We start from the raw sequence: 53,707 nt of genomic DNA on the forward strand, positions 1-53,707 counted from the left end.
CCGACGATCTGGGCCCGAGGCCTCGAGCGCCTCCCGATTACCGTTACCGATTGAGTGTGCGCTGGCCGGCAACCATTTGGGCATCGTTTCGCTTGCTATGTAAGACTGCGCTGGTGGAAGAGAGCGCTGAACTCGTTGCCAATGTTTCCGACACCGCCCGCTGGGTGGCCGCCTTCCGGGCTGCCGAATCCGCCCGCCCCGACGCCCTCTTCCACGATCCCCTCGCCGACCGTGCCGCCGGGGAGCGGGGCCGCGCCATAGCCGCCCGCACGCCGCGATTGATGCTCAATGGCTGGAGCCTGGTCACTCGGACCAAACTCATCGACGACCTGATACTGAAGGCCATCGCGCAGGGCTGCGATCTGGTGGTCAATATGGCCGCGGGTATGGATACCCGCCCGTACCGGCTGGAGCTGCCTGCCGAACTCCGGTGGATCGAGGCCGATCTCCCCGAATTGGTCGCCGAGAAGAACACGCTGCTGACCGGGGAGTCACCGCGCTGTGCGCTCACCCGCACAGCGGTGGATCTCGCCGATCCAGCGGCGCGGCAGCAGTTCCTCGACAAGGCCCTCTCGGGTGCGCAGCGGGCGCTGGTGCTCACCGAGGGGCTGATCTACTACCTCAGCGACGACGAAGTCGTCAGCTTGGCCGCCGCGCTGAATCGCCCTGAAATCGCTTGGTGGGCACTGGATGTCAATAACAAGGCGATTGTGAAGCGAATGGGTAAGGCCACCACCGAACTGCTGGCCAACGCCCCATGGCAGTTCGGTCCGGTCGACCCGCTCGGCTTCTTCACCGACCTCGGCTGGACGGCCGACGAGGTGGAACCTCTTGTCCCGGCGGCACACCGGTTCAACCGGCTGCCCTGGTTCATGAAGCCGTTCACACTCTTCCCACAGCCGGATCCCCGCAAGCCGCTCGAGAATTCGTGGAAGCCTTGGAGTGCGGTGGTGCGGCTCGAGCACACTCCATCGAGCCTCTAGCTCACCGTAACGAAAGGCGCTCCCCCTATGGGAAATAACTGGCTACGTCGCATGTCTCCCCCGCCGCGGGAGGGATCCCATAAATTGGTCTGCTTTCCGCACGCAGGCGGCTCCGCCATATCCTTCGGGCCATTGGCCGAATACGTGGGCGCAGAGTATGAGGTTCTCGCTGTTCAGTATCCGGGGCGACAGGATAGAAGACGTGAACCGCTGGTGGGGAATATCTCCGACCTCGTCGATGGCTTGCTGCCCGAGCTGATAGAAGCGGTCGACGGTGCCCAGGCTTTCTCCTTGTTCGGGCACAGTATGGGATCTGTCGTAGCTTTCGAGGCATGCAGGCGGCTCGAGCACGAATTGGGAGCGAGCGCGAGGGTTCTATTCGCTTCCGGCCGTCGCGCGCCTTCAGCGACGGTACCCGAGCTGCGAATGCACCTGCTGAGCGATCGAGAACTCGGTGAGCACCTACTGCGGTCCGGCGGTACACCACCAGCGTTGCTCGAGGATCCTGAATTTCGAGAGTTGATCCTGTCGATCGTCAGGAACGACTACCGGGCCATCGAGACCTACGAGTGCGGTACGGCCGCGATGATCAGCAGCCCTATCGTCGCAATTGTCGGCGATCGTGACCCAGATGCGAGTCTCGCGGAAATCCAGGTATGGGGCTCGCACACCACCGGAAGCTTCTTCGCGAAATCATTTCCAGGCGGTCATTTCTTCATCGATTCGAATTGTGGGCCGATCGGACAGTTGATCCGCGATCATTGCGCTCGAGCGCTGTCGAGCTAGAGCGTGTCTGTGCTCACGTGGTAGCGGCTGCACACACTTACCTACGCGCCGTTGACCTGCGCAAGCCGGCTGGCCGTCGAGCCAGCGGTTCGCGTCGCTGGGCGTCAAAGCCTCGCACGGCGGGCACCACGGCGTCGTGGACGCAGCTGGTACAGGCGGTACCAGGCCAGCGCGAGGAAGACGACTCCCAGTCCCGCGACGACTCCCATGTCGAGCAGCCACGTGCCGAGGGTGTGTTTCCACAGCGGGTCGGGTCCACCATCGTGCGGTGAGAGGGTGTCCAGGTCGAGACTGGCCGCTCCAGCGCCGTAGCCCCAGCGAGACGGTGACAGGTAGGACAGCTGTTGCAGAACGGGCGTGCCGGGCAGCCGCACCAGACCGCCGGTGAGCACGAGTTGTGCCATCGACAGCACGATCAGCAACGGCAGTGTCTTTTCCGAGGTGTTCACCGAGACCGACACCAGCAAGCCCATCGCCAGCGACGCGATGCCCAGCATCGCCATCGCCAAGATCAATTCCAACTCGACCGAGGTGAATATCCCTTTCGGCGGGAAACTCTCACCGATAGTGCCGATCAGGAACAACACCACCGCCTGAAGGATGGTGATCACACCCAAGACCAGCAGTTTCGACATCAAATAGACTCCGGCCGACAGGCCCGCCGCGCGTTCTCTGTGGTAGATCGTCTGTTCCTTGACGATCTCGCGAATCGAGTTGCCGGTGCCGACGAAGCAAGCACCGAATATCAAGATCATGAGCTTGGTCGGGGCGTCGGTGTTGGTTCCCGGTGCCCCGATGAACCCCTCGCCCGATGGGATCGCAGCGATCAAACCGCCTAGCAGCAGCGGCATTACGCCGAGTAACGCCAAATAGCTGCGGTCCGAGGCGATCACCGCCAAGTAGCGCCTGCACAGTGTGCTGAGCTGGCTGAGCTTGGACTGCGGCGCGGGCGGCGGTGCCGGTGGGCGCTGCACTTCCGCCTGTCCGACGTCGTCAATCGGCCCGACATCGACGTAGTTCTCGAAGCGCGGGGAGCCCCGGAACTCACCGGCCCAGTCGCGGTCCTCCTCCCGATCGAATGCCTGGAACACCTCGGCCCAGGTGCGCTGCCCGAATTCCTGCAACCCCTCTGCGGGCGGTCCGTAATAGGCCAGCCTGCCACCAGGCACCAGAACCAGCAGGCGGTCGCACGAATCGAGATTCGCCACGCTGTGGGTGACGACGATGACGGTGCGCCCGTCGTGGGCCAGTTCGGACAGCATTTCCATGACCGTCTTGTCCAGGCCCGGGTCCAGGCCGGAGGTCGGTTCGTCGAGGAATAACAGAGACGGTTTGGTCAGCAACTCCAGAGCCACGCTCACCCGTTTGCGTTGCCCGCCGGAGAGCCGATCGATGCGGGTGTCGGCGTGCCGCGTCAAACCGAGTTCGTCAAGGACTTCGTCGACTCGCTGTTCGCGCTCCTCGCCGCGTGTGTCACCGGGGAAGCGCAGTTCGGCCGCGTAGAGCAGGGCACGTCGCGTCGGAAGCTGATTGTGCAGGATGTCCTCCTGCGGAACGAGCCCGATCCGGTGCCGGAGCTCATCGTAATCGGTGTACAGGTCGCGTCCGTCGTAGCGGACGGTCCCCTCGGTCGCGGGCCGCAGCCCGGTGACCGCGCCCAACAAGGTCGACTTGCCCGCTCCGCTGGGTCCGATGACCCCGACGAGCGAGCGCTGCGGGATAGGGAAGGTCACATCGTCGAGGAGTACCTTGCCCTCGGGGGTCCGCACGATGAGGTTTTGCACGCAGACCGAGATGTCACCGGTGTCGACGGACTCGCGCAGTTCGTTGCCGACGAGTCGGTAGGTGGTGTGCCCCATGCCGATCAAGTCGGATTCGGACAGGTCCGCGGCGTCGATGCGATGGCCGTTGACGTAGGTGCCGTTGTGGCTGTCGAGGTCGACGACTCGATACCTGCCTTCGGCGATCACCTGCAGTTCGGCATGATGGCGAGAGACCATGAGGTCGGGCACGACGATGTCGTTGTCGGCGGCGCGCCCGATCCGAAGCGTGGGCGATGTGATCCGGACGACCGTGCTGGGGTGGGCCGCCGGAGGTGACGACCGCGACACTCCCCTGGGCCGGCCCGGCCGATACTCGACCGTTGCTTCATCGTCGAGGTTGTAGCCGGGATCGGGGACGACGATCGTGTCTCCCGCCATATCGCCACCGGACTCGTTGCCGGGTTGCGCTTCCACCGAGCAGGCCAGCTGCTCGCCGTCCACGGCGTGCCCGAGCTGAAACGTCTCGTCTCGGTCGATCGTCATCCGGTCGACGCGATGGCCCGCGAAAAAGATGCCGTTGAGGCTACCGGCGTCCTCGATTTCCCAACCGTCTGCACCCCGCTCCAGGACGGCATGCAACGAAGATGTGCGCGGATCGGTCACAACAATGTCGGACGTCGGATCGCGACCGACATGGTATGCGCCCCCGGCACGTAGCCGATAGACGCGTTCCCTGGTCTGCACCACAAGAATCGGCGTCTCGGAGAATTCCGTGGAGGACGATTCATCCGCCATATCGCGAGTATACGACTGTCACTGCAAATGGTTGGCTACCCCGCGATATTGGGCACGGTTTCCGCCCCAGGGCCTCATGCGGGGGCGCCTCAAAGGGGCAGCCGAACCGAACGAGCCGATGCGTGTCACATATGTCGAAGATCCGATGCCGCCATCGATTCCGTATATGCGGTAGCCAGCGAACCGGCACCATCTACGGGACAGGGATGTTGGTGATCGCAAATTTTCGACATCCCTGTTTGCCCCGCGCCGGACGCGGCCGGCATGTCCGCGGCAACGGTGCCGGTGATTCGTGGATTGGCCTTGCCTGTTGTTGCCGCCGATTCGCGCTGTGGTGACCGGCAGCAACCAGTCCGATACGAACTCGCTGTAATGCGCGTATCGCGGTGGCGGCCCTTCTGACAAAGTCCTACTGGTCGATCTTGGCCATTACGTGCTTCACGCGGGTGTAGTCCTCCAGCCCGTACATCGACAGGTCCTTGCCGTGCCCGGACGACTTGAACCCACCGTGCGGCATCTCGGCGATCAGCGCGGTGTGGGTGTTGATCCACACGCAGCCGAAGTCGAGCGCGGCCGACACGCGGAGCGCTCTTGACACATCCCTGGTCCACACCGAGGAAGCCAGCCCATACTCGACGCCGTTGGCCCACCGGATCGCCTCGTCTTCGTCGGTGAACGACTGCACGGTGATCACCGGGCCGAAGATCTCGTGCTGGCTCATCCGGTCGTGCTGCAGCAGCCCGCCGATGACCGTCGGCTCGACGTAATACCCGTGGCCGCCCTGCCGGTGCCCACCTGCCACGACCGAAGCGTGATCGGGCACCTGGTCGAGGAAGCCGAGCACCCGCTGGAGTTGGTCGGCGTTGTTGACCGGTGGCACCCAGGCGTCCTCGTCATCGGCGGCCTTGCCGAAAGTCGTTGTCGCACTGCCGGCCTGCTCGGCCAGCGCCGCAGTCAAGTCATCGGCCACCGACGCGTGACCAAGCACCCGCGTGGCCGCCGTGCAATCCTGCCCGGCGTTGAAATAGCCCGAGGCAGCGATCCCCTTGGCGGCAGCAGCGATATCGGCGTCAGGGAACACGATTACCGGCGCTTTGCCGCCCAACTCCAGATGTGTGCGCTTCAGGCGGCCTCCGGCCGACTCCGCGATCGCACGGCCCGCGGCCACCGAACCGGTGATCGACACCATCTCCGGGGTCGGATGCGCGACCATCGCCGCACCGGTCACCCGGTCACCGGTTACCACGTTGAGCACGCCTGGCGGCAGGTGCTTGGAGGCCAGTTGGGCCAGCATCACCGTCGTCACCGGCGTGGTGTCACTCGGCTTGATCACCACAGTGTTGCCCGCCGCGATCGCGGGAACAAACTTCCAGATTGCCATCATCATCGGGTAATTCCACGGCGTCACCTGCCCGATGACGCCGACCGGCTCCCGGCGGATCCACGATGTATGCCCCGCCAGGTACTCGCAGGCCGACTTGCCCTCGAGTACCCGTGCCGCCCCCGCGAAGAATCGGGTCTGGTCGAGCATCTGCGGGATCTCTACTGCCGAGGTGACGTGGTTCGGCTTGCCGGTGTTGCGGCACTCGGCCTCGACAAGCGCGCCGGCGACAGTCTCCAACTCGTCGGCGAAGTCCAACAGCGCCTTCTGGCGGTGCGACGGCGTCGTGCGCTTCCAGTCACTGAACGCCCTGGCCGCCGCCGCGTACCCGTTGTCGATGTCCTGTTCGTTGGACGCCGGGGCGGTGCCGTACTCGTCGCCGGTGGCAGGGTCGACGAGCGCCATCGTCGCACCGCCGACCGAGTCGACCAGCTTGCCGTCGATGAAGTTCTGGACCGCTGTCATGATGCCTCCTCGGCTGCTCTGTTCGATCGACAATGCTCCGCCATGGGACATTCGGCCGACTTGGCATCTGGTCGCCGTCGTCCGTTACTAATTGTTCGATGTTATCGACACCGAATGGATTGAGCTTACTCCTTTTGTCGCTGCCGAGGACGATACAGTCGGAGCCTTTCCGACAAGATGATTGGTATCGTTTCTTCTTTCATTGCAACAACTTTCACCTGAGCTACTCGCCATTCGGGTTCCGGAAAAATTGTGGGTCATTACATCCGCCTTCCACGCACGAAATCTCCTGCCTTACGGCAATTTCGGACTAATTCCCATGGTTCGACACGCGGCCTCGCCACCCGCCACGAAAAACTCGCCATCGTCTACCGCGCCGGATTCGTCATGGCACTCGCAGTCGAATGGCTCGAGCTATTGGGAGATATGTCCTAGGCGTCCTAGCTCCCGAGCCAGTCCTCGATCGCTCCGGCGACATCGGCCGAACCGTCCTCCAGGATTGTGAAGTGGTCAGCCTGTACCGAAACAACGGTATGCGTCGAGTCCCACGGTTCGGCCTGCCAGTTCACGCGATCCGATGAGCTCCCCAGGAAGGTCTGGGCGCACTGGATGAACAAAGTCGGCGTGGCGACGGAGCCGGGCACTATCTCCTGTAGGAGCCGCACATACCGGCCCATGCCGGTCAGCCGGGCCTGGTCGAAACGTCCGAATGTAGCCTCTGCCGACACCATGTGTTCGGCCATCGGCCGAAGCAACCATTCGCCATCGTCGTGCACCGTGTAGGTGTCCAACATGACCACCCCGGCGGGCGCTGGACCACCGGCCGCTTCCAGGTGCTCGGTGACGAGGTAGGCCAACAGGCCACCCGAGGAGTATCCGACCAGCACGAACGGATCTCCCTGCGCCGCATCGAGGACGGAGCGCGCCAATGCTTCCGCGGCCGCCGTCGGCGTCGTCGGCAGTGGCTCTCCCGTCCGGCAACCGATCGGCGGCAGCGCCAAAACGTCACGGGCAGTTCGCAAGTGCGATGCGATCCGGGCGTACTGATGCGCGCCGCCGGTGGCCAGTGGCGGCGCGAGGCAAATAACGCGTGGCAGCGCGGAGCCAGTGGCGAGCCGGGTAGGCACCGGAAGTCGGTCAAGTTCGTGGGCCGACGAGAACTGCTCGCGCAACTCCGCCGCCGCCCGCAACACAGCGAAACCCTTGGCGACCTGGCCGGACACCACCGCGCCACGGAACATCCCGTACATCGAGTCGTCCGCACCACCGGGTTCATGGTCGGTCCGTGAGGCCGCGGTGAGCTCCGTCCGCAGGTATCGGGCCAGCGCCGCCGGCGTCTTGTGATCGAAGATCGCGGCGGTCGGCAGCGTCAGGCCGGTGGACGCGTTGAGGGCGGTTCGCAACTCCATGGCGGCCAGGGAGTCGAACCCCGATTCGAGGAAGTCCCGCTCGGGGTCGAGTGCGTCAACGCTCTCATGTCCCAGCAGTCTCGCCACATTCTCGAGGATGTGCGTCCGAAGCCACTGCTCCTGTTCGGACTCGGACAGCTGTGCCAGTCGTCGGCGGAGTGCACCCACATCCTGTGTTCCGGTGCTCTGCCGACGCCCGGTCCGCTTGACCAAGTCGCTGAGCAGCGCGGGCACCGCGTCCAGGGCACGCAACGCGGCAAGATCGAGCTCGACCGGCACGTGTACCGGACGGTCCGTGGACAATGCCGCGTCGAACAGTTCGAGCGCCTTGGCGGCAGCCAGTGGCGGCACACCTTGGCGGCGCATACGCTGCCGGTCGGCCTGGCTGAGCCGATCGGTCAGTCCGGTTTCGGTGTCCCACAGGCCATAGGCGAGCGAGGTGGCCGCCAAGCCTTCGGCGTGACGGTGGGTCGCGAGCGCGTCGAGGAACACATTGGCGGCCGCATAGCCACCCTGACCTGGGGGCGGCACCGAGCCTGCCACCGAGGAGATCATCACGAAGGCGGACAGCCCGGCCGCACTGGTGAGCTCGTGCAGGTACCAGGCGGCATCGGCCTTGGCACCGAGGCAGTAGTCGATCTGCTCCGGCGTCAAGTTACCGACCAGCCCGTTGTGTGTGACGCCCGCCGCGTGGACGATCGCGCCCAACGGATGCGCCGCGGGTATCGAGGCAAGAAGGTCTCGCAGCGCTGCGCGGTTTCCGACATCGCATGCGGCTACACGCACCTCGGCGCCGAGAGCGTCGAGTTCCTCGATGAGATCCGCAGCGGCGGCTGGTCCACGTCGGCCCGCCAACAGCAGGTGTCGCACGCCGTGCTCACTCACCAGATGCTTGGCGAGGTGGCGACCGACTCCGCCGGTACCACCAGTAATCAACACAGTCCGCTCGGAATCCCACGGTGTCGGCCGCTCCGATTCGGGCGACACGGCACGGATGAGCCGCGGCACCCGCGTCATTGCGTCCCGGCCCAGCCCATCCGCATGGACGTCCAGTTCCGGCTCGCCCGTCAGCGCTGCTGCTACAAGGTGATCCGCCGTTGTCCCTTCGGGTGCCTCGATGAGCACGATCCGCCCCGGGTTCTCCGCCTGCGCCGCGCGTACCAGTCCCCATACCGCGGCCGCGGCCGGATCGGCCGTGCTGTCGGTGATCACGGCGAGAGTGCTTACGGCGTAGCGTTCTTCGCTCGAGAACTCCTGGATGACGCCGAGCGTGCGGTGCAAAGCAGTGCGCAGCCGGGCCGTCACGTCACCGCCGTCGACCGGAGGCCGGAAGAGGAAGACCGAGGCCGATTCCGCCGCGCCCCACTCGGCCCAGGAGGCTCCCGCAACCGAGCGCAACTCCGGTCCTGGCCGCCGGGTGACCTCGTACAGTCCGTCGTGCGCGGGCCGGGATGAGGCCGCGAGCAGTTCGAGGGACAACGGGCGCAATTCGAGGGACTGTACCGAAAGCATGGGCGCACCACCGGAATCGGCCATGGTCAGGGTGACTGTCCCCGGATTCGGAAAGGTCAACCGAACCCGCGCCCGGCGAGCGCCGTCGGCGCGCAAACGCACCGAAGACCAAGCGAATGGCACGAGGGTCGGACGCTCGGCATCCTCGTCCACGCCCTGCGGAAGGCCGAAGGGCAGTGCGTGCATTGCCGCATCGAGCAGCGCCGGATGGACGCCATAGCCCTGGGCAGAGGTCTGCTCGGGCAGAGCGACCTCGGCGAAGAGATCCTCGCCGCGGCGCCAGAGAGCTTCCAGACCTTGGAAGGCGGGCCCGTAGTTGTACCCGTTGTCGGCGAGTTCGTCGTATGCGCCGGCCACCATCACCTCCGTGGCACCGGCCGGTGGCCACTGCGCGAAGTCGGCCCAGCTTTCTGCTTCGTCGGTCTGCCGGATCGGGCTCACGGTGCCTTCCGCATGGTGAGTCCACGGGACCGACGGATCGTCGACATCCTGGCGCGAGTAGATGTCGATCCGTCGGCGACCGGACTCGTCACCGTCACCGACGATCACCTGGATCTGCACTCCGCCATGCCCCTGGACCACGAGCGGCGCCCGAAGGGTGAGTTCCTCCAGTTGCGGACAGTCGACCTGGTCTCCGGCATAGATGGCCAGCTCGACGAATCCGGTGCCGGGTAGCAGCACGGCACCGAACACGTCATGATCGGCCAGCCAGGGATGGGTGGCCGTGGACAGGCGGCCGGTGAATCTGACGCCCCCGCTCTCCGGCTGCGCTACCAACGCGCCCAGCATGGAGTGTTCGGTGGATCGCAGACCGAGCGCGTACGCCTCTCCGGTGTGCAGTTGGCCGGCGGTCCAGAAGCGGCGGTGCTGGAAGTTGTATGTCGGTAGATCTGTCTTCGCTGCTCCGGTACCGGCGTAGTAGGCCGCCCAATTCACTATCGTGCCCGCGACGTAGAGCCGAGCGAGCCCGGTCAGCAAGGTGGCGGGGTCTGCGTTGTCACGTCTGATCAGAGGGATTGTTGTTGCGGTGTCGAGGGTTTGAGCGATCATCGGGGTCAGGACCGCATCGGGCCCGACCTCGGCGAACCGAGTCACGCCCAGATCTGTCATCGCGGCGACAGCGTCGGCAAATCGCACTGCCTGCCGGACCTGCCCTACCCAATACGACGGGTCGGACATCTCGTGTTCGATTCGGGCACCGGTCACCGTCGACACCAATGAGATACTCGGCGGAGCGAACGTCAAACCCGCTATCGCCGTAGCGAATTCGGCCAGCATCGGCTCCATCAATACCGAATGGAAAGCATGGGAGACCCGCAAACGATACGTGCGCCAACCATTTTCGACGCACGTGCCGACAACAGCCAGGACAGCTTCCTCGACACCGGAGAGCACCACCGACGACGGACCATTCACCGCCGCGATCGACACCTCACCGGACAACAACGGCAGCACCTCGGCCTCGGAAGCACCGACAGCGACCATCGCTCCGCCCGTCGGCAGGGCCTGCATCAACCGGCCACGCGCGGCCACCAAAACACACGCATCCGCCAACGACATAACCCCCGCCACATGCGCGGCAGCGACCTCACCGATCGAATGACCCGCCACCACATCCGCACGCACACCCCACGATTCGAGCAGCCGGAACAACGCCACCTCGAACGCGAACAACCCCGCCTGCGCGAACACCGTCCGATCCACCAAGGCATCGTCGGTCAATGCGGCACTCAGCGAAACCGACTGTCCCAGTATTGGATCCAGTTGCGCGACGATCGCGTCGAAGTGCGCGGCGAATTCCGGATACACCAGTAGCTCGGCGGCCATGCCAGCCCACTGCGCACCCTGACCGGAAAACACCAGCCCCGTCGAACCCGGCACCACACGACCGGTCACCACACCGGCAGCCTGGACGCCCCCTGCCAGCGCCCGCACTCCGGTGAGGAGAGCGTCGCGAACGTCGCCCAGGACAACAGCCCGATGCTCGAACACACCGCGTGTGCTGGCCAGCGAGAAACCAACATCGATCGGGTCCTGGTCATGGTCTGCCATATGAGACACCAGGCGGGCAGCCTGACCGGCAAGAGCATCGTCGGTGCGTGCCGAAACCACCCACGGCAGCACCCCACCGGCCGGGTCGGTCTTCACCACCGGCACCGAATCCACGGCCGGGGCCTGTTCCAGGATGACGTGAGCATTGGTCCCACTGATACCGAACGAGGACACACCAGCACGACGCGGACGACCCGACTCCGGCCACGCCACCGACTCGGTCAACAAACGCACATGACCCTCAGACCAATCAACCTTCGTCGAAGGCTGATCCACATGCAGAGTTCGCGGCAACACACCATGCCGCATCGCCATCACCATCTTGATCACACCACCCACACCCGCAGCAGCCTGAGCATGACCAATATTCGACTTCAACGAACCCAACCACAACGGACGGTCCTGGTCACGGTCTTGCCCATAGGTCGCCAACAGTGCTTGCGCCTCGATCGGATCACCCAAAGTCGTTCCCGTGCCGTGAGCTTCCACCACATCAACCTCGACCGGCGACACCCCGGCATTCGCCAACGCCTGCCGGATCACCCGCCGCTGCGACGGACCATTCGGCGCAGTCAAACCATTCGACGCACCATCCTGATTCACCGCCGAACCCACCATCACCGCCAAAACCTGATGACCATTACGGCGAGCGTCGGACAAACGCTCCAACACCAAAACACCAGCACCCTCGGACCAGCCGACACCATCGGCGGAATCGGCGAACGACTTACTCCGCCCGTCCGGCGCAAGTCCCCGCTGGCGACTGAACTCCACGAAAGTTTCCGGGGTCGCCATCACCGCCACACCACCGGCCAATGCCAAATCGGATTCACCCGACCGCAACGACTGCGCAGCCAAATGCATCGCCACCAGCGATGACGAACAGGCCGTATCCACCGAGACGGCGGGGCCCTCCAGCCCCAGCGTGTAGGCGATCCGACCCGACACCAAACTGCCGGTAGCGTTGCCACCACTGCCCTGGGCGTAGTCGTGGTACATCACACCGGTAAAGACACCCGTCGAACTGCCACGCAGCACCGCCGGATCAATACCGGCGCGTTCCAACGCTTCCCACGTGGTTTCCAGGAGTTGCCGCTGTTGCGGATCCATCCCCGTGGCCTCGTTCGGGCTGATCCCGAAGAAATCCGCGTCGAAATCGGCGGCGGTGTGCAGGAACCCACCTTCCCGGGTATAGGACTTCCCCACCCGGCCAGGTTCGGGATCGTAGATGCCATCTATGTCCCAGCCGCGGTCGATCGGGAGCGTCGATACCGCATCCCCACCAATACGGACCAGTTCCCAGAGCTCCTCAGGAGACCTAACCCCTCCGGGGTAACGGCAAGCCATTCCGACCAGAACGATCGGGTCGTCGTCGACAGCCCTGCTGGCAGTAACCACGACATCCCGGCTGGTGCCTGCGAACTCATCAGCCAGGTACTTCGCCAAAGCCTGCGGTGTCGGATAATCGAACACCAGAGTCGCGGGCAGCCGCAGACCCGTCACAGTGTTGAGAGCGTTGCGGAACTCGATCGCGGTGACCGAATCGAAACCCAGCTCGTTGAAGGCCTTGTCGGCGGCGACCGCGTTCGCGTTCTGATGACCGAGAAGCGTCGCGACCTGACCACGCACGATCTCCACGAGAACACCGAAACGTTCACTCTCGGGAGTGTTCGCCAACCGAGCGCGTAGCGCAGTGAAAGCACCCGAGGCCGCTTTCCGGCGTTGCGGGATCAGCGCGGAAAACAGCGCGGGTGCGGCGAATCCGGAGCTACGCATGGCATCCAGGTCGAAACGGGCAAGCACGGGGGCCGCCACGTCGATCGCGGTAGCCGCATCGAACAGCGCGAGCCCCTGTTCTTCCGAGAGCGGCAGCAGGCCCGAACGAGACATGCGGTGCCGGTCGACATCGCTGAGTTCTGCGGCCATCCCTCCGTCCACGCTCCATAGACCCCAGGCGTAAGACTTGCCGCGGAGCCCGGATGCCCTGCGGTGTGCCGCCAGGGCATCCAGGCACGCATTGGCCGCGGCATAGTTGCCTTGACCAGCATTGCCGAACGCACCGGCCACGGAGCTGAACAGCACGAACGCCTTCAACGGCAGATCGGCGGTCAGTTCATGCAGATGTAGGGCGGCATCGACCTTGGGCCCCAACACCGTATCCATCCGATCCGGGGTCAGCGACGCGATGGCACCATCATGGAGCACACCGGCCAGGTGGAACACACCCGTGACTGGGTGACCGGCGGGCACGCCTGCCAACACCTCGCCGAGCGCGCCGCGATCGGCGACATCACAAGCCACAAACTCGACCTCGGCACCGAGATGCTGCAACTCCGCACGCAACTCCGCAGCGCCGGGAGCGGATTCACCACGCCTGCTCAACAACAAAAGTCGGCGCACACCATGGGCGTTGACCAGGTGCCGGGCGAACAACCCACCGAGGTAGCCGCTGGCGCCGGTAATCAGAACAGTGTCATCCGGATCGAAGAAGTCAGTCACCGGAGGGGTCGCGTCAGTGGGGACCAGTCGGGCCAGCCGCGCACTGTGTACCCGCCCATCACGCACCGCCACCTGAGGTTCGGCCGAAGCCAGAATCCCACCAAGCAGCCCGTCGAGTTCGGAATCGGTGTCTATCAACACGATCCGGCCGGGACTTTCCGCCTGCGCCGAACGAACCAGACCACACACAGCAGCACCGGCCAAGTTCGTAATGTCTTCCCCAGCAACCGCTACCGCACCACTGGTCCGAATCACCAGCACCGACTCACTGAACCGATGATCGGCAGTCCAGGACTGCAATGCCTCGAGAACCTCATGAGTCGCAGCATGGATAGCGGCGGGATCATTACCCGCCGGGCAATCCAACACCACCACCTGCGCGACCTGCTCGCTCTCGTCACCGACATCCGTCCACGACAGGGCGGTGAGATCGGCTTCGGACACCGAGATCGGTGTCCAGCCGATATCGAACAAAGCGGTGCGGGCAATCGGTGTGCCAGCCGTGAGCTGCGCGGGATCGATTGGCCGGGAAGCCAAATGCCGCACCGTCGCCACCGGAGCACCCGTCATATCCGCCAGATCCAAACCAACCGTATGTTCACTGATACGGGTGAGCCGAACACGCAACGCATCAGCCCCAGCAGCATGCACCGTGACACCGGACCACTCGAACGGCAACGCCAGCCCAGCGCCCTCCGCCGACACGTCATCAGCGAAACGCAAGGCATGCAACGCCGCATCCAGCAACGCCGGATGCACACCGAACCGCTCCGCCTCGGATCGAGCCTGCTCAGGCAATACGACCTCGGCATAGACCCCGTCCGCCGCACGCCACACCGACTTCAGCGCCTGGAAAACCGGCCCGTAGTGATAGCCCTGCGCATCGAGGGAATCGTAAACACCATCGATGTCGACGGCGACCGCGCCAGTCGGTGGCCACTGCACCAGTTCCGCAGCCGCGCTCGCGATTCCGGACGCGAGCACGCCCTCGGCGTTCAGCGTCCACGACCGCGACGAATCGATACCATCATCGGGCCGGGAGAAGATCCGTACCGCGCGACGGCTGGTCTCTTCCTCCGCGTCGACGACAACGCGCACCGCAACCCCAGTCGACTCCGACAATGCCAGTGGGGCTCGTAGGACCAACTCCTCGAGGGTCGAGCACCCGACCTGTTCTCCCGCGTGGAGGGCAAGTTCGACGAGACCGGTACCGGGGAACAGCACTGTGTCCATGATCCGGTGATCGGCCAACCATGGATGCGTCTGCACCGACAACCTGCCACTGACGGCGACCACATCGGAATCCGGTTGTGACACGACCGCCGAGGCCAGGGGGTGTCCGGTAGCCACCAGCCCCATCGACCGAGCGTCACCACTACCGGCGGCACCTTGACCCATCCAATAGCGGCGACGCTGGAAAGCATAGGTGGGCAAGTCGATTCGCTGGGCTCCGGTACCGGAGTAGAAACCCGCCCAATCCACCTCGGCGCCGGAGACGAACAACCCGGCCACACCACCCGACACCGTGGACACATCGGCATGGTTTCGACGCGCCAGCGCCACGACCGTAGAAGCCGCGCCCGCCTGTGTGTCATCCACGATCTGAGCGATCATCGGGGTAAGCACGGCGTCGGGGCCGACCTCAGCGAGCCGGGTCACGCCCATAACCGTCATCGTCGCGACCGCGTCGGCGAACCGGACGGTGTCCCGGACCTGACCGACCCAATACGACGGATTCGACATCTCCTCGCTGATCCGCGCACCGGTCACCGTCGACACCAACGCGATGCTCGGGCGGGTGAACACCAAACCCTTTATCGCCATGGCGAATTCGGTGAGCATCGGCTCCATCAACACCGAATGGAAAGCATGCGAGACCCGCAACCGATGCGTCCGCCAACCACGCTCCGCACACCGATCAACGACAGCGACGACATCGTCTTCGACACCGGACAACACCACCGAAGCCGGACCATTGACCGCCGCGATCGATACCTGCACCGCATCGTCCAGCAACGCCAGCAACTCGGCGACATCGGCCTCCGAGGCACCGACAGCGACCATCGCGCCACCCGTCGGCAGCGCTTGCATCAACCGGCCACGCGCCGCCACCAGGACACACGCATCCGCCAACGACATAACCCCCGCCACATGTGCGGCAGCGACCTCACCGATCGAATGACCGGCTACGACATCGGTTCGGACTCCCCATGATTCGAGCAGCCGGAACAACGCCACCTCGAACGCGAACAAACCCGCCTGCGCGAACACCGTCCGATCCACCAGATCGCCGTACGCCAACGCCGCAACCAACGAAACCGACTGCCCCAGCAGCAGATCCAACTCGGCAACAATCGCATCGAAATGCTCGGCAAACACCGGATACGCATTGTGGAGCTCAGTAGCCATACCCGCCCACTGCGCACCCTGACCCGAAAACACAAGACCCGTCGAACCCGCCATCACTTGACCGGTCACCACACCAGGTGCCTGCACACCCGCAGCCAACGCCCGCACCCCCGCGAGCAGTTCATCACGTCCCTCGGCCAACACCACAGCACGATGCTCGAAAACACCACGCGTCGACGCCAACGAGAAACCTACATCCACCGGATCCCGGTCGTGATCGACCACATGCGACACCAGGCATGCAGCCTGACCGGCAAGAGCATCGTCGCTGCGTGCCGAAACCACCCACGGCAGCACCCCACCGGCCGAAATGTGCTCAACCACCGGCAGCGGTGCCTGACCCGCCACCGCAACCGGGGCCTGCTCGATGATGACGTGAGCATTCGTGCCACTGATACCGAACGAGGACACACCAGCACGACGCGGACGATCAACCACCGGCCACGCCACCGACTCCGTCAACAAACGCACATGACCCTCAGACCAATCAACCTTCGTCGAAGGCTGATCCACATGCAGAGTTCGCGGCAACACACCATGGCGCATCGCCATCACCATCTTGATCACACCACCCACACCCGCAGCAGCCTGAGCATGACCAATATTCGACTTCAACGAACCCAACCACAACGGACGGTCCTGGTCACGGTCTTGCCCATAGGTGGCCAACAGTGCTTGCGCCTCGATCGGGTCACCCAAAGTCGTTCCCGTGCCGTGAGCTTCCACCACATCAACCTCGACCGGCGACACCCCGGCATTCGCCAACGCCTGCCGGATCACCCGCCGCTGCGACGGACCATTCGGCGCAGTCAAACCATTCGACGCACCATCCTGATTCACCGCCGAACCCACCACCACCGCCAAAACCTGATGACCATTACGCTGCGCGTCGGACAAACGCTCCAACACCAGGACGCCAACACCTTCCGACCAACCCACCCCATCGGCGGAATCGGCGAACGACTTACACCGACCATCCGGCGACAACCCACGCTGGCGACTGAACTCCACAAACGTCTCCGGCGTCGCCATAACCGCGACACCACCGGCCAACGCCAGATCACATTCACCCGACCGCAACGACTGCGCAGCCAAATGCATCGCCACCAACGACGACGAACACGCCGTATCCACCGAGACGGCGGGGCCCTCCAAACCCAGCGTGTAAGCGATCCGACCCGACACCAAACTGCCGGTAGCGTTGCCACCACTGCCCTGCGCGTAGTCGTGGTACATCACACCGGTGAACACCCCGGTCGAACTACCGCGCAACACCGCCGGATCAATACCCGCGCGTTCCAACGCCTCCCACGTAGTTTCCAGAAGTTGCCGCTGTTGCGGATCCATCCCCGTGGCCTCGTTCGGGCTGATCCCGAAGAAATCCGCATCGAAATCGGCGGCGGAGTACAGGAATCCACCCTGGCGGGTATATGTTTTGCCTGCCTTGCCGGGTTCGGGATCGTAGATACCGTCGATGTCCCAGCCACGATCCATCGGCAACTCACCGGTGGCATCGGCACCCGAAGTGACCAGATTCCACAGGTCTTCGGGCGAGGCGACACCACCCGGATAACGGCAGGCCATTCCGACCAGAACGATCGGGTCGTCGTCGACAGCCCTGCTGGCAGTAACCATGACATCCCGGCTGGTGCCTGCGAACTCATCAGCCAGATATTTCGCCAGAGCCTGTGGCGTCGGGTAGTCGAACACCAGAGTCGCGGGCAGCCGCAGACCGGTCACGGTGTTGAGGGCGTTACGGAACTCGATCGCGGTGAGCGAATCGAAACCCAGCTCGCTGAAAGCCTTTTCCGCCGCAATCGAATTCGCGTTCTGATGACCCAGAATCGCCGCGACCTGACCGCGCACGATCTCCACGAGGACGCCGAAGCGTTGACCGTCGGGAGTGTTCGCCAACCGGGCGCGTAGCGCAGTGAAAGCACCCGAGGCCGCTTTGCGGCGTTGCGGGATCAGCGCGGAAAACAGTGCGGGCACCTCGAATCCCGTGCTGCGCAAAGCGTCCAGATCGAAACGGGCAAGGACAAGGGCAGCTGTGTCCAACCCTGTCGCGGCCTCGAACAGCGCGAGGCCTTGTTCTTCCGAGAGCGACAGCAAACCCGAACGGGACATGCGGTGCCGGTCCTGGTCGCTGAGTTTCCCGGCCATACCCCCGTCCCACAATCCCCAGGCCAACGACGTACCGCAACTACCCGAGGTCCTGCGGTGTGACGCAAGCGCATCCAGGCACGCGTTGGCCGCCGCGTAGTTACCTTGACCAGGGTTACCGAACGCACCGGCCACCGAACTGAACAGCACGAACGCCTTCAACGGCAGATCGGCGGTCAGTTCATGCAGGTGCAGGGCGGCATCGACCTTGGGCCCCAACACGGCATCCATCCGCGCCGGGGTCAACGAACCGATCGCACCGTCATCGAGCACACCAGCCAGGTGGAACACACCGGTCAGCGGATGGCCTGAAGGTATGTCGGCCAACACCTGCGCGAGCGCACCACAATCGGCAACATCACAGGCGACGAACTCGACCTCCGCACCCAGACCCTGCAACTGCACCCGCAGCTCAGCGGCTCCGGGAGCGGATTCACCACGCCTGCTCAACAACAGCAAGCGCCGAACACCGCGCATGGCAACCAGGTGTCGAGCGAACAATCCACCGAGCAGACCACTCGCACCGGTGACCAGAATCGTGTCGTCCGGGCCGAAGGACGAACTCACAGCCGAATCGGCTGTCGAGTCTCCCGCTGAAGCGGTCGTCGGAGCGGACACGCGGCCGAGGCGCGCAATGTGTACTCGCCCATCACGCACCGCCACCTGCGGTTCGGCCGCGGCGACAATCCCCCCGAGCAGCCCGTCGAGTTCGGAATCGGTGTCGAGCAACAGGATTCGGCCAGGATTCTCCGCCTGCGCGGAACGAACCAGACCGGACACCGCGGCACCGGCCAGGTTCGTGATGTCTTCCCCTGCCACCGAGACAGCACCGCTGGTCTGGATTACGAGCACCGATTCGGCGAACCGATTGTCCGCAATCCAGGACTGCAATACCCCCAGAACCTCATGAGTCGCAGCATGGATAGCGGCGGGATCATTACCCCTCGGGCAGTCCAACACCACCACCTGCGGAACCTGCTCACCGAGCCCCGCCCACGCTACCGCGGTGACTTCAGCTTCACGCACCGCGATCGGTGTCCAGCCGATCTGGAACAACGCCTTACCGAAGCCGGACACAGTGCCCATGAGCTGCGCGGGATCGATTGGCCGGGAAGCCAAATGCCGCACCCTCGCCACCGGAGCGCCCGTCATATCCGCCAGATCCAGAGCAACACCGTGCGCACCGATGCGAGTCAGCCGAACACGCAACGCATCAGCCCCAGCCGCATGCACCGTCACACCGGACCACTCGAACGGCAACGCCAGCCCGACACCCTCCGCCGACACGTCATCGGCGAAACGCAAGGCATGCAACGCCGCATCCAGCAACGCCGGATGCACACCGAACCGCTCCGCCTCGGATCGAGCCTGCTCAGGCAATACGACCTCGGCATAGAGCAGCCCGTCGGATCCACGCCACACCGACCGCAGCGCCTGGAAAACCGGACCATAGTGATAGCCCTGCGCATCGAGAGAGTCATAGACCCCATCGATATCGACCGCGACCGCACCGACGGGCGGCCACTGCACCAGATCCGCAGCCGCGCTGTCGATTCCGGACGCGAGCACGCCTTCGGCGTTCAGCGTCCACGACGCCACCGAATCAACACCATCATCGGGCCGAGAGAAGGTCCGCACCGAGCGACGACCGGTCTCGTCCTCGGCACCGACAACAACGCGCACAACGAGTCCGGTGGACTCCGACAATGCCAGTGGAGCTTGTAGGACCAACTCCTCGACGGTCGAGCAACCGACCTGTTCTCCGGCATACAAGGCGAGTTCGACCAAACCGGCACCGGGGAACAGCACGGTGTCCACAACCATGTGGTCGGCCAGCCATGGGTGTGTCAGCATCGACAAGCGACCGGTGAGAGTAACCGCGTCGGAGTCCGGTTGTGATACGACCACCGAGACCAGGGGGTGTCCGGTAGCGACGAGACCCATCGCCCGGGCATTACCACCGTCGGCTGGACCTTCGGGCATCCAATAGCGGCGACGCTGGAAAGCATAGGTGGGCAAGTCGACTCGCTCGGCTCCGATACCGGCGTATAGAACGGCCCAATCGACGTGAGCTCCAGCCACGAACAACCCTGCCACCCCACCCAACACGGCCGATGCATCTGCTTCACCCCGACGCGCCAAAGCCACCACCGCAGCCCCCGCGCTGACCTGCCCGTCATCGAGTATCTGGGCGATCATCGGAGTCAACACCGCATCCGGCCCGACCTCGGCGAACCGGGCCACACCCATACCCGCCATCGTCGCGACCGCATCGGCGAACCGCACCGTCTCACGGACCTGACCCACCCAGTACGACGGATCCGACATCTCCTCGGCGATCCGGGCACCGGTCACCGTCGACACCAATGAGATACTCGGTGAGGCGAACACCAAACCCGCTATCGCCGTCGCGAATTCGGCCAGCATCGGCTCCATCGACGCCGAATGAAAAGCGTGTGAGACCCGCAACTTACGTGTGCGCCACCCACGCTGGGTGCACGCCTCGACGATGGCAAGGACCGCGTCTTCGACACCGGAGAGCACCACCGACGACGGACCATTGACCGCCGCGATCGATACCTCATCGGACAACAACGGCAGCACATCGGCTTCCGAAGCGCCGACAGCGACCATCGCTCCCCCGGAAGGCAACGCCTGCATCAACCTGCCACGCGCGGCCACCAGCACACACGCATCCATCAACGACAACACCCCGGCCACATGCGCCGCCGCGACCTCACCGATCGAATGACCCGCCACCACATCAGCTCGCACGCCCCACGATTCGAGCAGCCGGAACAACGCCACCTCGAACGCGAACAAACCAGCCTGCGCGAACACCGTCCTATCCACCAGATCCTCGGACACCAACGCCGCACTCAGCGAAACCGGTTGCCCCAGTTGCGGATCCAACTCGACAACAATCGCGTCGAAAGCCTCCGCGAACACCGGATACGCACGATGTAGTTCGGCGGCCATACCCGCCCACTGCGCACCCTGACCCGAGAACACCAGCCCCGTCGAACCCGCCACCACACGACCGGTCACCACATCGGGTGCCTGCACACCGGCGGCCAACGCCCGCACACCCGCGAGCAGATCATCCCGTCCCTCGGCCAACACCACAGCGCGATGCTCGAAAACACCACGCGTGGATGCCAACGAGAAACCTACATCCACCGGATCCCGGTCATGATCGACCACGTGCGACGCCAGGCGAGCAGCCTGACCGGCAACAGCCTCATCACTACGTGCCGAGAGCATCCACGGCAACATGGTCGGAACGGTCTCGACCACCGATACTGGAGCCGGTTTCACTACTGACACGGTCACCGGGGCCTGCTCCACAATGACGTGAGCATTCGTGCCGCTGATGCCGAACGAAGACACACCAGCACGACGCGGCCGATCCGCCTCCGGCCAAGCCACCGACTCCGTCAGCAAACGCACATGACCCTCAGACCAATCAACCTTCGTACTGGGCTGATCCACATGCAGGGTTCGCGGCAACACACCATGCCGCATCGCCATCACCATCTTGATCACACCACCCACACCCGCAGCAGCCTGAGCATGACCAATATTCGACTTCAACGAACCCAACCACAACGGACTACCCGGATCGCGACCCTGACCGTAAGTGGCCAGCAACGCTTGCGCCTCGATCGGATCACCCAAAGTGGTACCCGTGCCGTGAGCTTCCACCACATCAACCTCGACCGGGGACACCCCCGCATTCGCCAACGCTTGGCGGATCACCCGCCGCTGCGACGGACCATTCGGCGCAGTCAAACCATTCGACGCACCATCCTGATTCACCGCCGAACCCGCGATCACCGCAAGCACCTGATGACCATTACGGCGAGCGTCGGACAAACGCTCCAACACCAGGACGCCGGCCCCCTCGGACCAGCCGACACCATCGGCGGAATCGGCGAACGACTTACACCGACCATCCGGCGACAACCCACGCTGGCGACTGAACTCCACAAACGTCTCCGGCGTCGCCATAACCGCGACACCACCGGCCAACGCCAGATCACATTCACCCGACCGCAACGACTGCGCAGCCAAATGCATCGCCACCAACGACGACGAACACGCCGTATCCACCGACACCGCAGGGCCCTCCAAACCCAACGTGTAAGCGATCCGACCCGACACCAAACTGCCGGAAGCGTTGCCACCACTGCCCTGCGCGTAATCGTGGTACATCACACCCGTGAACACCCCGGCAGAACTACCGCGCAACACCGCCGGATCAATACCGGCGCGTTCCAACGCTTCCCACGACACCTCCAACAGCAATCGCTGCTGCGGATCCATCATCGTCGCCTCGTTCGGACTGATCCCGAAGAAGTCTGCATCGAAATCGGCTGCCGCATACAGGAATCCCCCCTGACGCGTAAAGATCTTGCCAGCCTTGCCGGGCTCCGGATCGTAGATTCCGTCGATATCCCAGCCGCGATCCACCGGCATCTCGCCGGTGGTGTCAATGCCCGAGGTGACCAGATTCCACAGGTCTTCGGGCGAGGCGACACCACCCGGATAACGGCAGCTCATCGCCACCACGGCGATCGGCTCGTCGTCGACAGTCCTGTTGGCGGTGACCTCGATGCCCTGACTGGTGCCGGTGAATTCGTCGGCGAGATACTGTGCCAATGCCTGTGGTGTCGGATAGTCGAACACCAGCGTCGCGGGCAACCGCAGGCCAGTGACGGTGTTGAGCGTATTGCGGAACTCGACGGCGGTGATCGAATCGAAGCCCAGCTCGTTGAAGGCCTTGTCGGCCGCGATCGCGCTCGCGTTCTGGTGACCGAGGATCGTGGCGATCTGGCCACGGACGATCTCGACGAGAACACCGAGCCGTTCGCTGTCAGGAGTGTTCGTCAAACGAGCGCGTAGCGCCGTGAAAGCACCCGATGCCGCTCTACGTCGAGCAGGAATCAGATTGGCGAACAGCGCCGGCGCGGCGACTCCCGCGCTGCGCATGCTATCCAGATCCAGACGTGCGAGAACGAGTGTCGTCGCGTCGATCCGGGTAGACGCGTCGAACAGCGCGAGGCCCTGTTCCTCCGAGAGAGGCAGCAGGCCCGAACGAGACATGCGGCGCCGGTCGACGTCGCTGAGCGTCTCGGCCATACCACCGTCCCATAGACCCCAGGCCAAAGACTGGGCGCGAAGGCCCGAGGTCCTGCGGTGTGACGCAAGCGCATCCAGGCACGCGTTGGCCGCGGCATAGTTACCCTGACCAGGGTTACCGAACGCACCGGCCGCCGAGCTGAACAGCACGAACGCTTTCAACGGCAGATCGGCGGTCAGTTCATGCAGGTGCAGGGCAGCGTCGACCTTGGGCCGCAACACCGTGTCCATCCGGTCTGCGGTCAGCGAAGCGATGGCGCCATCGTCGAGCACACCAGCCATATGGAACACCCCGGTCAGCGGATGACCTGAAGGTATGTCGGCCAACACCTGCGCGAGCGCACCACGATCGGCAACATCGCACGCGACGAACTCGACCTCCGCACCCAGACCCTGCAACTGCACCCGCAACTCGGCAACATCAGGACCGGCCGCACCACGCCTGCTCAACAACAACAAGCGCCGAACACCGTGTGCGGCAACCAGATGTCGAGCGAACAATCCACCGAGCAGACCACTCGCACCGGTGATCAGAACCGTATCGTCCGAGTCGAAAGAGGTGGTCGCCGAGGCAGTTTCGGCGGCGACAACCGAGGCGGAATCGACACGGGCCAGCCGTGCGATGTGTACCTGCCCATGACGCACGGCCATCTGAGGTTCGGCCGCGGCGACAATCCCGCCCAGCGACGCACCGGCTTCGGAATCGGTGTCGAGCAACAGGATTCGGCCAGGATTCTCCGCCTGCGCGGAACGAACCAGACCGGACACCGCGGCGCCGGCAAGGTTCGTGATGTCTTCCCCGGCTACCGAGACAGCGCAGCTGGTGCGGACCACCAGCACCGATTCGGCAAACCGAACCTGCGCGGTCCAGGACTGCAATGCCTCGAGAACCTCATGCGTCGCAGCATGGATGGTGGCGGGATCGCTGCCTGTTGGACAGTCCAACACCACCACCTGTGGAACGACCTCGTCACCGAGATCCGCCCATGAGACGGCGCTGATCTCAGCTTCAGCCACTGTGACCGGTGTCCAACCGACCTGGAAAACAGCGGTGCGGGCAATCGGTGTGCCAGCCGTGAGCTGCGCGGGATCGACAGGCCGAGAAGCCAAATGCCGCACCGTCGCCACCGGAGCACCCGTCATATCCGCCAGATCCAAACCAACCGTATGTTCACTGATACGGGTGAGCCGAACACGCAACGCATCAGCCCCAGCCGCATGCACCGTCACACCGGACCACTCGAACGGCAACGCCAGCCCAGCGCCCTCCGCCGACACGTCATCAGCGAAACGCAAGGCATGCAACGCCGCATCCAGCAACGCCGGATGCACACCGAACCGCTCCGCCTCGGCCCTGGCCTGCTCAGGCAATACGACCTCGGCGTACACCCCGTCCGCCGCACGCCACACCGACTTCAGCGCCTGGAAAACCGGCCCGTAGTGATAGCCCTGCGCATCGAGGGAATCGTAAACACCATCGATGTCCACGGCGACCGCGCCAGTCGGTGGCCACTGCACCAGTTCCGCAGCCGCGCTCGCAATTCCGGACGCGAGCACGCCCTCGGCGTTCAGCGTCCACGACCGCGACGAATCGATATCACCATCGGGTTGGGAGAAGATCCGCACCCCACGACGACCCGCGTTGTCCTCGCCACCGACGACAACGCGCACCGCAACCCCAGTCGACTCCGACAGCACCAGCGGCGCCCGCAGGACCAACTCCTCGAGGCTCGAACAGCCGACCCGCTCCCCGGCATGCAGAGCGAGTTCGACGAGACCGGTACCAGGGAACAACACGGTGTCCATAACCCGGTGATCGGCCAGCCATGGCTGCATTTGCGGCGACAACCTGCCACTCACCGAGACCACATCGGAATCCGGTTGCCACAGCACCGCCGAAACCAAGGGGTGTCCGGTAGCCACCAGCCCCATCGACCGAGCGTCACCACTACCGGCGGCACCTTGACCCATCCAATAGCGGCGACGCTGGAAAGCATAGGTGGGCAAGTCGATTCGCTGGGCTCCGGTACCGGAGTAGAAACCCGCCCAATCCACCTCGGCGCCGGAGACGAACAACCCGGCCACACCACCCGACACCGTGGACACATCGGCATGGTTTCGACGCGCCAGCGCCACGGCAGAAGCCGCGCTTACCTGCCCGTCATCCACGATCTGAGCGATCATCGGAGTCAACACCGCATCGGGCCCGACCTCGGCGAACCTCCCCACACCCATACCCGCCATCGCGGTGACCGCATCGGCGAACCGCACCGTGTCACGGACCTGCCCCACCCAATACGAAGGATCCGACATCTCCTCGGCGATCCGGGCACCGGTCACCGTGGAGATCACCGGGATGTTCGGCCGACCGAACGCCAAACCCGCTATCGCCGTCGCGAATTCGCCCAGCATCGGCTCCACCGACACCGAATGGAAAGCATGCGACACCCGCAACTTACGTGTGCGCCAACCACGCTCGGCGCACGCCTCGACGACCGCGGCGACCGCGTCCTCGACACCGGAGAGCACCACCGACGACGGACCGTTGACCGCCGCGATCGACACTTCAGCGGACAACAACGGCAGTACATCGGCTTCCGAAGCACCAACAGCGACCATCGCTCCCCCGCCGGGCAGGGCCTGCATCAACCGGCCACGCGCCGCCACCAGCACACACGCATCCGCCAACGACATAACCCCCGCCACATGCGCGGCAGCGACCTCACCAATCGAATGACCCGCCACCACATCCGCACGCACACCCCACGATTCCAGCAGCCGGAACAACGCCACCTCGAACGCGAACAACCCCGCCTGCGCGAACACCGTCCGATCCACCAGATCGCCGTCCGCCAACGCCGCAACCAACGAAACCGACTGCCCCAGCAGCAGATCCAACTCGACAACAATCGCATCGAAATGCTCGGCAAACACCGGATACGCATTGTGGAGCTCAGTAGCCATACCAGCCCACTGCGCACCCTGACCCGAAAACACCACACCCGTCGAACCCGCCACCACACGACCGGTCACCACACCCGGAACGGATTCGGCGCGACCCAGCGCTTGTATGCCGGCCCACAGGCCGTCGCGGTCGGGCGACAGCACCACGGCCCGGTGCTCGAACAACACTCTCGAAGTTGCGAGCGAGAAGCCGATGTCGATCGAGTCGTGGACCTCGACATGTGAGGCCAATCGCCCTGCCTGATCAGCGAGAGCCTTGCAACTACGCGCGGAGACCACCCATGGCAGCAACCCACCGGCCGGGACCGTCTTGACCACCGGCACCGGAGCTGGGTCCGATACCGGGGCTTGTTCGACGATGAGGTGGGCGTTGGTGCCGCTTAGGCCGAACGAGGAGACACCAGCGCGACGCGGCCGATCCACTGCCGGCCACGGCACCGATTCGGTCAGCAATCGGATATGACCTTCGGTCCAGTCGACCTTGGTGCTGGGCTGATCGACATGCAGTGTCCGCGGCAACACACCGTGCCGCATCGCCATCACCATCTTGATCACACCACCCACACCGGCAGCGGCCTGAGCATGACCGATGTTCGACTTCAACGAACCCAGCCACAACGGGCGATCCTGGTCACGGTCCTGTCCGTAGGTGGCCAGCAGCGCTTGGGCTTCGATCGGGTCCCCGAGTGTGGTGCCGGTGCCGTGAGCCTCCACCGTGTCGACCTCGACCGGCGAGATCCTGGCGTTGGCCAGCGCCTGCCGGATCACTCGCCGCTGGGAAGGACCATTCGGCGCGGTCAAACCATTCGAGGCACCATCCTGATTCACCGCCGAACCAGCGATCACCGCAAGCACCTGATGACCATTGCGGCGGGCGTCGGACAACCGTTCCAACACCAAAATACCGGCGCCCTCGGACCAGGCGACACCGTCGGCGGCATCGGCGAAGGACTTGCACCTCCCGTCCGGCGCCAACCCCCGCTGGCGGCTGAACTCGAGGAACATGTCCGGGGTGGCCATGACCGCCACACCACCGGCCAACGCCAGATCGCACTCCCCAGACCGCAACGACTGTGCGGCCAGATGCAGGGCCACCAGCGATGACGAACACGCCGTATCCACCGAAACGGCCGGGCCCTCCAACCCGAGGGTGTAGGCAATCCGCCCCGACACCAGACTGCCGCCAGCGCTGTTACCGGTACCGGTTCCCTGGGCGTAGTCGTGGTACATCACACCGGTAAAGACACCCGTCGAACTGCCACGCAGCACAGCCGGATCCACAGCGGCGCGTTCCAACGCCTCCCACGAAACCTCCAATAGCAACCGCTGCTGGGGATCCATCATCGTGGCCTCGTTCGGGCTGATCCCGAAGAATTCCGCGTCGAAATCGGCTGCCTCATAAAGGAACCCACCGCGACGTGCGTAGGTCTTACCCGCCTTGCCGGGTTCGGGATCGTAGATACCGTCGATGTCCCAGCCACGATCAACCGGCGCCTCGCCGGTGGTATCGGTCCCCGAGACGACAAGACTCCACAGGTCCTCCGGCGACGCGACACCACCGGGGTAGCGGCAGCCCATCGCCACCACAGCGATCGGCTCGTCGTCGGCTCGGACCCGGCTTATCGTGCGTTCATCGACGGCCCCGATGCCGGTGAGCTGGGAATCAATGAACTCGGCGACGACCTGAGGGTTGGGCTGATCGAAAATCAAGGTGGCGGGTAGTCGCAGACCGGTCGCAGCGTTGAGCTTGTTGCGAAACTCGATGGCCCGCAACGAATCGAACCCGAGTTGCTGGAAGGCCTGTTGGGGTTCAACTGCATCCGAAGACGCGTGTCCGAGGACCTCGGCGGCCATCGACCGGACCAGGCTGAGCAGGGTGCTCTCGCGCTCGGTATCGGAGAGACCGGCCAGCTTGTGCGCGAATGCCCGACCCGCAGGGGTTCGATTGTTGCGGCGCACGGGCATCGGTGCGATCGAGCGGACCAGGGCCGGGATCTGCTCGCCCCGAGCGCGAAGCACGGCCGGGTCGACGCGCAGCGCCACCAACTGCGCGGTATCGGTGGCTATGGCGGAGTCGAACAGCGCAAGGCCGTCGGTCTCGGAAAGCGGCGGGAAGCCCTGCTTGCGCATCCGATCGAAGTCGTCTTCGGACAGCTCGGTGCCGAGTCCGCTCGATCTCGCCCACAGACCGTAATCGACAGAGGTCGCCGGGAGTCCCCGGCCGCGCCGATACGCGGCGAGGGCATCGAGGAAGACATTCGCCGCGGCATAGTTGGCTTGGCCCGCGGCCAGCACCAATCCACCTGCGGAGGACAGCAATACGAACAGCGACAGCGATTGATCGCGAGTGAGTTCGTGCAGGTGCCATGCCGCGTCGACCTTAGGCCTGAAGACGCGGTCGATCCGGTCCGCCGTGATCGACTCGATCAAGCCGTTGTCGGCGGTTCCGGCCGCGTGCACCACACCCACCAACGGATGCTGAGTGGGGATGCTGTCCAGCAGTGCCGCCAGCGCGTCCCGATCGGACACATCACATGCGGTGATGGTGACCTCGGCACCCAGCACGACCAGCTCCGCACGCAACTCGGCAGCGCCGGGGGCATCCGGGCCACGCCGTGATGTCAGAAGTAGTTGGCGCACACCGTGTTCGGTCACAAGGTGACGGGCGATCACCGCGCCGAGGCCACCGGTTCCGCCGGTCACCAGTACGGTGCCCGGCCGGATCGGCCGGACGATCGCGCCAGGTGCGTGGCGGGTCAAGCGTGGCACGAGCAGGGTGGTGCCGCGTAGCGCGGCCTCCGGCTCCATTGCCGCAGCCGCAGTTACGATCGCGACAGCGACCGGGTCGAGGCTCTGGTCGTCCGGGTCTCGAGCAGATCCGGCGAGGTCGAGAATCTGGAACCGATCCGGGTGTTCCGCCTGCGCGGCACGCAGCAATCCCCACACGGGGGCGTGCTCCAGGCTCACCTGCTCGGAATCAGAAACTGTCACTGCGTCTTTGGTGAGCACAACCAAGCGGGAACTGACGAAACGAGTATCGGCCAGCCAATGTCGGACGGTGTCGAGGACACCGGTTACGACCTGCCGCACGGCCTCCGGCGGCGAACCATCGTGGTCGGGGCACTCCAGCAGCACGATCTCGGGAACAACCGAATCGGGAGTCATATCGAGATCGGCGATCAACGCCGCGAGATCACGATGACGCCGCACCTCACCGGGGCTCTGCCCCACACCGAGGACCGCCACCCGGCCCGGCTCGATACTCGCCGCCGAATGCGCCGCAACAGTAACCCATTCCACGCCGAAGAGGGCCTCGGACACCGGATCCGCACGCAAACCTTCAGCCGACACGGGCCGAGCAAGCAACGCGCCCACCGACAGAACAGGTTGCCCCTGCTCATCGGCGATCTGCACGGCGAACCGGTCGCCCTGGAGCACGATGCGGACGCGCACTGCGGCAGCGCCGACCGAGTGCACCACGACCTGGTTCCAGCTGAACGGCAGCGCGGGGAACCCCTGCACGCCTCCGCGAAGACCATGAACTATCCCGGCATGCAACGCCGAGTCGAACAAGGCCGGATGAATCCCGAAACCCTTGGCGTCCTGCGGATCCGGCAGAGCGACCTCGGCGAACAGTTCATCACCGCGTTGCCAGGCCGCCCGCAAGCCCTGGAAGAACGGGCCATACCCATAGCCGACATCCAGCAGCTCGTCATACACGCCGTCAATGGACAACGGCTGCGCGCCAGCGGGGGGCCAGGAGGTGAGGTCGAAATCAGCCGCCACCTCATCCGGGGCGAGCACGCCTTCGGCGTGCAGCAACCACGGACCCTCGCCTGCCTGCCGAGAATGGACACTCAACCGCCGACGACCGGTCTCATCGGCGGCGGCGACCACCACCTGCACCGCGACACTGGCCTCGGCAGGTAGCGTCAACGGGGTGTGCAGGACAAGCTCGTCCACCACAGCACAACCCAGGACACCGCCGACATAGCCGGCCAGCTCGACAAACCCGGTTCCCGGCAGCAACACCGTGCCGAGCACACTGTGGTCGGCCAGCCATTCCACCGAGTCGAGCGACCACCGGCCGGTGAAACTCACCCCACCCGAATCCGGATGCGGCACAACAGCACCCAGCAACGGATGATCCACCACATCCAGCCCGACCGAGCTGACCCCACCCAGTTCGGCTCCCAGCCACGACTGCGCGAGCATCCGCTTGGCATCGAGCCAGAAACGCTCATGTTGGAAGGCGTAGGTAGGCAAGTCGACTCGCCGAGCCCCGGTACCGGCGTACAAACCGGTCCAATCGACGTGAGCGCCGGCCACGAACAACCCGGCCACCCCACCCAGCACGGCCGATGCATCTGCTGCACCCCGACGCGCCAACGCCACCACCGCAGCCCCGTCATCGAGACTCTGGGCGATCATCGGGCTCAGCACCGCATCCGGCCCGACCTCGGCGAACCTGGACACACCCGCACCAGCCATCGCGACAACCGCATCGGCGAACCGCACCGTCGCACGGACCTGCCCCACCCAATACGACGGATCCGACATCTCATCTTCGATTCGGGCACCGGTCACCGTCGACACCAATGAGATACTCGGCGGAGCGAACGTCAAACCCGCTATCGCCGTAGCGAATTCGGCCAGCATCGGCTCCATCGACACCGAGTGGAAAGCATGCGAAACCCGCAACCGATGCGTCCGCCACCCGCGCCCGACACACGCCTCGACCACCGCGGCAACCGCGTCCTCGACACCGGAGAGCACCACAGACGCGGGACCGTTGACTGCTGCGATCGACACTTCAGCGGCCAGCAAAGGCAGCACATCGGCTTCCGAGGCACCGACAGCGACCATCGCGCCACCCGTCGGCAGCGCTTGCATCAACCGGCCACGCGCGGCGACCAGGACACACGCATCCGCCAACGACAACACCCCGGCCACATGTGCGGCAGCGACCTCACCGATCGAATGACCGGCTACGACATCGGTTCGGACTCCCCATGATTCGAGCAGCCGGAACAACGCCACCTCGAACGCGAACAAACCCGCCTGCGCGAACACCGTCCGATCCACCAGGTCATCGCTCATCAACGCCGTGCTCAGCGAAACCGGTTGTCCCAGTTGCGGATCCAGCTCGGCGACGATAGCTTCGAAAGCCTCGGCGAACACCGGCGACGCACCATGTAGTTCGGCGGCCATACCAGCCCACTGCGCACCCTGACCGGAAAACACCACACCCGTCGAACCGGCCACCACACGGCCGGAAACCACACCCGGAACAGACTCGGCGCGACCCAGCGCCCGTACTCCCGCCAGCAGACCGTCACGGCCCTCGGCCACGACCACAGCCCGATGCTCGAAAACAGCACGCGTGGACGCCAGCGAGAAGCCGACATCAATCGGATCATGTTCGCCCGCAAGCGATATCAAACGATCGACCTGATCGGCGAGAGCCTCACTACTCCGTGCCGAAACCACCCACGGCAGCAACTTGCCAGCCGGGAAAGTCTTCGCCACCGGCACCGGAGCCTGCTCGGGCACCGGAGCCTGCTCCAAGACGACGTGCGCATTCGTGCCACTGATTCCGAACGAGGACACCCCAGCACGACGCGGACGACCCGACTCCGGCCACGCCACCGACTCGGTCAGCAATCGGATATGGCCCTCGGTCCAATCAACCTTGGTACTGGGCTGATCCACATGCAGAGTTCGCGGCAACACACCATGGCGCATCGCCATCACCATCTTGATCACACCACCCACACCCGCAGCAGCCTGAGCATGACCAATATTCGACTTCAACGAACCCAACCACAACGGACGGTCCAGGTCACGGTCTTGCCCATAGGTCGCCAACAGTGCTTGCGCCTCGATCGGATCACCCAAAGTCGTTCCCGTGCCGTGAGCTTCCACCACATCAACCTCGACCGGCGACACCCCGGCATTCGCCAACGCCTGCCGGATCACCCGCCGCTGCGACGGACCATTCGGCGCAGTCAAACCATTCGACGCACCATCCTGATTCACCGCCGAACCCACCATCACCGCCAAAACCTGATGACCATTACGGCGAGCGTCGGACAAACGCTCCAACACCAGGACGCCAACACCTTCCGACCAACCCACCCCATCGGCCGAATCGGCGAACGACTTACACCGACCATCCGGCGACAACCCACGCTGGCGACTGAACTCCACAAACGTCTCCGGCGTCGCCATAACCGCCACACCACCGGCCAACGCCAAATCGCACTCCCCCGACCGCAACGACGCCGCGGCCGAATGCATCGCCACCAATGACGACGAGCACGCCGTATCCACGGTGACCGACGGGCCTTCCAGGCCATAGACATACGACACACGGCCGGAAGCGATAGATCCCGAATTCGCATTGGCCGGATAGTCGTGATACATCATGCCGACCCACACACCGGTTCGGCTTCCCTTCAACGATCCGGGGTCGACACCCGCCCGCTCGAACGCCTCCCATGAGGTCTCCAGCAGCAGAAACTGCTGCGGGTCCATCATCGCGGCTTCATTCGGGCTGATATTGAAAAAGCCCGGATCGAATTCGCCGGCAGAATGGAGGAAGCCACCCTCGCGGGTGTAAGTGCTGTTCGGCGTCTCGCCGGTGTGATCGTAGAGGCGTTCGGTGTCCCAGCCTCGATTTTCGGGGAACTCCGACGTCGCGTCGGTCCCGTCCGAGACCAACCTCCAAAGATCCTCAGGAGAACTGACACCGCCCGGATAACGACACGCCATACCCACAATCGCGATAGGTTCGCGAATGGCTGCGTCCAGCTTGCGGTTGCGGGCACGCAACCGCTCGGTCTCTTTGAGCGAGACACGTAGCGCCTGAGCGAGCTTCTGGGTGTTGTCGTCGGGCTTCGTCATTATCTGTTCTATCTCTTCCTACGGTCACCGTGACTCACCGGCGAAGTTCGTTTACGAGGCCGAATTCCGATGCATTACCCGCACCGTGCACATGGCCGTCAGTCTTCCGATGGGTTGTTGTAAACCATGTCGATCAAGTCATCGATGTCGAGCGCGTCAATCGATTCATCCGTGATGCTCCGATCGATCTCACTGTGGCTTTCCTGCCCCTGTGCGAGCCTCATGAGTGCATCCAGCAGACCCGCGTCGCGCAGACGGGTGAGGGGGATTGTTCGGAGGGCGCTACGAATATCGTCGTCCGATAGATCTGTCGCCCGGTCGGGGTTGTGGTGGTCGGTGAACTCGTCGGCCAGGTATTCGGCCAGAGCCCGCGGAGTCGGATAGTCGAATACCAGAGTCGCAGGTAACCGCAGACCCGTAACAGCTTTGAGGGCGTTACGGAACTCGATCGCTGTGAGCGAATCGAAACCCAACTCGCTGAAAGCCCTATCGACAACAACCGCATTCGCATTCTGATGACCGAGAATCATGGCAACCTGACCACGCACGATCTCCACGAGCACATCGAAACGTGCACTGTCAGGAGTGTTCGCCAACCGAGCACGTAGTGCCGTGCCGGCACCGGAGGCCGCGGTGCGGCGAGCGGGGACAAGGCCGGAAAACAGGGCCGCGGCGAACCCCGCGCTGCGCATCCCCTCCAGATCGAGCCGGGCCAGGATGGGGGCCGCTACGTCGATCTCGGTGGCCGCATCGAACAGCGCCACGCCCTGTTCCTCCGCCAACGGCAGCAGACCCGAACGCGACATACGAAGCCGGTCGACGTCGCCGAGCTCCGCGGCCATACCCCCGTCCATGCCCCACAGACCCCACGCAAGAGACTGCCCGCAACGCCCGGATGCTCTGCGGTGCGCCGCCAGCGCATCCAGGCACGCGTTGGCCGCGGAATAGTTACCCTGACCAGGGTTGCCGAACGCACCGGCCGCCGAACTGAACAGCACGAACGCTTTCAGGGGCAGATCGGCGGTCAGTTCATGCAGGTGCAAGGCGGCATCGACCTTGGGCCGCAACACCACGTCCATCCGATCCGCGGTAAGCGAACCGATGGCAGCATCGTCGAGCACACCAGCGGTATGGAAGACACCGGCGAGTGGACGGTCCGCAGGAACATCGGCCAACACCCTGGCGAGCGCACCGCGATCGGCGACATCGCAGTCGACGAACTCGACCTCCGCACCGAGACGCCGCAGTTGCGCCCGCAGCTCAGCGGAGCCGGGAGCGGACGCGCCACGCCTACTCAACAGCAGCAAGCGACGGACACCGCGGGTGGCGACCAGGTGCCGGGCGAACAACCCACCGAGGAAGCCGCTGGCACCGGTGATCAGCACAGTATCGTCCGGATCGAAAGCGGAACTCACAGCTGAAGCGATCACCGGAGCGGAGGCCGCTCGGGCGAGTCGCGCAGCGTATACCTGCCCGCCACGCACAGCCGCCTGCGGTTCCTTCGAAGCCAGAATCACGCCGAGCAGTCCGTCGATATCGGAATCGGTGTCTATCAACACGATTCGGCCAGGACTTTCCGCTTGCGCCGAACGAACCAGACCGGATACAGCGGCACCGGCCAGGTTCGTAATGTCCTCACCGGCAACCGATATCGCACCACTGGTCCGAACCACCAGCACCGATTCGCTGAACCGATGATCGGCAAAGGACTGAAGCACCTGCAACACACCGTGCGTCGCCGCACGAACGGCGGCGGGATCATTGCCCGCCGGGCAATCCAGCACCACCGTGGCCGGAACCTCGTCACCGAGATCCGCCCACGCAACAGCCGACCCTTTCGAGCGACCTGACAAGCGGTCGCTAGCGGTGACCTCGGCGTCGGACACCGAGATCGGTATCCAATCGACCTGAAACAACGCATTATCGACAGTGGACGCACCGGCCGTGAGCTGTGTGGGATCAATCGGCCGGGAAGCCAGTCGCCGCACGGTGGCCACCGGAGCACCAGTCGGGTCCGCGAGATCCACAGCAACAGCGTGCTCGCCGACGGGGGTCAGCCGAACACGCAAAGCGTTGGCTCCGGACGCATGCACACTGACGCCGGACCACTCGAATGGCAATGCCGGACCGGTCCCATCCGCAGACTTGTGGCCGACCGACAGCAGAACATGCAGAGTCGCATCGAGCAGTGCCGGATGGACCCCGAAACCCTTGGCCTCCTGCGGGTCCGGCAGCGCGACCTCGGCGAACAATTCCTCGCCGCGTCGCCATGCCGCCTGGAGACCCTGGAAGTGGGGACCGTACCCGTACCCGGCATCGAGCAGTCGGTCGTAGACGCCGTCGATGTTCAGCGGCTGCGCACCGGCCGGGGGCCAGGAGACGAGATCGACGGCAGCCACCACTTCTCGAGATGTTTCAGCGAGCACGCCTTCGGCGTTCAGCGTCCAAGACAGCGCCGAATCGACGTCCCCATCGGGGCAGGAGAAGATCCGCACCGCACGACGGCCCGTCTCGTCCTCGGCACCGACGACAGTGCGTACCGCAACCCCGCTGGACTCCGAAAGCATCAGTGGGGCTTGCAGGACCAAGTCCTCCAGACTCGAACAGCCCACCTGCTCCCCCGCATGCAGGGCGAGTTCGACCAGACCGGTACCGGGGAACAACACGGTGCCCAGCACCGTGTGATCGGCCAACCAAGGATGCGCCTGCACCGACAGGCGACCGGTCAAGATCACCGCGCCGGAGTCCGGCTGCGATACCACCGCCGAAACCAGCGGGTGTCCGGTAGTCGCCAGACCCATCGACCGAGCGTCACCACTGCCGGAAGACCCCTCGGGCATCCAATAACGCCGACGCTGGAAAGCATAGGTGGGCAAGTCGATTCGCTGTGCTCCGGTATCGGCGTACAGAGTGGCCCAGTCGACGTCGGCACCGGTCACGAACAGCTCGGCCACGCCACCCGACACCGTGGACGGACCGGCGTCATCTCGACGCGCCAATGCCACCACCGCAGCAGCCGCGCCATCCTCGTCATCGAGCGTCTGGGCGATCATCGGAGTCAACACCGCATCGGGCCCGACCTCGGCGAACCTCGACACCCCCATTCCCGCCATCGCGGCGACCGCATCAGCGAACCGCACCGGCTCCCGGACCTGACCCACCCAATACGACGGATCACACATCTCGTCGCCGATCCGCGCACCGGTCACCGACGACACCAGCGCAATGCTTGGGCGGGTGAATTCCAGACCCTTTATCGCCGCGCCGAATTCGGCAAGCATCGGCTCCATCAACACCGAGTGGAAAGCATGCGAAACCCGCAATCGATGGGTCCGCCAACCCTGTTCGGCACACCGCTCAGCGATAGCCACGACAGCGTCCTCCTCACCCGAGAGCACCACCGAAGCCGGGCCATTCACCGCCGCGATCGACACGTCACCGGCCACCAACAGCGGGAGCACATCGGTCTCGGAGGCACCGACAGCGACCATCGCGCCACCCGTCGGCAGCGCTTGCATCAACCGGCCACGCGCCGCCACCAAAACACACGCATCCGCCAACGACAACACCCCCGCCACATGCGCGGCCGCGACCTCACCAATCGAATGACCCGCCACCACATCCGCACGCACACCCCACGATTCCAGCAGCCGGAACAACGCCACCTCGAACGCGAACAACCCCGCCTGCGCGAACACCGTCCGATCCACCAGATCGCCGTCCGCCAACGCCGCAACCAACGAAACCGACTGCCCCAGCAGCAGATCCAACTCGACAACAATCGCATCGAAATGCTCGGCAAACACCGGATACGCATTGTGGAGCTCCGTAGCCATACCAGCCCACTGCGCACCCTGACCCGAAAACACCACACCCGTCGAACCCGCCACCACACGACCGGTCACCACACCAGGTGCCTGCACACCCGCAGCCAACGCCCGCGCACCCGCCAGCAGACCGTCACGGTCCTCGGCCATGACAACAGCCCGGTGCTCGAAAACACCACGCGCCGATGCCAACGAGAAACCTATATCGATCGAGTTGTGTTCGCCCACATGCGATATCAGGCGGGCAGCTCGAGCGGCAAGAGCCTCACCACTGCGTGCCGAGAGCATCCACGTCAACACTGCCGAATCCAGCACCGGAGCCTGCTCTGCCACCGGCTCGGTCACCGGGGCCTGCTCCACGATGACGTGAGCGTTCGTGCCGCTGATACCGAACGAGGACACCCCAGCACGACGCGGCCGGTCGGTTTCAGGCCACGGCCGCGACTCGGTCAACAAACGCACATGCCCGTCGGACCAATCAACCTTCGTCGAGGGCTGATCGACATGCAGAGTTCGCGGCAGCAGCCCATGCCGCATCGCCATCACCATCTTGATCACACCACCCACACCCGCAGCAGCCTGGGCGTGACCGATGTTGGACTTCAACGACCCCAACCACAACGGACGATCCGCAGCACGATCCTGCCCATAGGTCGCCAACAGCGCTTGCGCCTCGATCGGATCACCCAGGGTGGTACCCGTGCCGTGGGCCTCCACGGCGTCGACCTCGTCCGGAGCGATACCGGCGTTCGCCAACGCTCGGCGGATCACCCGCTGCTGTGACGGACCATTCGGCGCCGAAAAACCATTCGACGCGCCATCCTGATTCACCGCCGAACCGGCAAGCACCGCCAGCACCTGATGACCATTACGGCGGGCATCGGACAAACGCTCCAACACCAGCACACCGGCGCCTTCTGACCAACCGACACCATCTGCCTTGTCCGCGAAGGACTTACACCGCCCATCCGGTGACAACCCCCGCTGCCGCCCGAATTCGAGGAACATGTCCGGAGTCGCCATCACGGCCACGCCACCGGCCAATGCCAGATCGCACTCCCCCGACCGCAGCGACTGCCCGGCCAGATGCATCGCTACCAGCGACGACGAACACGCTGTATCAACGGTGACCGACGGCCCTTCCAGGCCGAACACATACGACACCCGACCCGAGACCAAACTGCCTGCGGAACCGCTACCGGTCCCGGTCGCTCGGGCGTAGTCGTGATACATCAGACCGGTGAACACCCCGGTCGAACTGCCTCGCAGCACCGCGGGGTCCATTCCAGCGCGTTCCAACGCCTCCCAGGAGACCTCCAACAGCAAGCGCTGCTGCGGATCCATCATCGTGGCCTCGTTGGGGCTGATCCCGAAGAAGTCCGCATCGAAATCGGCTGCGGAGTACAAGAATCCACCACTACGCGTATAGGTCTTGCCCGCCCTGCCGGGTTCGGGATCGTAGATGCCCTCGATGTCCCAGCCTCGATCCGCTGGCATCTCTCCGGTGGTGTCAACGCCCGAGACGACCAGATTCCACAGGTCCTCCGGCGACGCGACACCACCCGGATACCGGCAGGCCATCGCCACCACAGCGATCGGCTCGTCGTCGACTCGGATTCGACTGACCACGAGCTCTTCGACAGCTTCGGCGCCGGTGAGTTGCGAACCGATGAAGTCGGCGACGATTTGCGGATCGGGGTAATCGAAGATGAGCGTGGCCGGGAGGTGCAGACCGGTCGCGGCGTTGAGTTTGTTGCGAAACTCGATCGCGCTCAACGAGTCGAACCCGAGCTGCTGGAAAGCCCGCTGGGGTTCGACAGTATCGATGGAAGCGTGCCCGAGGATACCGGCGGCAACCGACCGGACAAGGTCGACCAGAGCACTATTGCGGTCGGAATCCGACAGGTCCGCCAGCTTCTGCACAATCGCCTGACCCGCCGGGGTCCTGCTGTGACGCCGCGCTGTTTCCGGCACGAGCGCGCGGACGAGAGCCGGGATCTGCTCGCCCCGAGTTCGAAGCACCGCCGGATCGACCCGCAGCGCTACCAGCTGAGCGGTATCGGTGGCTATCGCCGCATCGAACAATGCCAGACCGTCGACCTCGGTCAGCGGCGGGAAGCCCTGCCTGCGCATGCGATCGAAATCATCCGCGGACAGCTCCGTACCCAGGCCGCTCGATCGCGCCCACATGCCGTAGTCGAGTGAGGTCGCGGGCAGCCCCGACCCGTGACGATGCGCCGCGAGAGCGTCCAGAAAGACGTTCGCCGCAGCGTAATTGGCTTGGCCCGCGGCCAGCACCAACCCACCCGCCGAGGACAACAGCACGAACAGCGACAGCGACCGATCACGCGTGAGCTCGTGCAGATGCCACGCGGCATCGACCTTGGGCCGGAACACAAAATCGATCCGGTCGGCCGTAATCGACTCGATCACACCGTTATCGGCGGTTCCCGCCGCATGAACCACACCCACCAGCGGATGCTCGTCGGAGATACCGTCCAGCAGTGCGGCCAGCGCAGACCGATCGGACACATCGCACGCGGCAATGGTGACCTCGGCCCCGAGCCCGACCAACTCATCACGCAACTCAGCGGCACCGGGAGCCTCCGGGCCGCGCCTGGACGTCAGAAGCAGATGCCCCACACCATGTTCGGCCACCAGATGCCGAGCGATCACCGCACCCAGACCGCCGGTGCCACCGGTCACCAGCACGGTCCCCGGCTCGGTCAGCCGCACAATCGTGCCCGGTGCGTGGCGGGTCAAACGCGGCACGAGCACGGTCGTGCCGCGTAGCGCAGCCTCCGGTTCCTCAGCAGCGGCTGCCGCCGCGGTCGCGACAGCGAACAGGTCACCGTCCTGATCCAGGTCGACAAGCTGGAACCGCTCCGGGTGCTCAGCCTGCGCGGCACGCAGCAGCCCCCACACCGGCGCCTGATCCAGACGCACGTGCTCGGATTCGGCGACGGCCACCGCTTGTCTGGTCAACACAACCAAACGAGAAGCATTGAAACGGGTTTCGGCCAGCCAACCCTGGACAGTGCCGAGCACACCGGCCACGATCTGCCGCGCCGCCGCGGTCGGCGGACCGTCGGAGAGCGGGCACTCGAGCAGCACGATGTCAGGAACAACCGACTCCTCGGCCGCGTCCAGATCGGTGATCAACGCCGCGAGATCGCGATAGCGCCGCACATCACCGGAACTCTGGTCACCGCGGTTGTGGCCGGAACCGAGCACCGCCACGTGGCCGGGGTCGACACCTACCACCGGCGACAGCGCAGTGGTGGCCCATTCCACGCCGAAGAGGGCATTCGACACCCGGTCCGCGCCCAGGCGTTCGGCCGATACTGGCCGAGACACCAGAGCTCCCACCGAGAGCACGGGTCTGCCCTGGTCGTCGGCTATCTGCACGGCGAAGTTGTCGCCTTCGGCGACGCTCCGCACCCGCACGGCCGCAGCACCGGCCGAGTGCATGACCACACGGTTCCAGGCGAAGGGCAGCACCGCGGAACCACTGCCGCTGCGACGACCATGAATGATCCCGGCATGCAGGGCCGAGTCGAACAGCGCGGGGTGGATCCCGAAACCCTCGGCCGCCCTCGGGTCCGGTAGCGCGACCTCGGCGAACAATTCCTCGCCACGCCGCCATGCCGCCCGCAACCCCTGGAAGAACGGGCCATACCCATACCCGAGTTCGAGCAACTCGTCATAGGCACTGTCGACAGGCAACGGCTGGGCCCCGACCGGAGGCCACGGAGTCAGATCGAAATCAGCCGCCACATCACCGGGCGCGAGCACGCCCTCGGCGTGCATCGACCACGGGCTCTCGGCAGCTTGTCGAGAATGGACAGTCAGTCGTCGGCGACCGGCCTCGTCGGCGGCGGCCACCACAACCTGTACCGCGACACTGCCTTCGGCGGGCAACGTCAACGGGGTGTGCAGGACAAGCTCGTCCACCACCGCACAGCCCAACAGGCCGCCGACATGACTGGCCAGCTCGACGAACCCGGTACCCGGCAGCAACACGACCCCGTGCACGCTGTGGTCGGCCAACCATTCCACCGAGTCCACCGACCAACGGCCGGTGAAGCTGACCGCACCCGACTCCGGGTGCGGCACAACAGCTCCGAGCAAGGGATGATCCACCGCATCGAGCCCGGCAGCGCGTATCGCGCCCAGTTCGGCCCCGAGCCACGACTGTGCGAACATCTGCCGGGCATCGAGCCAGAAATGCTCATGTTGGAAGGCGTAGGTAGGCAAGTCGATTCGCCGTGCCCCGGTCCCGGCGTACAAACCGGCCCAATCGACGTGAGCGCCGGCCACGAACAATCCGGCCACCCCGCTCAGCACGGTGGGCACATCGGCATGCTCTCGACGCGCCAGCGCCACCACCGCAGCGGCCGCAACCGCGCCATCCACGATTTGGGCGACCATCGGAGTCAGCACCGCGTCGGGACCGACCTCGGCGAACCGGGACACGCCCAAACCGCTAGCCGTGACGACCGCATCGGCGAATCGGACGGTCTCCCGCACCTGACCGACCCAGTACGCCGGATCGGTCATCTCGTCGACGACCTGGGTGCCGGTCACCGTGGACACAAGCACAATGCTGGGGCGGGTGAATTCCAAACCCTCTATCGCCGTGGCGAATTCGGCCAGCATCGGCTCCATCAACACCGAGTGGAAAGCATGGGAGACCCGCAAACGATGCGTGCGCCAACCATTTTCGACGCACGTGCCGACAACAGCCAGGACAGCTTCTTCGACACCGGAGAGCACCACCGAGGACGGACCGTTGACCGCCGCGATCGACACTTCACCGGACAACAACGGCAGCACATCGGCTTCCGAGGCACCGACAGCGACCATCGCGCCACCCGTCGGCAGCGCTTGCATCAACCGGCCACGCGCCGCCACCAGCACACACGCATCCGCCAACGACAACACCCCCGCCACATGCGCGGCCGCGACCTCACCAATCGAATGACCCGCCACCACATCCGCACGCACACCCCACGATTCGAGCAGCCGGAACAACGCCACCTCGAACGCGAACAACCCCGCCTGCGCGAACACCGTCCGATCCACCAGATCGCCGTCCGCCAACGCCGCAACCAACGAAACCGACTGCCCCAGCAGCAGATCCAACTCGACAACAATCGCATCGAAATGCTCGGCAAACACCGGATACGCATTGTGGAGCTCCGTAGCCATACCAGCCCACTGCGCACCCTGACCCGAAAACACCACACCCGTCGAACCCGCCACCACACGACCGGTCACCACACCAGGTGCCTGCACACCCGCAGCCAACGCCCGCGCACCCGCCAGCAGATCGTCACGGCCCTCAGCCACGACAACCCCGCGATGTTCGAACACACTTCGCCTCGACGCCAGCGAGAAACCGATGTCAATCGGATCATGTTCGCCCACATGCGATGTCAAACGATCAGCCTGGGCGGCAAGAGCGTCGCTACCGCGTGCCGAAACCACCCACGGCAACACGGCCTGAACGGTCCGCACACCCTGCACCGGAGCCTGTTCCGCCACCGGAGCCTGTTCCAGGATGACGTGCGCGTTGGTCCCACTGATACCGAACGAGGACACCCCAGCACGACGCGGACGACCCGACTCCGGCCACGCCACCGACTCGGTCAGCAATCGGATATGGCCCTCGGTCCAATCAACCTTGGTACTGGGCTGATCCACATGCAGAGTTCGCGGCAACACACCATGGCGCATCGCCATCACCATCTTGATCACACCACCCACACCCGCAGCAGCCTGAGCATGACCAATGTTGGACTTCAACGAACCCAACCACAACGGGCGATCCGCAGCACGGTCCTGTCCATAGGTGGCCAACAGTGCTTGCGCTTCGATCGGGTCTCCGAGGGTAGTGCCGGTGCCGTGGGCTTCGACCGCGTCCACCTCGACCGGCGACACCCCAGCATTCGCCAACGCCTGCCGGATCACCCGCCGCTGCGACGGACCATTCGGCGCAGTCAAACCATTCGACGCACCATCCTGATTCACCGCCGAACCCACCATCACCGCCAAAACCTGATGGCCATTGCGCTGGGCGTCGGACAAACGCTCCAACACCAACACACCAGCACCTTCCGACCAACCCACCCCATCGGCCGAATCGGAGAACGACTTACACCGCCCGTCCGGCGCAAGTCCCCGCTGCCGACTGAACTCGACAAAGACCTCCGGGGTTGCCATCACGGCCACACCACCGGCCAACGCCAGATCGGATTCACCCGACCGCAACGACTGCGCGGCCAAATGCATGGCCACCAGCGATGACGAACACGCTGTATCAACGGTGACCGACGGCCCTTCCAGACCGAACACATACGAGACTCGACCGGAAGCGATGGATCCCACGTTCGCATTGGCCGGATAGTCGTGATACATCATCCCGGTGAAGACCCCGGTCGGACTGCCACGCAGCGCGGTGGGGTCGAACCCGGCCCGCTCCAACGCCTCCCATGAGGTCTCCAGCAGCAGAAACTGCTGCGGATCCATCATCGCGGCCTCATTCGGGCTGATATTGAAAAAGCCCGGATCGAATTCGCCGGCAGAATGGAGGAAGCCACCCTCGCGCGTGTAGGAGGTGTGTGGTGTCGCGCCGGTGGGATCGTAGAGACGTCCGGTATCCCAGCCTCGATTTTCGGGGAATTCCGACGTCGCGTCGGTCCCGTCTACGACCAAATTCCACAGAGCCTCAGGCGAATTGACACCGCCTGGGTACCGGCAGGCCATACCGACGATCGCAATCGGTTCATCGTCGACAGCTTTGGCGGCAGTGACCGCGATGTCGCGCCCGGCGCCCGCGAGCTCGTCGGCCAGGTATGTGGCGAGAGTCCGTGATGTCGGGTAGTCGAAGACCACCGCAGCCGAAAGCGGCAGGCCGGTGGCGGTTTTGAGTCGGTTACGCAGTTCGACCGCGCCGAGCGAATCGAAGCCGAGGTCCTGGAACACGCGGTCGGGATCGATCGCGGACGCACCGTCATGACCGAGCACAGCCGCGACGTGCGTGCGCACGGTATCGAGCACCACCTGTCGCTGCCGATCGGCGTCCAAACCGGCCAGTCGTTGCCGTAGACCCGACACCACCGCCGAAGTCGCCGCCGGGCGCTGGGCCGCCGCCGGTGCCAGCTTCCGCAGCAACGGTGGCAGTAGTCCGGCATCGGCCTGGGCGCGGATCGCGGTGGAGTCCACCACGGCGATCACCGCATGTGCCCTGTCCCGTTCGAGTACCGCATCCCATCCGGCCAACGCTTGCTCGTCCGACATCGCGATGAATCCGCCGCGACTCATCCGGGCCACATCGGTCTCACCCAGATGTCCGGTCATACCGCTCGAGCGTGCCCACATACCCCACGCCAGCGACTGGCCGGCCAACCCTCGTGCTCGCCGGTATGCCACCAGCCCGTCGAGGAAGGTGTTCGCGGCCGCGTAGTTGCCCTGTCCGGGACCACCGACTGTGCCCGATACCGAGGAGAACACTACGAACGCCGCTAGATCCAGATCCGCGGTCGCCTCGTGCAGATGCCAGGCAGCATCCGCTTTCGGTGCCAGTACCGCGTCCACCCGCTGCGCGGTCAACGACGCAATGACCCCGTCGTCGAGCACACCCGCGGCATGGATCACACCCGTCAAGGGCCACTGGGCGGGTACTTCGGCCAGTAACCCGGCCACCGCGTCGGCATCGGTGACATCACAGGCAACCACCCGCACCTGTGCCCCCGATTGCGCCAACTCGGCGCACAGCGATGCCACGCCCTCGGCCCGCGGACCGCTGCGGCTCACCAGCAGCAACGACCGCACGCCGTGCTCGACCACCACATGCCGAGCCACCACAGCCCCCAAACCACCGGTACCGCCGGTGATCAGCACCGTCCCCGCACCGAAGCCGGGAGCAGCGCCGCCCTCCACGGCGGACACCGCACTGTCGGCTGTGACGGTTATGGGTCGGGTGAGTCGCGCGGTGTGGGTGACACCGGCGCGCACGACTACCTGTTGTTCGTCGACGGCCATGATGGTGGCCGCGAGTTGCTCGTCGACGACAGTGTCCGCATCGACCAATACGATCCGACCCGGATCCTCCGTCTGTGCTGTACGCACCAAACCCCACACCGCGGCACCGGCGAGGTCGGTGAGGTCTTCACCGGGCAGCGCGACCGCGCCGCGCGTGGCGATCAACAGGGTGCTGGAGGCGAAGCGGTCCTGATCCAGCCACGCCTGCACCACCTGGAGTATCCGTGCGACTTCGGTGTGGACAGTGGTCACCACGTCGGCGCCGGTGTGTTCGTTCCACCCGGCCCCGGCATCGACCACCACCACCGGGGCCACCGGATCCACCGGATCCAATCGGTCCCACCGATCCACCCCCACATGTCGAGGTGTCGCAGCCACCACCGCGGGCTCGGACGAGATCGGTGACCACACCAGCTCCAGTACCGGTGCGGCCGGTCCGCCCGCACCTGCGGCGGCGGCCGCGGCGAGCTGCTCGAGTGGCGTCGACCGGGTTGTCATCGATCCCGACAACACCGGTTGTCCCTGCTCATCGGCCACCGACACCGACATCGACGATCCGGTCGTGGTCAGGCGCACGCGCAGTATCGACGCTTCGGCTGCGTACAGCGACACCGACTCCCACGAGAACGGCAACACCACCTGCCCCGCCTCGACCGTGAACTGTGACTGTCCCGCACCGCTTTCGAGCACTCCGGCCAGCGGTCCCGCGTGCAAGGCCGCGTCCAGCAGCGCCGGATGGATCCCGAATCCCTCGGCTCGCACCCCGGTGTCCGCACCGACTGCGATCTCGGCGAATACCTCCGCACCGCGTCGCCACAACGCCCGCACACCCTGAAACGCCGGACCGTAGTCGTAACCACGCGCCAGCAGGCCCGTGTACGCGGCCGCGATATCGACACCGATCGCCGCGACCGGCGGCCATACCCCCGGCCCGGGGTCGGTCGTGTCGTCTCGGGTGGTCAGCAGGCCCCGCGCGTGTAGTACCCACTGTCCGTCGCGGTCGTCCGCACCTCGGGAGTAGATCGATATCGGCCGCTGCGGGGACTCATGTTCGGGCCCGCCGACGACAACCTGGATCTGCACACCGCCCGCCGCGGGCAGCACCAGTGGCGCCTGCAGCATCAATTCCTCGATCACCGGGCACCCGGCCTCGGCACCGGCACGCAACGCCAACTCCACGAAGCCGGTCCCTGGCAACAGCACCAACCCGGCGACTACGTGGTCGGCCAGCCAGGGCTGTGTCGCTACCGACATCCGGCCGGTCAGTAGCACGCCGCCGGACTCAGGTACCGACACCATCGCACCGAGCAACGGATGCTCCACCACACCCAAACCTGCCGATTCGACACCAGCGGTGCTGAGAGAGGGCTCGAGCCAGTAGCGACGGCGCTGGAAAGCATAGGTGGGCAACGACACTCGTGAGACCGAGCGAGCCGCGAAGAACACCTTCCAGTCGGCATCGACACCGACCGCGTGCAGATGCGCCAAGCAGTTCACGAACTGCTCGACCTCAGGCCGCCCTCGACGTACTCCGGCAACCACCAGCGACTGCGATTCGATATCGTCCGCTAAGCATTGCCGGGTCATTGCCGTGAGCACGGCATCAGGACCGATTTCCAGGAATCGACGGGCACCCGAGGCCACCAGGGTGTCTACGCCCCGAGCGAACTGAACGGTCGCCCGCACCTGCCGCACCCAGTAGGCGGGGTCCAGGACTTCATCGCCGGCAATCCGGCCGGATAGATTCGATACCAGTGGAATCTGTGGGCGATGGTAGGTGACATCCCGTGCGACGGACTCGAACTCGGCCAGCATCGGTTCCATTCGGCGTGAATGGAACGCATGCGACACTCGCAACCGCGATGTCTTCCGCCCGCGGTCGGCAAACCACTGCTCGAGTGCCGTCACCGCGTCCTCATCACCGGAAACCACAACAGCCACAGGCGAATTCACTGCGGCGATAGATGCTCGGTTCGTCTCGTCGGCGAGCGCCTCGGATACCTCGAGCTCGCTCGCCGCGATGGCCAGCATCGCGCCGCCTTCCGGCAGCTGCCCCATGAGGCGACCGCGCGCTGCGACCAGTCGGCACGCGTCCGGTAGCGACCACACACCGGCTATGTGCGCGGCGGCCAACTCACCGATCGAATGTCCGACCAGGACATCAGGCGTCACACCGAACGAGTCCAAGAGTCGGCACAGCGCGACTTCGTACGCGAACAGCGCGGGTTGGGTGAACTCTGTCCGATCCAGAACACTGGCATCAGCAATGTCAGGACCACCATCGACCAGCTGACCGGTGAACATCAACCGCTCGAGCGAACCGCCGAGTAGTGGATCGAACTGCTCGCAGATCTCATCCAGCGCGGACGCGAAAACTGGGAACGCCTTGTACAGTTCACGCCCCATCCCGACCCGCTGCGCGCCCTGCCCGGTGCACAAGAAGGCCGCCTTACGCGTCACCGCCTGCCCTGTGGTCACGCCATCGGCGGAGCTCGTCGATCCTTCTTCGGCAAGCGCTCTCAGTCCGGCGAGCATCGTGTCCCGGTTGTCGCCCACCACCGTGCCCCGCCAGTCCAGCTGAGCGCGGGTCGTCAACAGTGAATAGCCGATATCGTCGACTGTCCGGTCGGGGTGTTCGGTCACCCATTGCAGCAATTTGGCCGCCTGTGCACGCAGGCCTTCCTCGGTTTTCGCCGACACCAGCCAGGGGGAAACGCCGGACGTCACTGCTTGCGCACCACGATCGGCGTCATCTGCCGATTCGGCAGTGGCCGCCGCCGGAACAGGGGCCTCCTCCAGAATCAGGTGAGCGTTGGTGCCGCTGGCGCCGAAAGAGGACACCCCGGCGCGGCGCACCCGCTCTCCCGCGGGCCACGGTTCTGCCGTGGTGAGTAGCCGCACCGATCCTGCCGACCAGTCGACATGTGGGGTCGGAGCGTCGACATGCAATGTCGCGGGCAGCATTTCGTGGCGCAATGCCTGCACCATCTTGATCACACCGCCGATACCGGCCGCGGCGGAGGTGTGTCCGATGTTCGACTTGAGCGAACCGATACGCAGCGGATCTCCGACGCGATTGCGACCGTAGGCGGCGATCAACGCCTGCGCCTCGATCGGGTCTCCGAGGGGAGTGCCGGTGCCGTGCGCTTCGACCACATCGACGTCGGCGGGCGTCAAACCGGCATTAGCCAGGGCCTGCGCAACCACCTTTTCCTGCGAAGGACCGTTCGGCGCGGTCAGACGGTTGCTGGCACCGTCCTGGTTGACCGCGCTGCCGCGGATGACCGCGAGGATATGGTGACCATGACGGCGTGCATCCGATAGCCGCTCCACCACGAGCATCCCGAGGCCCTCGGAGATTCCCGTCCCGTTCGCCGCTGCCGCGAATGCCTTGCACCGTGCATCCGAGGACAGCGCGCGCTGCCGAGCGAAAGCGAGCAGCTGGGTGGGGTCGGACATCACGGTGACCCCACCGACCAGGACGAGAGAGCTCTCGCCTTGACGCAACGCCTGACAAGCGAGGTGCAGAGCCACCAACGACGACGAGCACGCGGTGTCCACCGAGATCGCCGGACCTTTGAAACCGAAGGTGAAAGCGACCCGCCCGGACAGGATGCTCGCCGAAACCCCTAGGTAGGCATGGCCTTCCGACTCGGCGGTCAGACCCGGCGAACCCACGCGGTGGCCGTAATCCTGGTGGATCACCCCGGCAAACACACCGGTGTCGCTGCCGCGCAGCGACACCGGATCGATACCGGCGGCCTCCAATGCCTCCCATGCCGCTTCCAGGAATAAGCGCTGCTGCGGATCCATTGCCATCGCCGCGCGCGGACCGATTCCGAAGAATCCCGCGTCGAAATCGGCTACCCCATCCAAGAATCCACCTTGCCGGGTGTAGACAGTCCCCGGCGTATCGGGGTCGGTGTCGAACAGGCGCTCGAGGTCCCAGCCTCGGTCGGTTGGGAATGGACCGATGGCGTCGGTACCGGAAGCGACCAGCTCCCACAGCTGCGCCGGAGTTTCGACACGGCCCGGATATCGGCAGCTCATGCCGACGATCGCGATCGGTTCGCTGGCACGCTCTTCCAGCTGATGAATGTGCTTGTTGGCGGCGCGGAGGTCGCCGGTGACCTTCCTCAGGTACCGACTGAGCCGTTCCTCGTTGCCGGTGCCTGGGTTGCTCGTGCCGGGGTTGCTCATGCTGGGCCAAACTCCTCGTCGATCAGATCCAAGAGCTCACTATCGGAATGGGATCGGAGATCGTCGTCGTACCCACCGTCCGACCACTGGCCGGTCAGGTAGGTGCGGAGACGCTCGTTGACACCCCGCAATCCGGCGACGGTCTCGTCGCTATCGCTGCCATTGGCGATAATCCGCTCGAGCAGGGCCTCGAGCCGTGTGATGTCCTCTGGCACCGTGGACACCAGTTGCGTGGGCGTCGTAACCACGGTCTGCGCCAGCAAGTAGTCCGCGACATCTCCCGCGGTCGGGTAGTCGAACACCAAGGTCGAGGGCAGCGACAGCCCCGTTACCAGCGAAAGCCGGTTACGGAACTCGATTCCGCCCAGGGAATCGAAGCCGAGTTCGGCGAAGCCACGATCGGGTCCGATGTCGTCGACCGACCCGTAACCCAGCACCGCCGCCACGTGAGCGCGCACCAGATCCAGTACGACCCCATGTCGTTTCGCCTCCCGCACACCGTGCAGACGGTCCCCGAGCGAAAGTTCACCACGCGATGTCGTGGCCGACCGGCCGCGTGCGCGAACGAACCCGCGCAGCACCGCGGGTACCGGACCGGCATGCGCTTGCAGGCGCAGTTTGTCGGTATCCAGGTCCAACAACGCTGGCACCGGTTCGGCCGTGGTCAGCGATTCATCGAACAATCGCAAGCCGTCGGTGCGCTCCAGCCGGGCTAGGCCAAGGCGCTCCAAACGACCCATCGCGGCGCGATCCACAGCGCCGGTCATACCGAGGCCCTGCTGCCACGGCCCCCAGGCGAGTGCGAGTGCCGGTAGCCCTTCGGCGCGGCGTTGCATCGCGAGAGCGTCCAGGAAGCTGTTCGCGGCAGCGTAATTCGCTTGCCCCGCAGAACCGATCAGTCCCGCTATCGACGAGAACATCACGAACGCAGACAGATTCATGTCCCGAGTGAGCTCGTGCAGATACCACGCCGCATCGGCTTTAGGAGCGAAGACCCGATCGACCTGCTCAGTGGTGAGCGTGTGGAACGTGCTGTCGTCGAGCACGCCCGCGGTGTGCACGACACCGGTGAGTGGGTGCTCCACGGGCAGGCTCAACAGCAGATCTCCGAGCGCGTCACGATCGGTGACATCGCAGGCGGCAACCCGCACCTCGGCGCCCAATCGGGACAGTTCGGCCGCGAGTTCCCTTGCGCCGTCGGCACGCTCGCCACGGCGAGATACCAGCAGTAGCCGTCGCACACCATGCGCCGCTACCAAGTGTTGGGCAACAAGCGCGCCCAATCCCCCGGTCCCGCCGGTAATCAGAACGGTCCCGGACCCGAACGACACTTTCTCGGCGACCGGGGACGTCATCGCCTCCAGTCGCGGTGCCAGGAGGCGGTCACCCCGCAATGCCACCTGCGGCTCTCCAGTCGCGATCGCCGCTCGAATCGAGTCGGCCGAAACATAGGCACCACCTGATTCGTCTCCGTCGAGCAGCACAATCCGCCCCGGATACTCGGTCTGAGCGCTACGTATCAGCCCGCAGACCGCGGCCGACGCGGAATCCGGCCCCTCATCGGACAGTGCTGCCGCACGCCTGGTCACCACAACCAGCTGCGACTGTGCGAATCGCTCTTCGGACAGCCAGCCGCTGACCATGCGCAAGGCGGCCTTCACGCGATCGCTCGCCGATTGCCGCGAATCATCGTGCAGCGCATCAACTTCAGACCAAACTACGACATCCGGTACGGTCGAGGCCGCAGCGAGCGTCGCCAGATCCGGATACCGCTCGTCGATTCCGGCCACGTGAGCGACTCCGAGCACGGCCGCGCTCGGAGTCGGGGTGAGTCCGTCAGGCATCTCGACCGCCGCCCAGCGCAACCCATACCGTGCCGCATGTCCACCCGCCGGCGTGGCGCGGAATTGCTGCACGTCGTAGGAGCGCATGACCACTTCGTCGATGGAAACCACCGGAGTTCCGTCCTGGTCGACCGCGACGACGGTGATCGCCTCACTGCTGCGCTGAATGGCCATCACCCGCAAGGTCGTAACCTTGGACGTGGTGTGGAATTGCGTTCCGCCCCAACGAAACAAGAGTTTGCCGTCGACAGGTTCGCTCGGATGGCGGGGCAAGATCAAACAGGCAAGTCCGGCATGGGTCACCATATCGAACAGCGCCGGATGCAGCTGGAATCGTTCGGCCGAAACGTCCTGGTTCAAGGTGACCTCGGAGAAAACCGTGTCACCACTGCGCCATGCGGCGTCGACGCCGATGAACGAAGCACCGTATTCCAGTCCAGCGGCATGCGCCACATGGGCCGGAATCCAGTCGGTATCCACCGGTTCGGCGTCGACCGGCGGCCAGGGACCGCTTCGCAGCATGTCCATGAGTCCGATGTCGATCAGCGGTTGACCGCTCAACACGCCACTGGCGTTGCGCGTCCACTCGCTGTCGACGGCGTCGGTGCGGCGGTAGTGGAACGTGAAGGATCGACGTCCCGTGGGATCCGGCTCCCGCACCAGCACTTGGAGTTCGACGTCGCCGTCGGCCGGCGGGAGGATCGGCGCCTCGACGGTGAGCTCATCCACGGCACTACAGCCGATCCGCCGACCTGCGACCAGTAGCATCTCCATGAGCGCGGCGCTCGGGACGAACACCACACCGTAAGTAGTGTGGTCGGCGATCCATGGATGGGCGCGCAGTGAAAGGCGCCCTGTGAACAGCCACTCGTCGCGGTCGGCCACTCGCACCACGTCGGTGAGCAGCGGGTGTTCCGACGCATTACGGGGCTGCCCGAGGCCGGGTTCGAGCCAGTACCGCCGATGTTCGAAGGCGTAGGTGGGCAAGGCAACTCGTGACATCCGGTCGGTGAACAACCCATCCCAGTCGAGCGCCACCCCGGCGGTGTGGGCCTGGCAGAGCATCGTGAGGAACTGCTCGACCTCGTCGTGATCCCGGCGGGCCGCCGCGGCGACCACAGATCGAGCCTCCACATCCTCGGGAAGCGTGTGCCGTGTCATCGCCGCGAGCACCGCGTCGGGTCCGACTTCGAGGAACCGGCGCACGCCCGACGCCACCAACGTCTCGACACCGGGCGCGAAACGCACCGCGGCGCGCACCTGCGATACCCAGTACCCCGGATCCAGTATCTCGTCACCGGCGATCCGACCAGAGATGTTGGACACCAACGGAATCCGTGGAGCGTTGAAGGTTAATCCCGACGCCGCGGTCGCGAACTCGGCCAGCATCGGCTCCATCCGATGGGAATGGAACGCGTGCGACACCCGCAACCGGCTCGTCTTACGATCCGACTCGGTGAACAGCCGATCGATCTCATCGACGGCGTCCTGGTCACCCGAGACCACAATGGCCGCAGGCGCATTCACCGCCGCCACCGACACCCGATCACCGAATCCGGCGATCGCCGCGCCGATCTCGGCCTCGGACGCGGCGACCGCGAGCATCGCGCCGCCCTCCGGCAGCGCCTCCATCAGCCGTCCTCGTGCCGCGACCAGCTCGCAAGCGTCTTCCAGTGACCACACACCGGCTACATATGCCGCGCCCAGTTCACCGATCGAATGCCCCATCAACACATCCGGGACGATTCTGAACGACTCCAACAGCCGGTGCATCGCCACTTCGAACGCGAACAGCGCGGGTTGGGTCAATCGTGTCCGATCCAGAATCCCAGTCTCCGCTGACCTTTTCGAGCGACCTGACAAGCAGTCGCAAGCTGACCCTTTCGAACGACCTGACAAGCAGTCGCAAGCGGTGGTGACTCCCTGATCGTCGATCAGATGCCCGGTGAACATCGCTTCCTTCAGGGAACATCCGAGCAGCGGATCGAACTGGGCACAGACCTCGTCCAGCGCTGCGGCGAATACCGGGAAGGCATCGGCGAGACCAGCGCCCATGCCGATCCGCTGCGCGCCCTGACCGGTGAACAGGAAAGCGGTCTTCCCGGAGCCCGCCTGGCCGGAAACCACTCCGGCAGAGGAGGATCCGGCGGCCAGCTTCGACAACCGCGCCAGCAGTTCGTCGCGATCGCCGCCAAGGACCGCCGCCCGCGACTCGTGCTGCGCGCGTGTCGTCGCGAGCGCATGCGCGACGTCCCAGACATCCGCGTCGGGATTGCGAATCAACCACTGCCGCAAACGATCCGCCTGCGCCCGCAAACCCACCACGGAATTCCCCGACACCAACCACGGCACCACCGCCAACCCACGATCAGCAACCAGCGACGACACCACCAACTCCCCAACGGGAGCTTCCTCCAGAATCGCGTGAGCATTGGTACCACTGACACCGAACGACGAAACACCCGCCCGACGAACCCGCCCACCAACCGGCCACCGCTGGGCCTCGGTCAACAACTCGACCTCGCCCGCGGACCAGTCCACATGCGGGCTCGACTCGTCCG

At 64.9% G+C, this 53,707-nt stretch carries 6 protein-coding genes and 2 pseudogenes (1 of these 8 cut by a window edge); 3 read left to right on the top strand and 5 right to left on the bottom strand.

Translation table 11 applies throughout. From position 1 onward, the window contains the following. The 3 genes in view from ACLMAJ_RS18945 to ACLMAJ_RS18955 are tightly spaced (at most 59 nt apart) and all read left to right on the top strand, a layout consistent with a single transcriptional unit that may run on beyond the window. Positions 1–54, top strand: the 3' end of a protein-coding gene (locus ACLMAJ_RS18945; RefSeq protein ID WP_412015053.1) for a cytochrome P450. The gene continues 1,191 nt to the left of window position 1, outside the view; only the last 54 of its 1,245 coding nucleotides appear in the window; the start codon falls outside the window, past its left edge; its stop codon occupies positions 52–54. A 59-nt stretch (positions 55–113) separates the two neighbouring features. Continuing rightward, a complete protein-coding gene (locus ACLMAJ_RS18950) occupies positions 114–983 on the top strand; it encodes a class I SAM-dependent methyltransferase (RefSeq protein ID WP_412015054.1) in 870 nt (289 codons plus the stop codon). 51 nt (positions 984–1,034) lie between these two features. Beyond that, positions 1,035–1,769 carry a thioesterase II family protein gene (locus tag ACLMAJ_RS18955; protein WP_412015055.1) on the top strand — a complete coding sequence of 245 codons (735 nt, stop codon included), beginning with the start codon at positions 1,035–1,037 and terminating at the stop codon, positions 1,767–1,769. A 104-nt stretch (positions 1,770–1,873) separates the two neighbouring features. On the opposite strand, the gene ACLMAJ_RS18960 is transcribed toward ACLMAJ_RS18955, so the two are convergent. The 5 genes and pseudogenes from ACLMAJ_RS18960 to ACLMAJ_RS18980 form a co-directional block, all read right to left on the bottom strand. Beyond that, positions 1,874–4,327, bottom strand: a complete 2,454-nt coding sequence (locus ACLMAJ_RS18960) for an FHA domain-containing protein (RefSeq protein WP_412015056.1) — start codon at positions 4,325–4,327, stop codon at positions 1,874–1,876. 409 nt (positions 4,328–4,736) lie between these two features. Beyond that, complete coding sequence (locus tag ACLMAJ_RS18965; protein WP_412015057.1) at positions 4,737–6,173, bottom strand: aminobutyraldehyde dehydrogenase; 1,437 nt, start codon at positions 6,171–6,173, stop codon at positions 4,737–4,739. Between the two features lie 461 nt (positions 6,174–6,634). Beyond that, positions 6,635–33,229: pseudogene (locus ACLMAJ_RS18970) on the bottom strand (SDR family NAD(P)-dependent oxidoreductase); the annotation flags it as partial. Positions 33,230–33,327: 98 nt separating this feature from the next. Beyond that, the gene (locus ACLMAJ_RS18975) at positions 33,328–49,302 is read right to left on the bottom strand and encodes a type I polyketide synthase (RefSeq protein WP_412015059.1); all 15,975 of its coding nucleotides are present in this window, start codon (positions 49,300–49,302) and stop codon (positions 33,328–33,330) included. Continuing rightward, positions 49,299–53,687: pseudogene (locus ACLMAJ_RS18980) on the bottom strand (SDR family NAD(P)-dependent oxidoreductase); the annotation flags it as partial. The pseudogene ACLMAJ_RS18980 and the gene ACLMAJ_RS18975, both read right to left, overlap by 4 nt. Positions 53,688–53,707: the final 20 nt, after the last annotated feature.

It is taken from the genome of Nocardia arseniciresistens, from assembly GCF_046764875.1.
In the GTDB taxonomy this organism is placed as follows: domain Bacteria; phylum Actinomycetota; class Actinomycetes; order Mycobacteriales; family Mycobacteriaceae; genus Nocardia; species Nocardia arseniciresistens.

Bases quoted from the DNA above. Each gene is read 5' to 3' on its own strand.
- ACLMAJ_RS18955 (WP_412015055.1), top strand. From the start codon at position 1,035: ATGTCTCCCCCGCCGCGGGAGGGATCCCATAAATTGGTCTGCTTTCCG.
- ACLMAJ_RS18960 (WP_412015056.1), bottom strand. From the start codon at position 4,327: ATGGCGGATGAATCGTCCTCCACGGAATTCTCCGAGACGCCGATTCTT.
- ACLMAJ_RS18965 (WP_412015057.1), bottom strand. From the start codon at position 6,173: ATGACAGCGGTCCAGAACTTCATCGACGGCAAGCTGGTCGACTCGGTC.
- ACLMAJ_RS18975 (WP_412015059.1), bottom strand. From the start codon at position 49,302: ATGAGCAACCCCGGCACGAGCAACCCAGGCACCGGCAACGAGGAACGG.